Here is a 43269-nt window from a genome sequence, read left to right as displayed (position 1 = left end):
AAGAATGGTGCTTGTGAAGTAATAATTATAAAAATATTATATAGGTCTAAAATTAAATGAGTTAGGGAAAAACTTCCTTAACTCATTTTTTATAATCCAAGTGTTAATAATTAATAAACCTAATAAATTTAATTTTACTTTAAGTGTAATTGATAATTTTAAGTTATCACGTGTTCATGTTTAGATAATTAAAAGTAAATAACCCTTCTTTGATTTGTGTAAAAACACTTATTCTAAAACTAAATTATAAACTTATTGTAAAATATATTATTTATTATATAATATTCAATATTAAGGGTATTATTTACATAAATTTTATAATTGCATTCAAATATTTTAATCAAATTTGTTTTAAGTTTTTATTTATCTGTAGATACTTAGGAATTATTGATAACTTTAAATATACTCTTCAAAAAATTTAATATATCTTCTTTTACTAACCAACAGAGAAAATATAAAAATGTCCAAAAATAACCCAAAAAATACGATATCTGTTTAAATTAATTTGTTTTATTATCGATTTCACCAACAAATGAGTTTTTTTTTCTCAGCACATCCTTATTTATTTTCATATATTTCTCCCATAGTTCCTAACATTACATTTTTTGGAATGTTCAGCCTCATTTTAAGATTATTAGAACACTATTGATCTATAATTTTATACTTCTGAAAAACAATCTCTTTAATATTTAACCGAATTTAAAATAATTTAATTTATACAAGAAAATTAAAATAAAGAAAATTAAAATAGATCTTGGATTTAAACTGTTGGTTTAAAAAATCTCGAAGAAAAAACAAACTTTCGCGTTATTTACTATTAAATTAATACTAACTAAATTTGTATTGATTAATCTTCAAATAAAAATAAAATATACATAGATATCATATTAATTTTTAACCTATTCCTATAAATGAAGCCCCAGCAAATTAATTTAGGTCATTTAATAAAATCATATCGTAGCAATTTACAACTAAGCCAATCTGAATTAGCTCAATTATTAAACATTTCTTCTCAATTATTATATAAATATGAAAATAATTTAAGCCTTCCTTCAGTAAACAGATTTTTTGAAATCGCGGTTTTATTAAATATTCCAATTGAGAAAATTTTAAATGAAACTTATGGTAGGAACAACAATTCGCGTACGGGTTATGATAATAATACGGATTATGATAATAATAAAGAGAAGACTAATTCAATACTTGGTTATAAAATACAAAATGAAGCTAACGTAAAAATTTTCAAAAAATTGAGAAGGAAATTTTCTAAAATAACCTGTCCTGATTTCCAATCTGAATTATTTGAAGCTAACCAAAAATTACTAAGTAAATCTTTAGAAGAACTGAAATACATAAATAAAATTTTAAAATAGACTATAGTTAATTAATAACTAAATACTGTAAATGATTTTTGTCAGAGAAGTTACTTACTAATTTGAATTTTTAAATTGCATGTTTTTTGGAAAATCTCAGTCAAGTAATATTCTTTTCTATTTCGCCAAAATAACTGAAAAATATTTCTAGCTTACCAATTGTTTCGGGTATTGTTAAATAATAAATGTATAAATTTTTTTAACCTTAATCTTATTCTTATGACAAATTTACTCGATTTAAAAAATAAATTAATATCTAATTCTAGTATTGGACTTGATGATGTAAAAGAAATTAGGGAACTAATTTTTGAAGATGGAAAAATTGATTCAGATGAAGCAAATTTTTTATTCTATATAAATAATAAATTCTCTTCAGCAAATAATCATACTTCGTGGTCTGAGTTATTTATTGATGGAATTTGTTCTTTCTTACTTCAAGATGAAAATTCACCGGATAACGTGGATGAAAAAGAAGCAGATTGGCTATTGAAACATATAGAATCAGATGGAAAAATTGATCCAGTTGAAAAAGAACTTTTAAAAACACTTAAAAATCGTTCCAAATCTATTCCGAAAAATCTTGAAGATTATATTAATAAGAATGTGTAAAAATTTTCACTTGTTGTTTTTTTTCGTAGTATTACTAATGACAACCTCTTGTAACCGAGATAGTAAGGAGTCTTTTGTGAGTAATTTTGAAAATTTTGTTACAGAAACTGAAACTAATTTTAAAGAATATACTGAGTCAGATTGGATTAATGCAGATTATACTTTTGATGAATTCACTAATGAACAATATCTTAATTGGAAAGATACAATGAGCCCCTCTGAAAAAAATAAGTTTAATAAACTCGTTGGAAAATATAATGCTTTAAAAATAAAAAAAAATATTGGCGACTTTAAAGAAGACGTTAAAGATATTTATAATCAATCAAAATCTACTTTTGAAGAATTGGTAAACGATTCAACTTTATTAAAGTAAATATATAGTTTAAATGAAGAATGTAAATAATAAAAAATTATATAATCTATTTCTAATTCTATCTGTGGTTTGTGTTTTCTTTATAATTAGTGGTTGTGGTTCGAAATTACCACCAATTGATCAGGCTAAATTGACTGATCTACAAAGTAAATACATTCATCCTATTACGACAGATAGTGTTGATAAAAGAATTGATGTTTATATTGACTATTCATCGGGAATGTACGAAGCTATTAAATCAAATGAACCATTTATGAACGAGCTACTACGTATGGTTAATTTTCCAAGTACTAAATATTATAAAGTTGGAGCATCAAGTCCGGCTGAAGTTGATATCACCACAGCACCATATGTACCTTGGAATTTAAGCAATTATAAAGATCAGATGTCTAAGCTTGATGAACCAATAAATCAGATAATTGAAAATAAAAAAAATAGTTCGGTATTTATCACAGATTTTGAACTTGTGAAAAATCCTGAAAAAATTCTTGAGATAACTCAAAACGGTAAAATTTTTAAATCTCAAATAGATATTTCACCCTGGGCAATTACTCAATTTGAATCATGGCTTTCTGATGGAAATGAAATTGATATATACGCTAAAAAGTTTAGTAGAGATAACTTTTGGGTTTCTCCAAAAGAAAAGCAGGAACAATATGTATATACCATATTATTTACACCGAAAGGGTTAACAAATACAAAAGATAACTCTTCGTTGCAATCAAGAATGTATGAAAGTAATTTCAAAAATATACCTGATGACTTTTACCATTTTTCATTTGCTACTGAAGAATATAACATTAAGCAGGAAAATTATAACAAAGAAAACGGAGGTTTAACAAGTTCTTTAGCTCCCACTCAATTTTTTAACAGTTTCAAAAATAAATATGAATACTATGAGTTAATTAATAAAGATTTATTGGATTTTATTACTAACGAAGATCAAAAGGATAAAAGGCTTATAAAAGGTTTATTATTTGAAAATAATATGACCAATTACCCAGAAGCAAAGTTAAGTTTGAATGTGTACGATGTAACATCAACTTGGAGTGCTTTTTATCAATACACAACTCAGCAGCCACCAGAGATTGAAAAAAACGAGGAAACTGGGGAGAAAAAAATAGTAAAAAACGAACCAATAAAGTTTGATTACCAAACTTCAGAAGTTTTAAATGGGATGTTTGATATCGTTTACAATAAAGAAAATAAACAAGTAGGTTTAAAATTGAGTAAGGACTTTGTCGGGGTAAATAATACTACTTTGTTTCAAGTTGATATAGTAGTGAATAAGGGGAATCTGTTTTTAGATCCTGATATTGAAAAAGTCTTACAATGGAGGGATTCGAGGGGCTTTGATGTGACATCACTTCTTTCAAGTATTAAAGAAGCAATGCAAAGAGTAACTAAAAAAAATAATGCTACGGCTATATATACTTACTATATTTTAATAACTAAATAAAAATAATAATAAAAAGTGAAATCAAGAATCTTTAATGCATTTTACATCTTTTTACTTTTCATAACGACGCAAGTTGTTTCTTCGTGTGGAAAATTAGTATCTGTACGCACGCCGCAAGATCTAGATTCATTATCCATTCAAACATATATCATTGGTGCTATAGTAGGATTAGTTATGGTAATTATTGCTGCTATAATATCTAATGTAATTAAATTTGAAGGAGGTGCAAATCCTAAGGATCCAGGTAAAAGGAGACGTTGGTTTTGGATTTTGATGATAATTAGTTTTAGTAGTTTTTATTTGTACAATAAATTTCTTGTTACGCCTACAATTTCTCCTAATTTGTATAGTAAGTTTCAGACAACAAGTCTTATTGGGTCGGCTATAGCACTTGCTACTTTTTTAATTGTAGGATTTGTAATGAGTAAAATGTTCTCTACTGGTAAAATAGGAAATTGGTTCCCATCAAAAAAATAATAAAACCCAAAATAAGCTAAAATGTCTGATAAATATTTCATAATTGGAATTGGAGGCACAGGAATGAGATGTATTGAAGCATTCACTCATCTATGTGCTATTGGAATGTTTGATAATAAAGAAATCGATATTCTGTCTATTGATACTGATACGAATAACGGAAATAAGGGGAGGAGCGAACAATTAATAGATAGATATATAAGGATTAAAGGGGGGAAACAAGGGAAACCAACTGCTAACTCTTTTTTCACAGCTAAATTAAATTTATATAAATTTGCCCCAGAATATTCGGGGAGTCGATTGACATATGAGTTGATAAGTAATCTTAATGTCGGAAAAGATGAGGTTAAAAGAGAAAACAGGGCATTATCGGATCTCTTTTTCGATAAGGAAGTTCAAGGATTTAATTTAGATCATGGGTATCGTGCACAGACTCATTTAGGTTCACATTTAATGTACCATTGTATTATTGAGGCAGCAAGAAATGTTAAAGATGGCAAAACTCGGAAAGAGGATAGAGAAATTTCTGAGTTTCTTGATAAGATTTATCAAGCCGGAGAAAATGCTCGAGTATTTATTCTTGGATCAGTTTTTGGAGGTACCGGAGCTTCATCAATTCCTATTATTCCTAAAGCACTGCGTGACGCTATTAGAATAAAAGACAAAAATGCTGAGATTCATCCAAAAGCTATGTTTGCATGTAGTCTGTTAACAGAATATTTCAACTTTAATGTACCTGATGGAAATCAAAAAAAAGAACAAAAAATAATAGCAGATTCTAATAATTTTTCAAGAAATAGCCAAGCTGCTTTAATGTTTTATCAAGACGATAAAACCGTAAATTCAACTTATAAGAGGATGTATCATATTGGGTGGCCTAAAAAAATTAATTTTTCTCAAGGGGATAATTCTAATAAAACAATTACCGGAGGAGGAGAACAGAAAAATCCAAGTCATGTTACAGAGTTACTTAGCGCCTGTGCAGTTTATGATTTTTTTAATTTACCACAATCAGATGAACAACAAGAGATTGTATACAAGTCGGCAAATTTCCTTAATAATTCATTTTATTTCGAATTCCAAGATTTTTTAGGAGCTGATAAATCGAAAGAATATATGAATAAGTTAGGTTCATTTATCGCTTTATCACATATAATTCTAAATTCAGAAAAAGGTGCTTTCGTGGGACAAAATGGTACAAGAAATCTAGTAAATCAATTTAAGAAAAATAATATTCCTGATTATATTCACTTGCCAGATGAAGAAACGAAGGATATAGATGATTTTATTAAATCGTTTGCATTTTTTTATGATGATAAAAGTAATGTTATCCCCGGATGGATTTTTCAAGTACGGCAATCTGTTGATGGTCCTTTTTTATTTAATTCTGATTCGTTTAGTATGGAACAAAATAAATTAAAGGAGTTTCACTTTGGAAAATTATTTGATGATGAGGCTCATCAATTTGCAAATCATAAATTTTCAATTAAAGCGAAAGATAGAAATCCATATGAAGCATTTCGAGAAACTATCCAGACAGATACTAAAGTAAGACCTGATTCGCAAAATCAAAAAGTGGAAAGGGATAACGAAAAATTTTTAGCACATACTTATAATACTCTTACTAAATTATTTAATATTATGGGAGATAAGGTATAAAATTTTATGTCAGACAAAAAAAACTTAAAACCAATTGTTATTACTACAAAGGCTTCACAAGCCCCCGGTTCTGAATTTATTTGGAATAAATTGCAGAATAAGGAAGTATTTATAAGCGGAATTGTAACACAGGAAGTCAACATAGAAAATAGTGATGAGCTTAGCAAACTAATTTCTGGTATTCCAACTCCGTTTGCAAGGTCTGCTATGTTTAAGTATGCTATAAATTATGTTGGGCAGAATGATGGTGAGTTAAGTGGTTTAATGGCTTTTTACAAAACACTACAAAATGAATGGAAAGGATTGATTGCATGTATAGCCTTGGATAATCAACCTATTTCAGTGGAAAAAATTTCTTTGCATTATTCAGATAATAAGAATTTAGATGAAACTTCAAATATATATGAACCCAAAGGGGCCTTTGGAAATATGCTGTTTGAAGAAAAAGAAATGTGGTGTGATCAATCTGAACTAGAGGACTCTTCGAAGAAAGTTAATCCATTTATCAATGTAATTAGATATAATGGGATTGTTATCGGGGCTACATCTCCTGAATCATTGTTATTTACAGCGCCAGTATACAATATTAATATCAATAAAGGATTTTATAGCCAATTAACAAAGAAGTTTACCGATCCGTTGAAAAGTAATTTATCTTTTGAAGATGTAGAAAAATTATATGTATATGTAAAGCATATTGAAAATTCTATTGATAACTACAGAAATCAGTTTATTAAGTTAAAGCCTGATGTAATGCGAATTTCAGTTTTTCTTAATAATTGGTTAACAGAAATAAAACAATATGCAGCAAGTAAGGAATATAAAATCGATGAAAATGCCGTTGTACCTAACTTGAATAAATTTAAAGCTCCTTTTGATAGATTATTCAATTATCAAACAACTCTCTTTGGAAAAAACGGAATAATATATTCAAATTTAAATTCAGCAGAAATAGAAGGGGCTATAGAAGTGGAACTGGGAGAGCTTCTTCTTGATCCTGATTCAGCCACAGTAGCAGAAATTATTTTTGATTATCCTTCCGATGTTAATTTAACAGGTGTACACATGTTAAAAGCATATTCTGATAAGGGTGATAAGTATTTTACATTACCCCTTTCAGAAAAAGGTCTTATGATTTTTCAAGACGAAATTGAAGGCTTATTGCAAATTGGAGGAAATGTAAAATCTCAGTTATCTGCTGTTTATGAAATGTCTAACAAAAGCCTGCAAATAACTTTACAAGTTGATGTAAATGGAAATACAACATCGTTTACAAAAAATTATCAAAATCCAATTAAAATAAATGGTCAAAAAATAATTTGTTGGCCGGATTTTGTTTCTAAAATATGGAACAAATACTATCTTTATTCTGAAATACCTCATAACAATACTGATATAAAGGCATTTCCATTACGAGCAAATAAAAATGATTTTTCTTTGCAAACTATTATCACTGATGGAAGCTATCGTTTTAAAAAAATTGCAGTTAACGGTAAAAAATTACTTAGTAATGACAATGCTGAATTACTAATAGAATATGATGTTAATAAATTAGGATCGACGGATTTAAAGTATGAGATATATGAGAGTAATGATCCTTATAAAGGAGTTGAGTTTCAAATTAATAATAAACTAGCGGGATACTTAGTATTTAAAAATATTACCTCTGGGAATCCTAATTCCTTAAAAGATTATCGTTCTCTTAAAACTACTCTTAATCCAGCTCGTGTCGGTTTTGACTTCGGAAGTAACAATACTTGTATCAGCTTTGCAGAGCAAGGTGGTCAACCAGCCTTAATTAAATTTAAAAATAGAAGAAGATTTCTATTAGGTATTGATTCTCCAAGTAATACAAAACTAGCAGCGATGCCTAATGAAGTTTTTTTCTTTCAAAATGAAGAAATTCAAAGTAATCAGATTAAATCAATGGTTATGATTCATGATGAAAGAAGAGTAAAGCAAATCGAAGAAGATCCGAAAATTATTCTTAAGCGTGAAGTAAAAGGCGGCTTTCCGGTATTCGAAAAAAATATACCAGTAGAAGCAAGTGCTGAAACTACTTATACTTTGAAATTTGATAACCAACCCAGTCATATTAAATTTAATATGAAATGGAGTAGCGATGAAAAAGAAAACGCATATAAACAAGGTCTGCTTAAGTTACTTTGGTTGAAAACATATGCAGAATTATTAGATATTGAGAAATTTCCTGAATCACTAGTATGGGCTTATCCATCATCAATGAATAAGCAAATTCTACTAAAATATGGAATTTTATGGAATGAAGTTGGACAAGTTAATCCTCTCAAATCAATTGATAATTCAGGTGTTCAATATAATAATGCAAAAGTCGCCCAATTTTCCGGTTCATTTGAGCAAGTTTCGAGTCTGAATACTGGTTTCGGAGGTAGTTTTACCTCTTCTCCATTTAAAAGCGCTAATGGTTTTGGTTCAGGTCAAGGTAATTTAAATAACTTAGACTTGAAAGCTGAAACTGAAGCTGCCTCTGTCTGTAAGCATGCCTTGGGAGTTGGATTTCAAACTGGAGGAACTGGTTTAATAATTGGTTTTGATGTTGGTGGTTCAACAACAGATATTCTCTGCATTTCTACAAAAAAGGATAGAAATTCCAAAATTCCTGATGATTTTAAAGATACTTTAATTAAGCAAAGTTCAATAAAATTTGCGGCAGGAAGATTGGCAGATTCAACAAGTAAGTCCAAAAAATTTCAAGACGTGTTAAAATCTTTTTGTCGCAAAAAAGATTTGCATATTCATGGAATAACTGTTCCACCTGAAAGATTAAACAACAATACCTCTACATATTACTATAATTTAATAGTTGACTATCTTACTAATGAAGAGGATTTAAATGAATTTTATCAAAACTTGGCAGCTGATTGTCCGGAATTATTTACAGTGAATTCTTTTATGACGGGATTAATTATGTTTTATGCAGGTCAATTAGCATATAAAATAAAAACGACAAGAGATGAAAATCCTGCTGATTACTTGGCTTCATTTGATCAAATTATGATTGGTTGTTTTGGAAAAGGTGGCAGAATGTTTGATTGGTTAAGGGCAATGAATACGCAAGCAGCAAAGAGTTATTATGAAACTTGCTTCATTGCGGGTTATGGAAATAAGGCTTTAGAAGATATAAAATATTTCGAAATAAGATACTCCGATTCAAAGTATGTTAAAGCGGAAGTTTCATTCGGACTTTCAAGATATAATGACATTCACACTACATCTGAACAAATTAGTGAGCTAATTGGTGAAGAAGGATATGCATACAATGGTGCCATAATCGATCAACTAGATTCGGTTGAACCTAATTATATGAAAAATTTTGGAAATCAATTCTCGACACCTAAAGAATTTAAAAGGTTTAGTGAGTTTGCCAAAATCTTTTACAGTTTTAGTAAAGAGTACTTTGGATTTAATTTACCTACAATTGAGCAGGACATAAATAATATGCGACTTAAAGCATATATTGAAAATATTCCTGAATTTCAATTAGCCAAACGTTCACAAGAATTTGATTTTGAAACACCGGTTATTATTTTGGAAAGTATGTGCTTTTTAGATACAATCCTTACTCCTAAATTATTTGGAAATTAAGTTAGAATGAATACTGCGTTAACTATTACATTTTTTGAAGATTATTTTATTTGCTCAATTAATCCAAATGAGAATTTATGGGAAATCTTACAAATTAACGGTACAGATAAAAATTTATTATATTTTTATCTAAGTAGTAATAAAATAATAAATGATGATTCAGCAAAGGAAAGATATGAAGCAAACGATAAAATGGTTTTTGGTAATTTCTACGACTTAATTTCTAACAACAAAAAGACTTTTAATAGGTTTGATTACGAATGGTCTTCTATTGATTTACTAAGTGACATTTTAGAACAGATTAAAATGAATTTCAGAAATAGAATGAGTGTTTTTAGTGACTTTGATGAAGATACAAAAATATTATTGAACATTTCCTTTGTGCCGGGTATCGATTATAAAGTAAAAGAAATTATAAAAAATTATTTTGAAAATAACGATTTTGTTGTCCGTGAAATAGATTATTATGAAGCTTTTCTTGCGATTCTTGTGAAGAAAGGAATGATACCCAATAAAGTCAATTTATCACTTGTTGAAACTTACTTTGGCGATTTATACCTAAATTATATTGAATACAGCAATCAAATACTAAAAAAGCAAAGCGAAGTACTTATTGGAAAAGGTGTGGATCACAGAGTAGGAGATTTATCAAGACTTTTAGTTGTAACTGCTGCCAAGAAAGTATACTCCAGGATACTTGGAGATGAGATGTTATTGGAAAATGAAATAAAAAAATTTCATGTTAAGGCAAGGTCATATTTGAATGATTTTTATTACAATGAGCTGGATAAAATAATTGAGTTAACTGATTCTCCTTCTACAAGAGTCATTATTGATTTACGTGATCTTGAAAATATGTCCTCTGCCACTTTTCTTTTTATTAAAAATAAATTCGAATTATTCATTTCAAAGTATTCAAATCTGGCCAGAACAGAAAAAATAATATTGAATGGGGATGTTCTCTCATCAAAAGAATTTGTGCTGTTTTTTGAAAAAAACTATGGTGCAAGTAAAGTTGTTAAGCCATACTCTAATTTTTCTCAACTTCTGTCTAAAGGAATATTTGAAATCGCTCCCAAAACAGAATACCAAGCAGGAAGTGATACATCTTCAACAGAGATCGAAATAAAGATAAAAGTTTCATCAGGTTCAAAAGAAACTGAAACAATTGTTTCCATACCAGCAATGCCACCGTTACCAAAAACTATTAAAACTGATAATTCTAAAAATCCTCGTATTGCTCCTCCACCGTTACCTAACAATATCAAAGCAGTTAAGGATTTGAAATCTAATAGCGTTAAGAAAATACTTCCTCCACCATTAAATATTCCCAAGAAAGAAGAGAAGGTAATTTCTAATAATGAAATCAAAAAAGTAGTAAATAAAATACCTACAGTTCCACCTTTACCATCAAGTGTAAAAAAAAAATAACTTAAAATTAAGAAAATTTATTATGGCAATTATATTAGAAAAGAAAAAACCAATCGATCTTACTAAACAAAATCCGGGACTACGCAATATAGTTGCAGGTCTGGGGTGGGATTCAAAAGAAATAAATGGACAACCAGTAGATTGTGATGTTTCATTATTCATGCTTGGCGAAAACAATAAAATTCCTGGTGAAGGTTTTTTTGTTTTCTATAATAATCTAAATAGTGAGGATAATTCAATTAATCATATGGGAGATAATCGCGATGGAGATGGAGATGGTGATGATGAAGTTATCAATATTGATTTATCAAAGGTTGATGAGAAAATTGTACAAATATTATTTACGGTAACTATATATGAATCCGAAGCACGAGGTCATAATTTTGGTAATGTTAACAATGCTTTTATACGAATATATAATAAATTAAACGGCGCTGAAATATGCAGATTTTCATTGACCGAACAGTATTCTGATTCTGATTCATTATTAATTGGAAGATTGTATCGTTCAGAAAAAGAATGGAATTTCGAAGCAATGGGAGATGCATTTTCAGGAGGTCTATCTACACTAGTTAATCTTTATAATTAAATATAAATAAAAAAAATATGGGATTTAACTTATCAAAAGGTGAGAGGTTTGACCTCTCCAAAGCAGCACCTGGATTAACAAAAGTAAGAATTGGTTTAGGGTGGGATCCTAATGATCAGCCGGGAGGACCAGATTTTGATTTAGATGTTTCTGCATTTGCCATCGATGATACTTATAAAATTTTATCAGATAGTTATTTTGTCTTTTATGGACAGGTTAAAATGGGAAATGGAATAGAAGATGAACATGAGAAAGGATTGTTTCGACCAATTACTGAAGATAAATCCATTTTAGGGGCAATTGATGATCCAGATGGTAAAAGGAGTGATGGAGACGACGACGAGGATATGATTATTAATTTAAATAAAGTAAATCAAAAAATACAACAAATAATTATTTGTGTTACAATTTGTAAATATCCGCATGATAACAATAAAGACAAACGAACTCTAGATTTAAATTTCGGAATGGTAGACGATTGCTATATACGTATTGTTAATGATTTAACTGGTGAAGAAATTGCAAAGTATCAATTAAAAGAAAAATTTGGAAGTGAAGATGCAATTGAATTCGGTAGGTTATACAGAGCAGGAAGCTCATGGGAATTTGAAGCCATGGGAAGAGGGCATCAAAATAGTCTTCAAACTTTAGTCGATATTTATACTTAAACTTTAATCAATCATTATGTCATTTGATCTCAATAAAAGTGGAAAGGACAATAATAAATTTGACCTTTCCAAATCGAAAAATTCAGATTCTCCTATTCAACAAAATAAATACGAAACTTCTCCTATTAGTCAATCTCCTAAAAAAAAGAGCAGTTTATTTCCTTTAGGAATTTTTGCAATTATATTGATTATAATTGGAGTTTGGTATTTTTCAAATAAAAATAGTTCAGATAAATCAGTGGTAAATAATACAGAAAAACAAAATACTCAGGACAGAAAAAATACTAACGGAGATGAAAATAAAACAGATAAGTTAAATAATGATAAAGAAATCACTTCAAGTAAAAATTCTACTGATTCTAATCTCAACAAAAATAGTTTTAAAGAAAAAGAAGTTAATAATACAAAATCAAACGACACAAAATCAGATAATACAAATTCTAATACTAATGATAAAAATTCTAGTCCTGATTTAAAATCACAAAAAAATAAAGTTGAAAATAAGATAGAGTCAGAAAAAAAATCCAAAGATACTTATACAAAAAGCTCTGATAACTCGAAGAATAAAATTCCTGCGTTCTTTAATAGTAGTTCTTCCTCTCCAATTTCAATAAACCATAGTATAGTGAAAGACATTATATCTCAAATGCAGAAAAATTCATCTTATAAATTAGCTATATATGGATTTTCAAGTAGTGACGGAAAACTTAATATTAATCAATCTTTGTCTGAGAAGAGAGCAATTGTGTTTAAAAAATATTTAGTCCGCAAAGGGATTAAATCAGATAGAATTACTTCTTTTGGTAAAGGAACTGAAAATCCAATTGGTTCAAATGATACACCTGAAGGGAGAGCAAAAAACAGAAGAGTCGAATTAGTATTATCAGAATAATAAAATTTATTACTGAGATAAATTCTTAATATAACTTATTCAATAATTTTATTTAATAAATAATGATAGTTAATCCTTATTTCATTGGAAGCTTTATATTGTTAATATTTATCATGCTTACGCTTGATCTGGGAGTTTTCAATAAGAAAATACATAAGATATCTAACAAGGAAGCAGTTGTTTGGAGTTTTGTATGGATTGGTTTAGCAATGATTTTTGGATTATTCATTTACCTTTTTTTAGGTGTAGAAAAATCATCCGAATTCTATACAGCTTTTTTAATTGAGAAAGCACTATCAGTAGACAATCTATTCGTATTCATTTTAATTTTTAATTTTTTCAAAGTACCAAATGAATACCATCATAAAGTTCTTTATTGGGGTATTTTAGGTGCGATTGTTCTAAGAGCTATTTTCATTTTTTCCGGTGCTCAGATTATTAATTTCACTTATTTACCCGATTTTACTTTGTTTGGTGTATTGATTAAAGAACTTAATATCATTTTAACATTATTTGGTTTGTTTTTAATTTATGCCGGTGTAAAATCAATTGGGGCAGATGATGACGAAGAAAAAGATTTCTCAAATAGTTGGGGTATTAAAATAATAAAAATGTTTTTCTCTGTAAGTGAAAAATACCATGGTAGCAGTTTTTTTACATTCGATAATGGGAAAAGAGTAGCTACATTGTTACTCCTTGTTGTTGGTGTAATTGAAGTTACAGATGTTTTGTTTGCTGTTGATTCGATTCCTGCAATTTTTACTGTTTCCAGAGATCCGTTTATACTTTACTCCTCTAATATATTTGCAATTCTTGGTTTGAGATCATTATATTTTCTATTAGCAAATTTTATGCATTTATTCGCATATTTAAAATATGGCTTAGCTTTTATTTTATCTTTTATCGGGATAAAGATGGTAATTGTACCTGTATTCCATATACCATCGCCAATTTCATTAATTATAGTTGCTATTGCATTAATTATAGCTGTTGTCGCTTCAATTATTTGGAAACCAAAAGAAGCTCAAGTTGAGTAAAGTAAGTTTAATATTTTTTAAATGTTCTTTCTGTATAATAACCTTAAATTAATTTGTTATATTTACTTTTTTCTTTGAATTATAGAAAATTGATTTAAATTTGATGAATTAGCAACTATAAATTCCAATTATTAATATAAATTTTTATTTTTTTTAAAAAAATAATTGAATTGCTTACTTGCCAATAGGTGAGTGTAATTTTTTAATAAATTATGTAATTTCCACTTGACATAATATAAAAAAATAATAATTTTCACTCTCACTTCAACCCTTTGATTTAGAAGGGTAAACAACTAACCGTTGATGGCGAAACGGTAAAAATTTTTTCTTCCTGGCGGATGAAAAATTTTTATGCTTTTTGTATTTCGCTATACCACTAACATAATTCGATACTATAAACTTTAAGATTCATTAAATCCCAAAGTTCGTTCCTAATTTGGAATGAATTTTAATTAATCTTTTCCCCTGAAAGTTTATGAACTCTATTCCGAGTTATTCCTTTGTCGTAAACAATTTTACGATATCAGCCTCTCAATCTAAATACCGAGTGCTCAGTATTTCCTTTACTATTACTACAAGTATTCTATTGCTTGTTGTTTCGCAAATAGGTTTTGCTCAATTCACATATACAAAACCTAACAAACTCTCTAAATTAAGATCTTTACCAACAGCCCTAGGAAAAATCCAATACACAATAAAGCTTCTGATGAATACATCTCATTTGAGACAGTATAAGATGTTTATTCTCTATTTATTGTATCCCTTTTCATTTTCTGCTTCCATCAATGAACATACCAAACTTAAATTCTTCAAATTAAATACAAAAGTTATCTCTTTATTAAAATTAAACAAAAATTCAAATGAATGATAAAGAATTAAAAGCGTTTCATGAGAATTGCAAAATAGTTGATATTCATTGTCACCCAAGTTTAAAGATGCACTTATTTGGGGCGCATTTTATCGAAAGAAATAATCCTGATCATCCTCAAAGAAGTACAGGATTTGATCCTTTCACCACTCAGGTTACTTACCCTAAAATGGTTTCGGGTGGAATGGATGTTATTTTATCGAGCATATACCTTCCTGAATACGGATTTCTTGAGTTTAGTGATACTGTATGCTTGCTAAAACCTTTACTAAGTCTTTTCTTCGATAGAGTGGTTTCCGGAGTTGAAAAAATAGGGGATCCTTCATATGCTTATCTCCAGACTAAGGATATTTTGAAAAATTTTGAAGACCAGGTAAATAAAATTAATGATACATATAAATATATTAGAATTCCGAAAAACGTTGCTGAATTTGAAAATGCTTTAGCAATTGATTCAAAAATAGTTTTGCATTCGATAGAAGGGGGACATAGCCTCGGAAGATTTAATAGCGGATCGGCTCCAATGATAGAAAGAATCGATTCATTTTTAGATGAAGGTGTATGCTTAATGACTGTGGGACACTTTTTTAGAAATGATATTACTGAGTCAGTGATAGGGTTTCCACCATCTATGAGCAATTTGATGAATTTCAAATATAGTTATGATAATGAAAAGGGTTTATACGAGAAGGGTCCTGATGTTATTTCGCATATGTTGGATAAAGGAATGATTGTGGATATGGTTCATTGTACAAGAGAGGCAAGAAAAGAAATATTTAAAATTAACGATGATAGAGGTGATAATAAAAGACCATTGGTTTTTTCCCATACAGGTTTAGAATTTTTCACCTCAATGCATGATATTCAGCTTAATGTTACAGACGATGAAATAAAAAAAATACAAATGTGTAATGGTACAATAGGAATCATCTTTAATAATTATTTATTAACCGGATATGAAGATCCCTCAGGCAGTAATACCCGCTTTGGCATTCAATCAATTGTTGATTCCATCCAACATGTCAAACATGTTACGGGCTCTTATGATAATGTTTCTATAGGAACAGACTTAGACGGATTTACTGATCCGCCCGATGATATTCCTGATATTTTGGACATGCCGAAAATAACGAAGGCATTATTGGAGGTCGGAATAAGCGAAGAAGATATAAGAAAAATTCTTGGTGAAAATGCAATCAGGGTTTTAAGGGAAGGCTGGCGTTAGGTATAAAAATTAAATTCAAATTTATTAATCTAAAAAATATAAATCATGCTCGTAATAATAAGTGATTTACACATCTCGGATGAATCAACCTCTACCAACCCGCACCCTACGGCGTTTAGTAAAGTATTAAAAGAAGAACTTAAAGGGAGAATAAATCAGAGTGGTAAAAATCTTGTTGAATTTCATCTGGTCCTTCTCGGAGACATTTTTGATTTTGTAAGGACAGATTACTGGTATTCAAAAACTACCAATTATATAGAAAGGCCATGGAATGGAGACTTAAGTCGCTACACTGCTATGAATGAAACAGGTATAGTTAAGCAGCATTTTATAAACATATTAAATAGAATATTTGATAGTGATAGTGCCAAAGCACTAAGGAATACTATTCAGGAAATTAATGAACTCATGCCTCTAAAAATAACTTACGTAATTGGTAATCATGATAGAGCAATAAATAATTTCCCGGTATTAGAAAAAATGATTAAAAGCTTTTTCGGAATTGATAATATAACATTCTCAAATTGGGTAATAGACCCTAACTATGGTGTAATAGCCAGGCATGGGCATGAATATGATTCTATTAACCATGGCTTTGAGTTATTCAAAGAAGAATTGAATATCGATGATAATGGAATTAAAAAATTTGATGGAATAGGCAGGTTTTCAGGAAAGGATGCAAAATTCAATGTTTATACAGTACAGACTTTTGGCGAAGTAATTACGGCTGAATTGATGTCAGGTACTGTTTTTCAGGTGGACAAACTAAATCAAAAAGTCTTAACAGATAAAGTTAAAGAGGTCAATAATGTGCGACCTTTAAGTCTTGGCCTGGAATATTTGTCCTTACTTGGAGAAACTGACGAAGTAAAGAACAGTCCTGACCCAGCTACAAAAGATAAGTTAATAAAAATTCTTAAAGGTCAAATATCGGCATTAGTTAATTCAAAATTAGCACAAAAACATAAATATCATCTTTTCAAATTTGCACAGGATCTTCCATTTAGTAGTTTTGAAGGATTACGCGATTGGCTAAACATAGCAAATTTTTTCAGTGATTTATGTGGTTCAAATGGAGAATTCGAAGATGATTTATATAAAGGAGCAATACAAGATGCGAAAAATAATCCAGGAATAAATTATTTCATTTATGGGCATACACATATTGAAAGACAAGACACTTTTAATTCCGATTCTAAAAATAACGTTCAGATGTACGTTAACACTGGAACTTATCTACCATTAATACAAAGAGCGCAAGATGAAAAAGGATTTTATGAGTTAAATCAAATGACGATGACTTTTTTATATAAAGCTGTAGAAGATAGCGAAGGAAATGCTGACGGCAAACCAACTATCGATATCTGGATAGGTAAAAAACATAAAAATTATTTATTAAAATAAAGTTAATATTTATGATTTCAGAAGAACAAAAAAATAAAATCTGGCAGGTATTAAGTGTATTTGAAACTGGAAAAATTCAAGGTGACTATGCCTCTGTAGTTGTAATGAACGATGGAGCCGAAAATTCAAAACAAATAACTTATGGTAAACATCAAACAACGGAACAGGGTAATCTAAAAATTCTTATTCAAATGTATATTGACAATGGTGGGGAATTCGCAGATGAATTTCATTCATACGTCGGAAAAATTGGTAAAACTCCTTTAGCTTCCAATATTGCTTTCATAAACCTACTTAAAAAAGCAGGCGCAGACTCGATTATGCATTCAACACAAGATGAGTTCTTTGATAAAATTTATTATAAAAAAGCGGCTGATTTTTTTACCGATAACGGATTTACATTACCTTTAAGCATGTTAGTAATTTACGATAGTTATGTTCACTCCGGCAGTATAAGACCAGATATAAGAAGTCAATTTCCTGAAGTACCACCTTCAAAAGGTGGAAACGAGAAAACCTGGATTACTCAATATGTTAATGCAAGACATAATTGGTTAAAAAATCATTCAAAAAAAATATTGCATAAAACGGTATATCGTACCGAATGTTTTAAAGAACAAATCGCCAATAATAATTGGGACTTATCTCAATCAATAAATGCTAATGGTACAATAATTAATTAACAAAAATAATTAATTCAAATGTTATGACAAAAAAAATAATATATATCATATTTTTATTTTCGTATAGTACTATAATAAGCCCTACATTTGCATTTACACAAATTCCGACTAAAGGCGGTTCTTCAAATTCAATATCTCAAAAAACTAAAACAGTAATTGATACAACGATAAAAAAGATACCTGCTGAAATATTCTCAACTGATAAAATAAAAGATGCTAAAATTGACGACCCAATTAAAAAAACTGAAGCTATTAATGAAACGGAACCAATAAATGAGCCTTCAAAGACTGCTTTTGTAAAAAAAGTATACAATGTTGACGGAGAAAAAAATGATGCGGGTGTAGGAGATTGTATTTTTATAGAAGTCGAAAACTTGCCGGCACTTTTAGATGCTGCAAAAAGAAATAGCTTAGGTATAATTCTTTTTATCGATAACATGCCGGTTAAAAAATTATATGCAATTTATCCTGGTGGCGACATAAATAAATTAAAATTCAACTTAGACAGGAAAGAACCCGGATATGAAACTTGGTATACAGTGTTCAGAAGCCCAACATCACTTCATAAAAATGTGATGATTAGCGTTGGCCTTGAAAATGGAGACGCTATACCAATTCATAAAGATGCTGGGAAATTTTCATTTATTGTAATTAAGAAATGGAAATTTTACACAGCTATTGGATTTATAATTTCTATAATTCTGATATTACTTTGGCTTAGTAAAACAAAAGGTATTCTCTGTGAAAATGTTCCACAATTTAATCGTCCAGTAAGCATTCCTTATAGTTTGGCGTATTGTCAAATGGCTTTCTGGTTTTGTATTGTTATAAGCTTTTATCTGATACTTTTTCTAATTCTTACAGATCCTCCAGTGCTAACCTCTTCCGTACTTGTTTTAATAGGTATAAGCTCTGTAACTGCTTTAGGAGCAACAGTTCTAAATCAACAAAATAATATTGCTCCAATTGAAAATCTAAATAAACTTAATGCTGAAGCTAAAACTCTTGAGGACAGAATTAAAGAAATTACAAATATTGAAAATCAGAGTCCCCAACCGATAAACATGGAAGAACTAAAAAAAGAAAGGGAAGAAAAAACAACAAGATTTACGGAAATATCTATTATAAAATCTCAAACTATTTTTCCTACTAAAGCTCGAGAAAGCAGAGGATTTATAATGGACATGCTGACAGATTCAGACGGATCTATTGCTTTTAACAGATTTCAAATTGCTGTTTGGACAATTGTTTTGGGTTTCATTTTTATATACAATACATGGAAAGATTTATCCATGCCTGATTTTGATCCAACTTTACTCGGTTTAATGGGAATCAGTTCAGGAACTTATCTTGGATTTAAATTTCCTGAAGCAAAAAATAAATAAGGTAATGCAAGGTCTAAAAAATTTTCATTTTAAAATATTTTTTTAAATTTAATAAAAAAAATTATGTTAACTCCAACTTATTTTACCAATATAGCAGAACACTTTTATAATGTGATTAAAAAATCTAAAGAGTTTATGTCTGATTCACTGGTAACAGACACCTCATTATTAGAACCGCTATTTGGAGAGAAAATAGAGAAGTTATCTGAAATTATTCAAGAAAAAGGTGGTCGAATTAAAAGAATGGAAACATTCAGATCTGCTGTAAATCAAATTAAAGCTTTCCAGAGTCATCATTCATCAATTAAAACAAATGGAATGCATTATTACGGTATTGCTCAGGACATTCTTTGTTTAGATTCTAATGGAAAAATTATAGAAAAAGGTGAAGCTAAAGAATACACTTTGCTAAGAAATGAAGCAGTTAATTTAGGATTATATGTTATAGGCACTTGGGATGCCGGTCATATACAAGGTATTCCTGTAAGTTTACAAAATGCTATGCGGGAATATGTACTTAATTATAAGTCCGGAAAATATCCTATGCTTGCATACGGAATTGAAAACCATTACGTAATGAATTTAAAAATTGCATTGGCTAAGCTTGGATACCGTGTAAATCAGGATGATATGTTTTTTGGAGAACAGACTGATGAAAGTTTAAGAAAATTTCAATTGGACAATAAGTTAAAGGTTGATGGAGTTGCCGGCGAACAGGTTTATACTAAAATGGAAGCATTAGGATATAATCTTCTAACGATGTGAGTATTTTTTAAAAATTAACCCCCTTATTTATGTTTTATACAATCGCAGCACCAAACACACCAGACTTTCTAAAAACTAAGGCAGATGCCATCTGTACTTTAGGAAATGCATCCGCAACAATAAACTCAGCAATCGATAAACTAAGAAATAATGAATCATATTGTACAGGTTCAATATTTTTGATGGCCGGAGATTACGATATAAATGATTCGATAAAATTGTACGATTGTCTGGAAATATCCGGAGCTAGTATGCAGCAGACAAAATTAAATTTGAAAACTGCTGTAGATTGTTTTGTTTCAAATGGTCAATCCAGTTATGTACGTTTAAGTAATTTTCTAATTAATGGAGAAGAATGCGAAGGATGTGGTATTAACGGAAGTTTTAAACAATCAACATTTGAAAGAATTCGAATGATCAATATGAAGAAGTCCGGTATTAGAATACGGCCATCAGATGAAGGTATTGATGGGATGTTGAATATAATTCAATACAACGATTTAAATGTTGTGAGTGAGGATTCAGATGTATTTGGAATTGATATAAACGAAAGAAACTATGATACCTGGATTATTAATAACAATATAGGTTCAAAGAATGCCAATATTAGAGTAAGCGGTGGACCATTTAGAATAATTGGCAATCACTGTAATGGCACTCCCGGATCAAATGATCAACCACTTCACAATTTGGTCACAGAGCTTGGATTAAATTCAACTATTATTTCTAACAATATTTTTGAAAATGCCAGAGCAGAGGCAATTATTCTTTCGAGAGTTGATAACGATGATGATGCTTTCCGTGGAAACAATATTAACATTTCAAACAATCTCATACGCTCGGAAAATTTAGATTCAGATGAAGAATATTCAATGATAAAATTTGAAAAGGGAAATGGTGATCAACATTTTAACGGAATAACAATTACCGGAAATCTATTTGAGCAAAGATTGACAGAAAATAAAAATAGCTATAAACACTCTATCCTTCTGGATTATGTGAAGAATGTTGTGGTAAGTGCAAATGTAATTAATTTAGATGGTAAATCTGGTGACAACATCTTACAAACAAAAAATGTCTCGAATGTAATAGTTTCAAATAATTCTGCTAACAAATAAAAACTACTTAATAATTGGTTTGAGCACAAATGGAATCTAAAAAAGAAAATAATACCAGTATACCTCCAAATCCTTCACGAACATGCGACGTCGTAATGAAGGGTGGAATAACCAGCGGAATTGTTTATCCTAAGGCAATTTATCAGATGGCGACTGATTATAGATTTGTCAATATTGGAGGCACTTCCGCCGGTGCTATTGCCGCTTCATTGACAGCAGCAGCGGAATATAACAGAAGAGAAAATCAAAGTTGTTCAGGATTTGAGATTTTAAATAATTTGCCGACACTTCTTAGCGAAAATGTTAATGGAAAATCCCGTCTATTTTCTTTATTTCAACCAAATAAATCAACCAGGAAGATTTTTAATGCAATATTTCATATTGCCGGAAAAAAGAACAAATTCAGTAAAGGTATATTCTCAGCTTCCTCTCTAATTTATCATTTCCCATTCATTAGTTTCTTAGCGCTCATACCCGGTGCTTTAATGATGTATTTCTTGTGGAATAAAATCAATGATGGCTTATTTACGATTACGATAACTATTACTGCATTATTAACATTAGTATTAATGTTAGTATCAACTTTAATTTCATTTGGAATTACTTTTAATAAGATATTATCAAAAAACTATTACGGCCTGACTACAGGCAATGCTGAAAAAGTAGATGATAACGCTCCACCTTTAACTGTATGGTTAGCAGACATGATCGATAAAGTCGCAGGTAATAAAGATCCACTAAAACCATTGACATTTGGAGATTTAAAAAATGTAAAAGATAATAGAAAGGATTCAATTATACTCCAAATGATGACTACTAATGTCACATGGCGCCGACCTCATACATTACCATTTACTGACGCGTTGTTTTATTTTGATGAATCGGAGTTTAAAACATTTTTTCCTAAAAGGGTTGTGGACTGGATTGTATCAAAATCGAATAAAGAAAGTGCAAAACACGGAAAAATCCCACTTCCGGATTTTGATGACATGCCAATTGTTGTAGGTGCCAGAATGAGTTTAAGTTTTCCAATTTTAATAAGTGCAGTACCGCTATATGCAATAGACTATACCTTAGCTAACAACAAGAAGGGTCCCCAAAATACAACTCCAGAAAAATGTTTGTTTTCCGATGGGGGAATTTGCAGTAATTTTCCAATACATTTTTTTGATAGTCCTATTCCAGGCAGACCAACATTTGCATTTAATTTAGATGAATTCCATCCAGAACATCCTCAACAAAAAGATGAATCTAAAAATATTTACTTAACCAATACCAATGGTGACGGAGTAAATGACAAATGGTTCAGATTTGATGATTCATTGTTGAAATTTCTTAAGTCACTTATGAATACGATGCAAAATTGGACTGATCATACTCAGGTTAAAATGCCGGGTTATAGAGACAGAATAGTGAGCATTCATTTATCTCCGGATGAAGGTGGTTTGAATTTAAATATGCCTGAAGAAGTCATAACTCATCTTAGCGAAAGAGGAATGTATGCAGGTGAATTACTTAGAGATCGATTTACCGGAACCTCAGGTCATCCAATGGATTGGAATAATCATAGATGGATAAGATATAGAACTACAATGTGTATGCTTGAAAACTATTTAAAAAATATTGAAAAGAAATTTGAAGAGTTTGATCCTAATATTGAAAAAGGGTACGAAGAATTACTTCATAGAGCAAATGGAGAACCACCCCAATGTTATGAATTTACTAACGACCAAAGAGAATTTGCGATTGATGAAATGGAAAGATTAAGAGAGTACATACAAAGATTGAATGAACGAATGTACTCATACTGTAGCGGTTCACCAAGACCTGCACCGGAATTGAAAGCGAAACCAAAAATATGAAATATTTCCATAAATTAAATAGAGTATTCAATTTAAACAATGGCAGTATCACAAAGTAGAATTAATCAAATTAATTAAATTTATGAATTCAGATTCTATAAATAAAGTAATTAAAGATATTGTAGATGAAATTGAGAAACCTTTTACTGAGAATGGTTATAAATTAATAGATACTCATTTTGAAAATGGTAATAACCTCCATTCCAATCAATACTATTTTGCGAAAAAATTTCTTCAAAATGTTAAAAATTGCGAAATTATTTCTGAAGTTTTTACCGCAAAGATTTCAGAGATTGAATTAAGTGGACCAACAACATTCGTTGGACTTCATAACTATACGGGATTAACTTTAAATAAAGTTCTTGAAAAATTGTCCGATCACAATGTTGATTACAATTATGAAATAATTAACCAAGAAAACGAAGATTTTAAATGGCAAAACATTCCTCATTTAAAAGAAAATTTGATAATAGTTTTACCAATTGCATGTACATTTTCTTTTTTTGAAAAATTATGTGAATTCATCCAAATATATATCAATGAATATCATGAAAATTCAAATATAAAAATTTCAGAAAAGTGCATTACAGTTTTTTTAGTACTTAATTTGTCTTTAAAAGTTAAATTCGAAATAGAAAATGTTAAAAAAATAATTATTAAAAATTTTGAGAATTCAACTTCTAAATTTGAAAAACATTTGTACGATATTTATTCTCTTTTCAACTGGACAGAAATAAATCAAGATAAAATAAAAATAGAAAGTAATTCAGGAAAAGCTATTGTTGCTTTTCCACTCGTAAAATTATATTCTGAATTACATTTGCCGGAGGATTGCCCGCAGTGTTTTCCAACTAAGGATTTGGCAAAAGTAGAAAATACTTTAGGTAATGTAAAAGTACTTTCAGACGAAATGCCATTGTTCAGTACAAACTATACATTTGATTCACCGAATTTAATTCTGGGACTTCCTAAATTCAGTTCGCAAGAAACCAAAGGATTGGAAAACTTCTTTGAGTTCTTTTCTTCAAACGAAAAGAAACAGAATATTATCCTTCATGGCAATATCAGTGCAAACAAAGGTAAGTATTACGATTATATCAGAGGTAATGCTTTTTATTTAAAGAATAAGGAGGAAATACTTTATTATTTTAATACTGAACTTAGCAAATATTTTGAAAAAGAGGGAACTAAAAAAATCTTATTTATCACTTCTGAATATAGTCATAATTCAAGGTTTCTTGAAGATCTTTGTTTAACAAATTGCCTTAGAAATAAGATTGTAACAATTATCCAATTCCAGTCAGATTATGAATTTATCGATAATTTTATTTCTTTGTATTTTAGTAAATTAAATGATGAAAGAGAAGAATTAGATAGGAAAAAAGAAAAAAATGAAACTAAAATTATTTATTTCAGTGAAGTACTCTCAGCAACAAGAGATTTCAAATTAATAAGTGACTATATTAAGCATAGACAAGATACAGAATTAAAAATGCAAGGCCAAGGGTTTGATTTGATTTTAACTCTAATAGACAGAACTACATTGTTCACAAAGCATGAGATTATGAAAAAATTACAATCTAATAATCTTGGATCGGAAAATACTGAAAATATAATAGAAATCCTTAGGGGAAAAATTATATCATATTTTAATCTCAATTTACCTGTTTCGTCAGCAACTAATTTAGGTAACCCATTATCAAAAAGAGTAGCAGACTTAAAGAAGATTATCAAAGAGACACTTTTAGACTGCATAAAAGAAACAATATTAAGAAAACTTATTCAGAAAGAACCTAAAGAACTTCCAGAAGTCAATCAAAAATATTGGGAGAAAAAGCACGGAAGTTTTTTCCCGTTTTTGGATAATAATGATAACTTTACAGAAGAGGTTTTTAATTATTATAGGGAAAGTTTTTCTTCTGAAAAGCTAAACTTGCTACGAATATTTATTTCAAATAAAATAAATTTAGAATTATCAGGAGTAAAATTTCAAAATGAGATGTTTCATAAAGATAGAAAACCAAAAGAATTTATTAGTAGTTTAATAGATTCACTAAATATAAATGAGGAAGTTAAATTATTTTTCTCCGCGGGAACCGAGAAAAATGGAGCAAATAGAATTTCTGCTGTTGAAACGAAATATATACAAGACATGGCAGTTAAAATATTGACACAATACCCCTACATCTATTATAAAAACATATACGATTCAATATTCGATTATTGTTTAAATGAATTTGACAAATTATTTGCAAAAGCTGAAAGGAAAAAATCTATTTCTTTTTCAGCGGTCAGGAGATTAAAATTTTATTTAAGAAGATTGATACAATTGAATTCGAACTTTATTATTTCAGAACGATTTTTAAAATACATTAAAAAGTTATTTGAGAATCCAGAAATAAGTAATTCTATTAATCAATATCGAGCAATATATAAAGATTCTTTAAAAAATATTGCTGAAAAATCGGACAAAAGTAATTTTACACATGCACAACATTTTAATTACAATTATATACTGAATCAATTGGGATCCTTATTCCCGGTAATATTATTCTACTATAAGGAATTAATTTACCGAAATCCTTCAAAATCTATAACATTGGAACAGTTAATTAATAATGAAAAGTTACAACCGCTTCCAAGTGATGATTTGAAAAAAACAATTCAAAACAAATTTTTCCATTTTATAAATATGCTTCACTCGGAGAATATTTATTTATTAAATGAATTAAAAGAATATCATAAAAAATTTCTAAATAATTTGCTGAAATCTGGCAAAAGTGGATTTGAAAATGTAGACAAACATTATAACTATTATTTCGGACAACAAGCAATCAATAATTCAATTTGTATCAATGCAAAAAAAATAATTGGATGCCATAAATCTTATGACGGTATTACAACGGAGGAAATAAATAAGTCTGTGAGTCAAATGCTGAATACTGAATCTATATTGGTTAGAAAAAGTTTAGGTGCAAATTACGGAGAAGAGAGAAATTTCAATACGGAAATAAGGGAAATATTAAGCTCATTTGTAGATATATTGAAATATGGAATGGACGAAACAAAATTTAATTATGCGTTTTTTATAGAACATAAAAAGCATCCCCAGCAAGAAAAAAAATCGAATAAAAATATCTATCCAATCTTAAAAAATGAAAAAGATAGTGAGCCACAATTCATTTACCTTAATGAAGAAGGTTTAATTTACAATCTATTATATGAACTGTATGATGATAATCTGGAATCCAGTACACATCAATCTCTTTTGATAGCTTTAAAGAAAAGTGAAAACGAGATAATTGGTTTTAATGATTATTATTTTACTGAAAAAAACGGCGAGGAAAATATTAACCCTCCGAGAAGTTTTCAGGAAATGTATAATGCCGACTTATTAAATAAAAATAATGGTACTCTTTTGGATGAAATGCTTAAAAAAGCTAATATGTCGATTTATTTGAGATTTTCAGAAAATAATTATGATACTTTTTCTAACTCAATTGATAACAATGAGAATCTTTTTATAAAGGGAAAAGCTGTTTTACTTATTACAACTGAAGAAGCTTGCACAAAGGAGAATCTATTAAAATTTATAAATAATGAAAAACTAAGGTTATTGTTGCTTTTGAAAGAAGAAATACTTGTTTATCTTAATAAACAATTTGAAAACGAAGCTTTCAATGCAGTTCTAACTAGTAAACAAAAAATACTTGAAAGAAAGCATCTTTGGCATGGAATAGGAAAATATATAAAAAATCAGTATGGAATGGTCAATAATATTTTTAAAGGGATTAATAAAGATAAAAACTTTCAAATGTTTAATATCGTGACTCAAGCCATTGCTGGTCAATTCCAAGCAATGAATGAAATTGATCCATCTTCACAAATTTGTTTAACCAAAGAAGAATTTATTGACAGAGTAAAATTAATTTTTGAATCTGTTATAGGAGGAAAGGCTATAGAATTTAAAAAACTGATTCTGGAAAATATTAATTTTACTGAATTGGTAGTACATCCATTATTTTGGACTACTATATTAACTGAACTAATAATTAACATGAAAAAGCATGGTCCTTGGCAACCTGATGAAGGAGACTATGTAATTGAATATACTGACGATGAATTTGTTTTCAGTAATAAAGAATCAGAAGAACCAGAAACTAATAAAATCCCAGGTGAAGGATTAGATTTGTGTAGAGATATTGTAGAAAAAATAGGATGTGAGATAAAAAGAAATTCAAAAAATCAAATATATGAAGTTAAATTAAAATTAAATTCATTATGGAAAAAATAAAAATCCTTGTAGTAGAAGATGATCAAGAGGAGTTTGAACAAATTACTGCTGGAATTAAATCTACTTGGGGTATAGATGTAGAAGTTTTTCCTTATGACGATGTTGAACCATATGCACCGCGCCCGAATTTTAATAAACTGATAGCTGATATTAATCTAAAAGATTATCAAGGTGTACTTAATGAATACCCTAAAATTGATTTAATCATACTAGATTTATCACTTACACCAGGAAAAAGGGACGAAAATGGCATTCAATTCTATAACTTTGTTCAGGAAAATAAATCGAAATATTTGTCGGAAAACAAGAAAAATGATGTCCATTTTATAGCTATTAGTATCTTAGATGACAAAAAATATTTTTTTGATGAAAAGAAAATTCCATTTTTTCCAAAACTTGAATATGGATTAAATATTGTTATTGAGAATCTCAATAATAAAATTGGGCAATTATTTTTTAAGGGATTAAGAGGTTCCGTTGCTGAGAAAAAATGGTATGATAAATTTGAATTGAATTCAGCTAAATTTGAAGGTAGAATTTCACGATTGTTAGTTGATAAACTAATATTGTTTTTTTTATATCTTTTAATTGTAGGTACAACACTTGCATCTGGGATCGGACTGACAATTAAACTAGGTGAAGAATATTTGCATGCTGTTATGGGTAAAGAAGAATCAGTGAAAAAAACAATTGATTTGGATAATACAAACATTGATTCGAATTATATAGGTGAGAAAAACAGTAAATCAGAATCGAATAATAAAGAAACTGCAATACTCTCTGTATCTGAAAATATTTTTTTATATTTGCTCCCTGTTTTCATAGTCCTGGGATTTTTTAATTATTACAAGGCAAATGCGAGGTTGAAACTACTTGAGCCAAGATCAATATCAATAGATGAAGAAAAATCGATTAAAACGATGAATTTAACAAAGGTTCTTTTTACCTCCTCATTAATTTCATACATCTTAATAAAAATTATTGAAATGTTATTTGTAAAAGCAAGTTTTAAAAAAGGTACAGGCTTTCATATTGACGGGCTTCCGGCAGACCAAAACTATTTAATTTACATTGGTATTTTTTTGGTAATCTTAATGATTTATTTTATTTTCTTGGACTGGAAAAACCACGGTGAAAAAACTGGAAGTAGAAAGAGTGTATAGAAAATAGTTTTATATTTTGATTATAATTACAATTATAGATCTAAAAGTATTAAAATAAAAGTAATCCATATATTTTATCCAATTTTTAACAAATTCTAACGAATTGACACATTTAGAAAAGGTATAATTACTTAAAAAAATAAAATTCTAAGATGATTACCACTGAATTTATTGTAAAACTGAAATATTATATGGATTGCTGTTTGAGGAATAAGGTGAATGTTTTATTTTTGACAACTTATAATTATTAGTTATCAGTTGTTGAAAATTTAAACAATAAAGAATTAATGCTTTATAGTTAAATACTTTTATTTCAATCTAATGTAATTGAAATATATTCACAATCAAATTATCTGGTATAATATATATAGAAAGAAAACCAACCAAACTATGAATAAATACCTCGTAACAATCCCATACAATTATGTTCAGTTCGGAAAATTAACTTGTTATATTTATGCAGAAAACAGTGAAGAAGCATTAGAGCTTGCACTGGATAGTTCCAACCGCTTAGATGAAGATTATGATGATGATGGCTCAGACGGCACAAATTTCTCATATGATGAAATGACAGTTGAAACCGAAGAAGAAGATGTAACCATACCAAACCCACCACCTGTAAACCTTGATAATAATATTCCTTCTCAAACTCAAACTTCTCATTACTCACTCATTCCTGATTACTTTCTATCAGAACTACAACTCTTATAATTCCTTATCAATAATTTTTACAATTCAAATTTAATGTCCAATGAATAAATATTCATTTTCCATTCCATATGATTATTCAAAATATGGAAATCTCAAAGGAACAGTTTATGCAGAGTCTGAAGAAGATGCATTAAGAAAAATTTCTGATTACAGAAATCGAGTAAATGAAGAGTATGTAGATTCAGATGACCATGGTGAAACAAATTTAGATTTTAGTGAAGCGGAGGTTGAGCTTGATGAAGAAGAAGTTAATTCTGAACTTGCTGAACCAAAAGATTCCATCCCCTCATACTTCCTTGCGGAGCTTTACATGTTGTAACCAAATCATTTCGTATTCTTACTTACTACAATTCAATCTTTAAATACATTTTCAAACATAATAATTCACAAACATTTAAACAGAAAGGAATATTGCAATGTCATGGAACACAAACAACAATGGCGGTGGTACTGATACTCTTCAGCAAAATAGAAGACAGGTCAGATGTAATTCTGAGAATTACGATGTAACAGGTCTTGAAGGAGTAGCGCTTACTGACAAGATTAAAGCTATTGCCAGAGATAACGATATATCGAAGTTTGATATATATGACTCTCAAAACAGAAACATCAATCCGGACCAGATTGAAGCAGGTAATTTTACAGGAGATTTAACTCTTGTAAGATTTAATGTAGCAGCAGCTTAAAGGTCCTATAGATGTAAGGCTGCGAGTAAGCAGAATTTCCCCGGCAGATATTCCTCAAAAAAATAAATAAGTCTTGTACCTTTAATATTAAAAAGTGTGAGTTATAGTGACTTATGATAATAGAGAATATCTGCTGCGGATAAAAATAAATGAAAACATAAATCATTAATCGATTAACACATATGTCTTCAAATCAAACAGAACAAACAAACTTATCCGGAGTTAATCAATTAAACATTTCATTCTTTCAAAGGATGGAAGAGTCGGGTGGAGAATCAGATGAAAGCAGAGCAAGCGTAATTGAGCAGGAAGCAAATGTTGGAGCTGACAACACTGCTGGACAAACACCTAAATCCACAAAGAGCAAAAAGAAATCAACCGGGAAAAACATTTCCAACATTCTCAAACAATCTGATAAGCACTTAGTAAACATTATTTCAAAAGAAGTGAAGTTCAAGGACTTTACTGAAAGAATGTTGAAATCAAAGCAGGAAAACATCCTTGTAAAGGAAATCTTAATAGAATCTGAGCTTGATTATGTAAACTCATTGAAGCAGTTAAAATCAGTATTCAAAACTGAGCTTCAGACTGCTATCAATCAGGTAAACAGTCTTTATCAGAATGAGCTATCAAGACTTAAACAGCTTTATCAATCTGCTGTGGTTGGAGAATCTTTAATTGAGATCATTAAAGCAATATCAGGAAGTGAATGGTACCTGCTCATGAAAGATAACTCTGTTAACGCTTACAAGTTCTATAATCCTCCGTTTGAAGTAACTAGCGGATACTACAACTCAGGAAAGGTTCTTGAATATAACTCTACCATTTGCATGATAAGAGGAATATACGTGAACATACTTCATCCTAAAATCACTTATGGAACTATTCATCTTTCAACAACAGGACATCACCCGAACTGTCAGACAGGAGGTTTTAGTGAAGCTTGCCCCGGAACATTCTTAGACAGAGAGATTAACCTATCGGATCCCCTTAAGCTTGTAACACTTCTGGATGAAATCTCTGCAACCTACGAGAAAATTCATTTGGACAGCAGTTATTATAAGCCCAATGTGTCCTACGAACTCAAAGAAGAATACAAGTGGAAGGCCAGTTAAAGTTCTTATAAAAAAGGAAGGCACCGCTATTTGAAAAATGAATTCTTTTAGTAAAAAAGCATCCTTTTAGAATTTTGATATTAAATTTTTATCTGTTGGTCAGTATTTAATATCATTCAATATTCTTTAGGTCCCCCTCACATCAATGTAATCAATTTATAAATTTCTTTTAACAAACATCTTTTCTTAATCTAAAAACCAAAAACAGCAATGAAAAAAACATTTAAATCCGCCGTTAAGTTATTCAAAAAAGTTAAAAACTCTATAACAAGCAGAAAATGGAAAGTACAATAACACAAATCAACAACAGGCAAACCAAGCTCATTCCGGATTTCAGTAATGCAATTGCAATTGTTGCAGGGCTTGGAGGAATAGGAAGTTGGGTAGCTCTTGACCTGGCATTAATTGGAGTAGGCTCCATATTTATATTCGATAATGATAAAGTTGAAGCTTCCAATCTCAACAGAACATTATTTAAAGAATCACAAATCGGAAAACATAAAACAAAAGCAGTTAAGGAGTTAATTTCTGAGCGCAGAAAAGACTGTATCGTTTTAGGATTTGAACAGTTCTTTGAAGCTGATATGCTGGGTAAGTTCGAAGGAGTAGAATACTTCTTTGACTGTACGGATACATTACGGTTGAAAGACTCATTGTATGAGTTCAAAATCAAACAGAGAATGGATAAAGAACTTAAAGAGAAAGCTGAAAAGAATAAAAACAAAAGATTGAAAAGAAATTATTCTGTTACTCAATCAGCTCCTTATCTGAATCATGTTCCAGGTATGACGAATAATGGTGACGAAGTTCAAGCTCCGGTGATTGAGTTTCCACAGTATGTGAAGCTCGGATATGACGGTTTTGAAGGAACAATATGCCTGAACGATTTTGATTCAGGAAGATGGGGCACAGACTCTAGATATAGATTTACTCCTTCGTTCTTTGGAACACCTCAGCTCCTGAGCGCAGCTGCTGTAATTGAAATGCTGATTGTTAAGAATAAGTCAGTTCAGACTAAGACAGTGAATGTGAAAACGCTGCTTAATCAATAATTATTAAATCAGCAAATATCTGAAACTCATTTCTATTAAATTTCTAATTCCTATAGTTCAATTCGATTTTACATCAATTGTTCTCTCTAAAACTCTTTCACTTTACCTGACTTCCTCATTGGGTAAAGTGAGAGGTTATCTTTAATGAATTAATTCAACAAAACAATGAAAGATAATAGCTCTAAATCTAACGGTACAATCTGTTTGGATGAAATAAATTCTTCTGATAGTAAAGAAGAAAATAATACAGCCAACAGAAAGACCGAGATAATAAAATTTAAAAAGCTAACTAAAAATGAAAAGAACAATAATAAACCCAACTCGAAGGATGTGGGTAAAGCAGATTTATCCAACAACAGATCTACAACCGGCGCATGGGAAAGCGGCATCAAGATACTTGAATCAGTAAAAGTAATAATTCCACTCAAGCTTTTACTTACATGTAATCAAATTGCAGATAGACTGACCGGAGAAGAATTTTCAATACTTGTAAATCTTACTGAGAAAGATAACATCATCAGGTTATCTGAAGAGTTCTACATCCCGCAGCAAGTGGTGTCTTCTACATCAATAGATTATATCCCTGAAGATTATAACTTTAATACTGTTATTCACAGACACCCGGATGGATTGAACAGCTTCAGTTCAACAGATAAAAACTTCATTAATCAGAATTTCAAACTTTCCGTTCTTTATACTCGAAGGGATGGATTTGTCGGAGGAGTTTACAATCTAAAGCATTCAGAATCCATTATTCAGCTGCCGATTGAAATAGTAGTAGATACCGGGCTTGAGCAGATAGACATATCAAAGATAAATACTGTAAGAGACAGTTTCTTTAAGTCTTCCAGCAGAACAAACAGAAGATTATTATTAAATGATTCCAAGGGAAATGGTAAAGCATACGGTTCAACAGATGACAGAGAAGCTGATATGTTTGTAGAGTCAATAAGCAGAAGAGCTAACAAAGATGGAGAACTTCCATTTGGAATGCACATCGACCGCAGTCGAGAAAAAACAAAGAATAACAGTATGTTTGACCTGGATAAAGAAGACAGAGAAAAAGCAAATAAGATACTAGAAAAACTCTCCGAAGAAAATCTCGACTACAATCTTCTGAAAAGAATATTACTGGAAGAAGTGAATGATAACATTTATGAGCTTGAAGGAAGATTAAGTGAAATGGAAGGTGCAATGTATTATGGAAATCCATATTTATAATTTTCACACTTTCGCTCCTTTCTTCCATTCATTCATCCTCTTTTTACCAATTCTATATTCTTCTATATAACCAAATCATAATTTTTAAAAATCTAAGTTGAAAGGAGCATCAATCAATGCGCTGGTTCTATTATACAGTATACAAACTAAAGAGATTTCTGATATTCGTCTTCAAGCTTCTTATAATGGGTTTATACTATAAGTTCAAAAAAGAAGAACCCAGATATAAACCGCCATACGAATAGTCAGTAAACAAAGTTGCCAATTAGCATTATCCAATCTATCTCGGTGTTGAAAAACATTCCTGCTGAAAACCTATCTATTAATAAACAGGAGGGCTGCACCAATAGTGCAGTCCTTCGTTTATTCTGTGTAAATTTTTTACACGGAATAGCAAGTATTGAAAAAACAACTAAACTAAAATCAGAATATGAAACTTTTCACTAAAGAAATAGAAGCAAAAGCTCAAGAGCAATATCCGAAAGGAAGTGACCTGGAGTCACAGGTAATTGTTGCAAAATTCTTCAATCCAACCGGTGCAGGTACATGGTATTTTATGAATCAAGATCCGAACGATCCAGAATATTGCTGGGGAATTTGCCATATCTTCGAATGGGAGATAGGGAGCTTTTCAAAGAGTGAACTTGAAAATTATAAGGGCAGAATGAGTTTAGGAATTGAAAGAGATTTACACTTTACAGAAGTGAATGCGAAGGAGTTGTGGGAGAAGCTCAATAAGAATTAAATCAATCTTTAACACGAAAACTAAATTGACCAGTGTATAAATTATTTTAATATTTACTGGGCAATTTTTTTCAATGAGCTGTAAATACTATACAAAAATTGAAAAAGCTAAAATAGTTTATTTAAGAAATGAATAAATATCGTTATCAGTATAACCCATTATAGCTAGAGCTTCAAAAATTTTTTCTTTAATAAGAGAAGATAACTTATTATTATTATCCATAGTGATTGCAATATCTGATTTTATTTGAAACTTAAAGCCTATTCCCGGACAAAAATTAAGTGTGGGCATTTTTGTATTAAAAAACTTTTTGGTCAGTTCATCCTTGTTTTTTTCTTCGAAGACGATTATTTGTTTATTTGTTAGTTCTTCTAAAAAGCTTCTTATTTCAATAATTTTGTATTGCCGTATATTTTGTTGATTATTTCTCCAATAGTCTAAATACGTTTGAATATCTTTTGAGTTAAAATAAACTAGATTTTGACTCCTAAATGAAACATGAAAATTTGGTAAAATTTCCCATCCTCGTTCTTTGAAACTAGTCAAGTTAAAATCTTTATCATAAAATTTTCTTGCTTGACTGACTGTATCTGCAAAATAAATACTTAACTCAATGTGCCAGGATTTGTCTGAATCATTTTGCTGTAAAATTAATCCAATTTGATTGAAATCCTTAAACTGTTCTCCGACTTTAATGATATTTCCCCAACCTCTATGATAATCAATTACTGTGTCTTGTTTTACAATTTCCTTTAAGATGTTTTCAATTCTTCTTAACAATAAAACTTTGTTACTTTTACATAATTCGAACTTATCATATGGATTTAAAGTTGGGAAAAAATCATCAACAAATTCCAAAAAATCATCAATCAAAAATCTTTCTTGTGAATTCAAAGTTGGTAATTCTAATATAGCATTTAACTGTTTGATTATTTCTTTCCATTGTAATATAACAGGAATTTCCTGTACCTTAGTTTCCTCACTAAGATTTTTCCGTGATGGGTTAAGCTGTTTAAACCAAACGTTTTCAGATTGTGGTTTTACTTCTATTATCATTGTTAAGACTTTTCCGAATTTAATTATACCATCATATCTGGCACTCCTTTCAGGATCAGCAACTATATTTTCATTTGATTTTTCGAATTCCTTATCTGTTATTAATACTGAAACTAAAAGTTCTGAATCAATAATAGGATCAGATTTTTGTGTATCAAATACCCAGTCATAATTTATCAGTTGACTCAATGATGGGAGTTCAGTTGCTTTTGCAGAACGTTTAAATTCAACATTACAGTAGTTATAGAATAATGAAGAGACATGAAAAGAATATTTCATAAGAACCATAAAAGCTCTTGTTAATTGGTCTTCATGTTTAGCACTTTTAGATTGATATGGGCAAAAGTAATTGAGACGTTCCATGATTACTCCTTATTAGATTTTGCTTTTAACAAACTTTAAATAATCTTGCAAATTACTACTATAGAAATCTTTAGCTAAACTTGGTTGGTGTGGCAAAGGAAAAAAATCTCTTCGAAGTTTATTTTCACTTCCAATACAAAATTTAAAAGCTCCATCAGTTAGCTTAGTTCTTCTATTGTAATCCCAAAAATAACTGACTTCTGAATTTTCTTTTGTTAATAATCTCAATACCGGTAAACCCAATGTAACTATTGGAACATCCGGATAATTGCTAAGTTCTCTTTCTAAAAGTTCAAGGTTTTTATCGAGATGACTATAAATTACATTCATAGTTCTTTCCGGTGGAATTGTATAAAAATATTTGAAAACATTCGTAGCATAAACATTCTCAAATGAAATTTCGAGTGCTATACAAATGTCATTGATATATTTTCTTAGCGAACCACCTTTATCTAAATTTAATGTGTGTTTTATTTTTAACCGGCTTTCAGGTATTTTTACTGTGGGATCTTGACCTAAAATAATTAACTTTATATCATCTGAAAGACTGAATGGAGGAATAGGTAAAAGAGTTGTGTCAATTGGATTAACTTCAAAATCGTTTTTGAGTTTCAGTTCATCTCTTATTATTAACGATGAATCGAAAATTTCCTTTTTGTTCATTTTGGGGTTTATGCTGATTGAGTACTTAAAGAATGTAGCTTGTTGTTCAGATTATAATTTACAGTTACTCCCATTTATCATTTGATTGACAAACATCCTTTATCCAACACATTGAACATAAACGATATCCTTTATTATTTCTGCCAGGATTAATTTTAGTATGAAATACCTTTCCAATAAACCAAAAATAATCGAAGTAAATTGTGTTACCGTCAGCTGAATTTTCCTTCAATTTCCCTTGAAAATCTCTATACTCTTTTGCATCAATTTTATAACCTACATTTGGAGGTTTTTCATTAAAAGCCTCTTCAAAAATTCTTATGACATGTGTATCCAAAGGTACATTTAACTGCTTACTCATTTCATTATCTTGAAGTATATAATGTATAAAAACTACCAATATGAAACTCCCAATCTTCTGCCCGACTCCTTCAGCTTTGTAAACTAATTGTTGTAATTGAATTACATCTTTTTTTACTAATAACAACTCTCGAAATAGCGCATAATTATCAGAAAAATATTTTTTACCACTTTCTAAATGCTCATTCCTTATTCTTCTTCTTGTATTTAAGCAAAATTCAATAATTTTCTCATAGCTTTCTTTTTTCTCTATTGATTCAATTGACAATGGAACTTTGATCTGCTCAAATATATAGTTTTTCATAAAAGCTCTCATAAATGGAGCTTTTTCTTTCAAAATATTTGAAGCTGATAGTAAACTTGAGCACATAAACGATATTATAAATAGAGTACAGCAAATTATCCAGAATAAATAACTTGACAATATCCTTCATTTAGGATATTTTGTATCCGTAGAGAGATTACTCAAAGAAAATATTACAAAATGCAATTAGGAAGTCTAACATCAATTTTTACTGGATTGAAATATAACAGTAAAAATATAAATGCAGAACAAGCATCTGTTTTTCTTATTCAGGGAAAAGATATTCAGAACAATTTACTAAATAAAGATAATTTATTCAAATTAGATAGATACTGTGTAGACAAGTATCAATATCTAAAATCTGGCGATGTACTTTTCGCTGCCAAAGGAAATAGAAATTTTGCTTTTCATTATAATGGTGAACTTGGCGAAGTAGCCGCATCATCAACCTTTTTCATAATTAGAATTACTTCGGAAAATGTTTTACCGGAATACTTATCCTGGTATTTAAATTCTAAACCAGCACAAGATTTTTTTAAAGCGAATACTCACGGTACATTTATTCCTTCAATTCCTAAATCAAAATTAATCGAGTTAAAAATTCCTATAACGGATTTGAAAACTCAAAAAACAATTGCTTTAATAGAGAATCAACAAATGTTGGAAAGAGAATTACTAAAACAAATCTCGACTAAGCGAACTTTGTTAATAAACGAAATCATCCACAATAAAATTTTAAGAAAAAATGATTGATACAAAAAAAATCCCAACTCAAGATGAGGTGAACTCAGTAGCATGGAATGCATGCGATACCTTCAGGGGAGTCGTTGACCCCGACCAATATAAAAATTACATTCTCGTTTTTCTTTTCATTAAATACATCAGTGATTTGTGGAAAGATAAAGTTGAAGAATATTCAATAAAGTATAAAGGCGATGCCGATAGAGTAGATCGCGCTCTTAAAAGAGAAAGATTTGTTGTCCCAAATGAAAGCACCTTTGATTACCTTTATTCCCATCGCAATGATGTTAACATTGGTGAACTTATTAATATAGCTACAGCAAATCTTGAAGAGGCAAACTCAGGAAAGCTGGAAGACGTTTTTAGAGGTATAGATTTCAATTCTGAAATTAATCTTGGTGAAACTAAAGATAAAAACCTAAGACTTAAAAATTTAATTGAGGATTTTTCCAAACCGGCTTTAGATTTCAGACCTTCGCATATAGGTGAGCGTGATGTAATTGGTGATACATATGAATATCTTTTATATATGTTTGCAAGTGGCGCAGGTAAAAAGGGCGGGGAGTTTTATACTCCTCAATTCATCTCAAAATTACTTTCAAAGCTTTTAAAACCCAAAGAAGGGAATAGAATTTATGATCCTACCTGCGGTTCAGGCTCACTTCTTATTAAAGTAGCTAATGAAGTTGGTTCACAAAATTATTCTTTATACGGTCAGGAGTCTAATGGCAACACTTACGCTCTTTGTAAGATGAATATGTTCCTTCACAAAATTGATAACGCTAAGATTGCATGGGGAAATACTATTAGTAATCCTAAACATGTCGAAGGTGACAAGCTGATGAAGTTTGATGTTGTAGTTGCCAATCCTCCATTCTCATTGGATAAATGGGGAGCAGATGATGCGCCGGCAGATAAGTTTAACAGGTTCTGGAGAGGTATTCCTCCTAAAAGTAAAGGCGACTATGCCTTTATTACTCACATGATAGAATCATTGAACGAAACTGGCAGAGCCGGTGTGATTGTGCCGCACGGTGTTTTATTCAGAGGCTCAAGTGAAGGTAGAATTCGTGAGCAGTTCATTAATGATAATCTTCTTGAAGCTGTAATTGGCCTTCCTGCTAATTTATTTTTCGGCACCGGTATCCCCGCTGCAATACTTATTTTCAATAAGCGCAAAAAAAATACTGATGTTATTTTTATTGATGGAAGTAAGGAGTATGAAAGCGGAACGAATCAAAACAAACTGCGTGATTCGGATATAGATAAGATTGTTTCTACTTATGAAAAATTTGAAACGATTGATAAATATTCTTATAAAGCTACTATTGATGAAATAAAGGAGAACGAATATAATCTGAACATCCCCCGGTATGTAGATACATTTGAAGAGGAAGAGGAAGTTGATATTGTAAAAGTTCAAAAAGAAATTCTTGAGCTTGAAAATCAACTTCTGAATGTAAGGAGTGAAATGAATAAATATTTAAAGGAATTGGGTTATAAAGGATGATAAATATTGATTTAATATTAGAACTCATAAAAAATGGAATTGAAACAGCATATTACGACCTAGTTAAGCATGAAGATTATAGTGAATTGTTGAAAGATAAAATAACTGAATATTTAATCACAGTTGGAGTTGTAAAAAAACTGCTTGAAAATACTAAGAAATTGTCTACTCTCTCTTCTATTAGAGTAGAGTATGATTCAGACGAATTCTTATCTCACGCATTTACTTTTATGAAGCTGTTTCCATCAATAAGACAAAGAAAACATGAAAGTATTAGAAAAGGCAGAATAGACATTGCAATCTTGGATAAATTCATTAGTAAACCCTTCAAGAGAAGTGTTTGTGGTATTGAAATAAAAGCTATCAATCCACATAAGGGGGATGTTAAAAAAGATTTTTTAAGATTTGAACATGCCCTATTAGAAACGGATCCAATTGGTGAAAATAGCATAGAAGTTTGCTTTATCGCATTTTTAAAAAGATTAGATACTCCAACGAAGTGTTTTAACGAGGCGGACTATATACCAGCTATTGAAAATTCTTTAGCAGAATTATCAGAATATAAAAACAATACAAAATTAGACGTTAATATAAAACATTTTTCAGTTTTTAAGGAATCTGTAGAAGAATACGTTAAGGGTTTCGGTGAAAATACTGATTCAATTTTTGGAGAAGAAATTCCCATTTATACCGGAGCAGTCGAAGGTTTTATTATAATTATGAAAAGGAAAGATAATGAATAAAGTTCAAACAAAGATAACAAGTGTTGGTAAAATTCCACAAGATTGGGAAATAAAGAAAATCAAAGAGTTCGCAAAAACTACTGCTGGTGGCACCCCTAGCACGAGAGTGAGTAGTTATTGGGATAATGGTACCGTAAGGTGGATGAGTTCAGGTGATTTAAACCAAAAGAAAATATTTGAAGTTGAAGGAAGAATTACCGAAGAGGGCCTAAAAAATTCAAGTGCCAGAATGATTCCTCCAAAATCTATTCTAATCGGTCTTGCAGGACAAGGAAAGACAAGAGGAACCGTAGCAATTAATATGGTTGAACTATCTACCAATCAATCAGTTGCAGCTATACTGCCTAATGAAAAATTTGTACCTGAGTTTCTTTATTATAATCTTGATATGAGGTATGATGAACTAAGGAAATTATCAACTGGTGATGGAGGTAGAGGTGGTTTAAATCTTCAAATTATTAATAGTATTCCAATTCCATTCCCAAACTTGCTAGAACAGAAATCTATTGTAAAATATTTGCAAACTTGGGATAACGCAATTGAACAAACCGAAAACCTCATCGCTGCAAAAGAAAAACTTAAAAAGGGTTTAATGCAGCAATTGTTAACAAGTGGAAAGAGATTAAAAGGTTTTAAAGGGAAGTGGAAAAAAACAAAATTTTCTGATGTATTCGAAAGAGTAACAAGAAAAAATACAGAGAAAAATCAAAATGTTGTTACAGTTTCAGCGCAGCGAGGGTTTGTTAAGCAAAATGATTTTTTCAATAAATTTGTAGCGAGCGAAGAATTGAAAGATTATTTTTTATTAGAACGAGGAGAGTTTGTTTATAATAAAAGTTATTCTAAAGGATATGACTGGGGTGCGGTTAAATTATTAAAAGAGTTTGATAAAGCTGTTGTAACTACTCTTTATATATGCTTTAAAATGAAGAAAGAGTTTATGAACAGTACAGACTTTTTTGAACATTTCTTTGCTGCTAATATTATTAATGAAGGGCTTACAAAGATTGCACATGAAGGAGGAAGAGCTCACGGATTATTAAATGTTACTCCGAAAGATTTTTTTAGTCTTAAAATATTTATTCCCGATGTTGAGGAACAAAAAGCTATATCTAACATTTTGAACTCTATCGATAAAGAAATTTGTTTTCTAAAAGAATATTTAAATAAACTGACCGAACAGAAAAAGGGTTTAATGCAAGTTCTTCTCACAGGAAAAGTGAGAGTAAAAATTTAATTCTTAAATATAAATTACATCCAAATGAAAAAATTTCACTTAACTAAAAAAGATGATTCTTGGAAGCTGGCTTCAGAAGATTCATCAAGAGCAATCAAAAAATTCGATAACAAAACTGATGGAGTGAAGAAGAGTGCTGAATATGTAAAAGAGCATGGCGGAGGCTCTCTTTTAATCCATAAAGAGAATGGCAGATTTCAGGAAGAAAGAACTTATCCCAAAAGCATAGATCCTAAAAAATCAAAAGGATAATCCGAATGGAGTTAAAAAATAATCTTCTTGATGTTAAAGAATTTCCTTATGTGGTAAGGTTTCTTAATTTGCCAAAACTTCTGGACTTATTGATTTCTGAAAAACTTTACTTTTCCCGACTTGACTCATTTAAAGATAAATCAGAAGCTATATCACATCAACAGTTAATAAAATTACTGTACCCAAAAATATTTTTTGTTTCTCCCAAGAAAGAAATGGATTTGGAAAAAAGACAAAGAAGTTATTTTGCTACCTGTTGGTTCGGAAGCAAAAGGGAATCATTTGCAATGTGGAATTTGTATTCTGACAGCTCAAGTGTTGCAATAAAATATAAGTTAAGAAACTTCAATAAACTTTGGGAATTGAACAATATAGAATTTGATTGTGACTCAGATTGGATTAATAGAATATTTATAGATAAAATGATTTACAAAGACTATTTAAACGAAAAAGAAATTACTAAAGATACTAGACATGGTATAATGGGACTTTATAAGGATCAAAGCTATAGTGATGAAAAAGAAGTCAGAGTTCTTATAAAATGTAAGGGGAGGATAACCCAAGGAAAGCAAAAGCTTACGTGGGAAGAACAGAATGTGAATGCAATTAAACTGGCATTAGTAAACTTGAAAGATGTACCTTTTGAAATTTTATTCCATCCTGAAATGAAAGAAACGCATAAAAGAAATATTGAAGATTTGGTGAAGAAGTATAATTTTCAAAATGTTGAGTGTAAGGATTCTGAATTGTCAAAATTATTCATTTCTAAAAAATAATTTTATATTAACTGAAATAATAAAACTGTATGAAAATTTCATTGACGGACTTTGTAGATTTTATTGCGCTATCTGGCGGTAAAAGACTGACTAAAGTAAAACAAATTCGTGAAAGGGGTAAATACGATCCTAAAACTGATTTCTATAAAAGAATACGTGATGGAATTATACAAAATCAAAAAAATTCAAAAGATACTGGTGAATTAGATAAAATAGTGGCAACTGTTACAGATAAAAAGAAAAAAGATAATTATACGGCTGTTTTAAATGGGTACAAAAAATTTATGGGGAAAAAGAAATTTGAATCTTTTGACGTTCCTAAGAAAAACTGGAGTTATAAAGAGCTAAATATGAAATTAAATCCAGAACTCGGTTTAATAATTAAAGGCGAGCCACACATTGTGAAGCTATATTTTAAAAAAGATAAGATTGAAAAAGATAAAGTGAACTCGATTATTTGTTTTATGGAAAACGAATTATCTTCAATGCTTCGCGAGAAAAGTAAATTTTGCGTGCTAGATATCACAAATTCTAGAATTCACTACCGCGATAAAAGAAGAATTGATTTTATGCCATTAATTATGGGAGAAGCCGATAGTTTTATTACAATATGGAATAATTTAGATAAAAAATAATTATATGACCGAAGTATTATCATTTAAGGAAGAGCCCGTATCGCAGATACCTGCATTAAAGTTTCTTATTAATCTAGGTTATGAGTATATCAGTCCTGCGCAGGCGCGTAAGCTGCGTTTTAATAAATGTTCAAATGTGAT

Annotated in this window: 39 protein-coding genes (1 of these 39 running past the window's edge); 36 read left to right on the top strand and 3 right to left on the bottom strand. The window is 30.0% G+C overall.

Annotated features, from left to right (window positions below):
- The first annotated feature begins 911 nt into the window (after positions 1–911).
- The 28 genes from JST55_16565 to JST55_16430 all read left to right on the top strand — a co-directional run bounded on the left by JST55_16565 (position 912) and on the right by JST55_16430 (position 34488).
- A complete protein-coding gene (locus JST55_16565; protein ID MBS1495121.1) occupies positions 912–1373 on the top strand; it encodes a helix-turn-helix transcriptional regulator in 462 nt (153 codons plus the stop codon).
- A 219-nt stretch (positions 1374–1592) separates the two neighbouring features.
- On the top strand, positions 1593–1982 hold the full coding sequence (locus JST55_16560) for a TerB family tellurite resistance protein (GenBank protein MBS1495120.1): 390 nt from the start codon (positions 1593–1595) through the stop codon (positions 1980–1982).
- A 76-nt stretch (positions 1983–2058) separates the two neighbouring features.
- Positions 2059–2355 (top strand): hypothetical protein, encoded by a 297-nt coding sequence (locus JST55_16555; GenBank protein ID MBS1495119.1) that lies wholly within the window; start codon positions 2059–2061, stop codon positions 2353–2355.
- Between the two features lie 13 nt (positions 2356–2368).
- Positions 2369–3814: a hypothetical protein gene (locus JST55_16550; GenBank protein MBS1495118.1), complete on the top strand. Its 1446-nt coding sequence runs from the start codon at positions 2369–2371 to the stop codon at positions 3812–3814.
- A gap of 15 nt (positions 3815–3829) precedes the next feature.
- Positions 3830–4291, top strand: a complete 462-nt coding sequence (locus JST55_16545) for a hypothetical protein (GenBank protein MBS1495117.1) — start codon at positions 3830–3832, stop codon at positions 4289–4291.
- Between the two features lie 21 nt (positions 4292–4312).
- Positions 4313–5950: a hypothetical protein gene (locus JST55_16540; protein MBS1495116.1), complete on the top strand. Its 1638-nt coding sequence runs from the start codon at positions 4313–4315 to the stop codon at positions 5948–5950.
- Between the two features lie 6 nt (positions 5951–5956).
- Entirely contained in the window at positions 5957–9574 is a 3618-nt protein-coding gene (locus JST55_16535; protein MBS1495115.1) for a hypothetical protein, read from the top strand.
- 6 nt (positions 9575–9580) lie between these two features.
- Positions 9581–11005, top strand: coding sequence for a hypothetical protein (locus JST55_16530; GenBank protein MBS1495114.1), 1425 nt, complete (start codon positions 9581–9583; stop codon positions 11003–11005).
- A gap of 22 nt (positions 11006–11027) precedes the next feature.
- On the top strand, positions 11028–11594 hold the full coding sequence (locus JST55_16525; protein ID MBS1495113.1) for a TerD family protein: 567 nt from the start codon (positions 11028–11030) through the stop codon (positions 11592–11594).
- 17 nt (positions 11595–11611) lie between these two features.
- A complete protein-coding gene (locus JST55_16520) occupies positions 11612–12262 on the top strand; it encodes a TerD family protein (GenBank protein MBS1495112.1) in 651 nt (216 codons plus the stop codon).
- Positions 12263–12278: 16 nt separating this feature from the next.
- Entirely contained in the window at positions 12279–13154 is an 876-nt protein-coding gene (locus JST55_16515; GenBank protein ID MBS1495111.1) for an OmpA family protein, read from the top strand.
- A 62-nt stretch (positions 13155–13216) separates the two neighbouring features.
- Positions 13217–14191: a TerC/Alx family metal homeostasis membrane protein gene (locus tag JST55_16510; protein MBS1495110.1), complete on the top strand. Its 975-nt coding sequence runs from the start codon at positions 13217–13219 to the stop codon at positions 14189–14191.
- A gap of 860 nt (positions 14192–15051) precedes the next feature.
- Positions 15052–16284, top strand: a complete 1233-nt coding sequence (locus tag JST55_16505; protein MBS1495109.1) for a membrane dipeptidase — start codon at positions 15052–15054, stop codon at positions 16282–16284.
- A gap of 45 nt (positions 16285–16329) precedes the next feature.
- Positions 16330–17688: a hypothetical protein gene (locus JST55_16500; GenBank protein MBS1495108.1), complete on the top strand. Its 1359-nt coding sequence runs from the start codon at positions 16330–16332 to the stop codon at positions 17686–17688.
- Positions 17689–17699: 11 nt separating this feature from the next.
- Positions 17700–18371: a chitosanase gene (locus tag JST55_16495; protein ID MBS1495107.1), complete on the top strand. Its 672-nt coding sequence runs from the start codon at positions 17700–17702 to the stop codon at positions 18369–18371.
- Between the two features lie 23 nt (positions 18372–18394).
- On the top strand, positions 18395–19756 hold the full coding sequence (locus tag JST55_16490) for a hypothetical protein (protein ID MBS1495106.1): 1362 nt from the start codon (positions 18395–18397) through the stop codon (positions 19754–19756).
- Between the two features lie 63 nt (positions 19757–19819).
- Entirely contained in the window at positions 19820–20521 is a 702-nt protein-coding gene (locus tag JST55_16485; GenBank protein ID MBS1495105.1) for a peptidoglycan-binding protein, read from the top strand.
- A gap of 29 nt (positions 20522–20550) precedes the next feature.
- Positions 20551–21639: a hypothetical protein gene (locus JST55_16480; GenBank protein MBS1495104.1), complete on the top strand. Its 1089-nt coding sequence runs from the start codon at positions 20551–20553 to the stop codon at positions 21637–21639.
- Positions 21640–21668: 29 nt separating this feature from the next.
- Positions 21669–23501: a patatin-like phospholipase family protein gene (locus tag JST55_16475; protein MBS1495103.1), complete on the top strand. Its 1833-nt coding sequence runs from the start codon at positions 21669–21671 to the stop codon at positions 23499–23501.
- Positions 23502–23583: 82 nt separating this feature from the next.
- The gene (locus JST55_16470) at positions 23584–27795 is read left to right on the top strand and encodes a hypothetical protein (protein MBS1495102.1); all 4212 of its coding nucleotides are present in this window, start codon (positions 23584–23586) and stop codon (positions 27793–27795) included.
- Entirely contained in the window at positions 27783–28958 is a 1176-nt protein-coding gene (locus JST55_16465; GenBank protein ID MBS1495101.1) for a hypothetical protein, read from the top strand. Before JST55_16470 ends, JST55_16465 begins: the two co-directional genes overlap by 13 nt.
- Before the next feature lie 390 nt (positions 28959–29348).
- Complete coding sequence (locus JST55_16460) at positions 29349–29669, top strand: hypothetical protein (protein ID MBS1495100.1); 321 nt, start codon at positions 29349–29351, stop codon at positions 29667–29669.
- 40 nt (positions 29670–29709) lie between these two features.
- The gene (locus JST55_16455; GenBank protein ID MBS1495099.1) at positions 29710–29988 is read left to right on the top strand and encodes a hypothetical protein; all 279 of its coding nucleotides are present in this window, start codon (positions 29710–29712) and stop codon (positions 29986–29988) included.
- A 97-nt stretch (positions 29989–30085) separates the two neighbouring features.
- Positions 30086–30355 carry a hypothetical protein gene (locus JST55_16450; GenBank protein MBS1495098.1) on the top strand — a complete coding sequence of 90 codons (270 nt, stop codon included), beginning with the start codon at positions 30086–30088 and terminating at the stop codon, positions 30353–30355.
- Between the two features lie 182 nt (positions 30356–30537).
- Positions 30538–31470: a hypothetical protein gene (locus JST55_16445; GenBank protein MBS1495097.1), complete on the top strand. Its 933-nt coding sequence runs from the start codon at positions 30538–30540 to the stop codon at positions 31468–31470.
- A 278-nt stretch (positions 31471–31748) separates the two neighbouring features.
- Positions 31749–32522 carry a ThiF family adenylyltransferase gene (locus JST55_16440; GenBank protein ID MBS1495096.1) on the top strand — a complete coding sequence of 258 codons (774 nt, stop codon included), beginning with the start codon at positions 31749–31751 and terminating at the stop codon, positions 32520–32522.
- Between the two features lie 165 nt (positions 32523–32687).
- Entirely contained in the window at positions 32688–33743 is a 1056-nt protein-coding gene (locus JST55_16435; GenBank protein ID MBS1495095.1) for a hypothetical protein, read from the top strand.
- 430 nt (positions 33744–34173) lie between these two features.
- A complete protein-coding gene (locus JST55_16430; protein MBS1495094.1) occupies positions 34174–34488 on the top strand; it encodes a DUF2958 domain-containing protein in 315 nt (104 codons plus the stop codon).
- Between the two features lie 117 nt (positions 34489–34605).
- Here JST55_16430 and JST55_16425 read toward each other — a convergent pair whose 3' ends face one another.
- The 3 genes from JST55_16425 to JST55_16415 form a co-directional block, all read right to left on the bottom strand.
- On the bottom strand, positions 34606–35907 hold the full coding sequence (locus tag JST55_16425) for a hypothetical protein (protein ID MBS1495093.1): 1302 nt from the start codon (positions 35905–35907) through the stop codon (positions 34606–34608).
- Between the two features lie 12 nt (positions 35908–35919).
- Positions 35920–36570 carry a hypothetical protein gene (locus tag JST55_16420; protein MBS1495092.1) on the bottom strand — a complete coding sequence of 217 codons (651 nt, stop codon included), beginning with the start codon at positions 36568–36570 and terminating at the stop codon, positions 35920–35922.
- 64 nt (positions 36571–36634) lie between these two features.
- Complete coding sequence (locus JST55_16415; protein MBS1495091.1) at positions 36635–37267, bottom strand: hypothetical protein; 633 nt, start codon at positions 37265–37267, stop codon at positions 36635–36637.
- 147 nt (positions 37268–37414) lie between these two features.
- On the opposite strand from JST55_16415, the gene JST55_16410 reads away from it, so the two are divergent.
- The 8 genes in view from JST55_16410 to JST55_16375 are tightly spaced (at most 29 nt apart) and all read left to right on the top strand, a layout consistent with a single transcriptional unit that may run on beyond the window.
- Positions 37415–37987 (top strand): restriction endonuclease subunit S, encoded by a 573-nt coding sequence (locus tag JST55_16410; protein MBS1495090.1) that lies wholly within the window; start codon positions 37415–37417, stop codon positions 37985–37987.
- On the top strand, positions 37980–39485 hold the full coding sequence (locus JST55_16405) for a type I restriction-modification system subunit M (GenBank protein MBS1495089.1): 1506 nt from the start codon (positions 37980–37982) through the stop codon (positions 39483–39485). Before JST55_16410 ends, JST55_16405 begins: the two co-directional genes overlap by 8 nt.
- On the top strand, positions 39482–40228 hold the full coding sequence (locus JST55_16400) for a hypothetical protein (protein ID MBS1495088.1): 747 nt from the start codon (positions 39482–39484) through the stop codon (positions 40226–40228). The genes JST55_16405 and JST55_16400 overlap by 4 nt, the downstream gene beginning before the upstream one ends.
- The gene (locus JST55_16395; GenBank protein MBS1495087.1) at positions 40221–41465 is read left to right on the top strand and encodes a restriction endonuclease subunit S; all 1245 of its coding nucleotides are present in this window, start codon (positions 40221–40223) and stop codon (positions 41463–41465) included. Before JST55_16400 ends, JST55_16395 begins: the two co-directional genes overlap by 8 nt.
- Before the next feature lie 24 nt (positions 41466–41489).
- Positions 41490–41717, top strand: a complete 228-nt coding sequence (locus JST55_16390) for a DUF2188 domain-containing protein (protein ID MBS1495086.1) — start codon at positions 41490–41492, stop codon at positions 41715–41717.
- 5 nt (positions 41718–41722) lie between these two features.
- Positions 41723–42493 (top strand): DUF2971 domain-containing protein, encoded by a 771-nt coding sequence (locus JST55_16385; GenBank protein MBS1495085.1) that lies wholly within the window; start codon positions 41723–41725, stop codon positions 42491–42493.
- A 29-nt stretch (positions 42494–42522) separates the two neighbouring features.
- Positions 42523–43128: a hypothetical protein gene (locus JST55_16380; protein ID MBS1495084.1), complete on the top strand. Its 606-nt coding sequence runs from the start codon at positions 42523–42525 to the stop codon at positions 43126–43128.
- A 4-nt stretch (positions 43129–43132) separates the two neighbouring features.
- Positions 43133–43269: the 5' end (the start) of a type I restriction endonuclease subunit R gene (locus JST55_16375; GenBank protein ID MBS1495083.1), read on the top strand. Its footprint extends 3067 nt past the window's final position; only the first 137 of its 3204 coding nucleotides appear in the window; its start codon is at positions 43133–43135; the stop codon falls past the right edge of the window.

The organism is Bacteroidota bacterium, from assembly GCA_018266835.1.
Taxonomy (GTDB): Bacteria; Bacteroidota; Ignavibacteria; order Tepidaquicellales; family Tepidaquicellaceae; genus JAFDZO01.
Note: the sequence above shows the minus strand (reverse complement) of the source record. Positions and strands in the feature narration are given on the sequence as shown.

What these genes read in the sequence shown, in the direction of transcription:
- JST55_16565 (MBS1495121.1), top strand. Translation starts at nt 912, where the DNA reads ATGAAGCCCCAGCAAATTAATTTAGGTCATTTAATAAAATCATATCGT.
- JST55_16560 (MBS1495120.1), top strand. Translation starts at nt 1,593, where the DNA reads ATGACAAATTTACTCGATTTAAAAAATAAATTAATATCTAATTCTAGT.
- JST55_16550 (MBS1495118.1), top strand. Translation starts at nt 2,369, where the DNA reads ATGAAGAATGTAAATAATAAAAAATTATATAATCTATTTCTAATTCTA.
- JST55_16540 (MBS1495116.1), top strand. Translation starts at nt 4,313, where the DNA reads ATGTCTGATAAATATTTCATAATTGGAATTGGAGGCACAGGAATGAGA.
- JST55_16535 (MBS1495115.1), top strand. Translation starts at nt 5,957, where the DNA reads ATGTCAGACAAAAAAAACTTAAAACCAATTGTTATTACTACAAAGGCT.
- JST55_16530 (MBS1495114.1), top strand. Translation starts at nt 9,581, where the DNA reads ATGAATACTGCGTTAACTATTACATTTTTTGAAGATTATTTTATTTGC.
- JST55_16525 (MBS1495113.1), top strand. Translation starts at nt 11,028, where the DNA reads ATGGCAATTATATTAGAAAAGAAAAAACCAATCGATCTTACTAAACAA.
- JST55_16520 (MBS1495112.1), top strand. Translation starts at nt 11,612, where the DNA reads ATGGGATTTAACTTATCAAAAGGTGAGAGGTTTGACCTCTCCAAAGCA.
- JST55_16515 (MBS1495111.1), top strand. Translation starts at nt 12,279, where the DNA reads ATGTCATTTGATCTCAATAAAAGTGGAAAGGACAATAATAAATTTGAC.
- JST55_16510 (MBS1495110.1), top strand. Translation starts at nt 13,217, where the DNA reads ATGATAGTTAATCCTTATTTCATTGGAAGCTTTATATTGTTAATATTT.
- JST55_16505 (MBS1495109.1), top strand. Translation starts at nt 15,052, where the DNA reads ATGAATGATAAAGAATTAAAAGCGTTTCATGAGAATTGCAAAATAGTT.
- JST55_16500 (MBS1495108.1), top strand. Translation starts at nt 16,330, where the DNA reads ATGCTCGTAATAATAAGTGATTTACACATCTCGGATGAATCAACCTCT.
- JST55_16495 (MBS1495107.1), top strand. Translation starts at nt 17,700, where the DNA reads ATGATTTCAGAAGAACAAAAAAATAAAATCTGGCAGGTATTAAGTGTA.
- JST55_16490 (MBS1495106.1), top strand. Translation starts at nt 18,395, where the DNA reads ATGACAAAAAAAATAATATATATCATATTTTTATTTTCGTATAGTACT.
- JST55_16485 (MBS1495105.1), top strand. Translation starts at nt 19,820, where the DNA reads ATGTTAACTCCAACTTATTTTACCAATATAGCAGAACACTTTTATAAT.
- JST55_16480 (MBS1495104.1), top strand. Translation starts at nt 20,551, where the DNA reads ATGTTTTATACAATCGCAGCACCAAACACACCAGACTTTCTAAAAACT.
- JST55_16475 (MBS1495103.1), top strand. Translation starts at nt 21,669, where the DNA reads ATGGAATCTAAAAAAGAAAATAATACCAGTATACCTCCAAATCCTTCA.
- JST55_16470 (MBS1495102.1), top strand. Translation starts at nt 23,584, where the DNA reads ATGAATTCAGATTCTATAAATAAAGTAATTAAAGATATTGTAGATGAA.
- JST55_16465 (MBS1495101.1), top strand. Translation starts at nt 27,783, where the DNA reads ATGGAAAAAATAAAAATCCTTGTAGTAGAAGATGATCAAGAGGAGTTT.
- JST55_16460 (MBS1495100.1), top strand. Translation starts at nt 29,349, where the DNA reads ATGAATAAATACCTCGTAACAATCCCATACAATTATGTTCAGTTCGGA.
- JST55_16455 (MBS1495099.1), top strand. Translation starts at nt 29,710, where the DNA reads ATGAATAAATATTCATTTTCCATTCCATATGATTATTCAAAATATGGA.
- JST55_16450 (MBS1495098.1), top strand. Translation starts at nt 30,086, where the DNA reads ATGTCATGGAACACAAACAACAATGGCGGTGGTACTGATACTCTTCAG.
- JST55_16445 (MBS1495097.1), top strand. Translation starts at nt 30,538, where the DNA reads ATGTCTTCAAATCAAACAGAACAAACAAACTTATCCGGAGTTAATCAA.
- JST55_16440 (MBS1495096.1), top strand. Translation starts at nt 31,749, where the DNA reads ATGGAAAGTACAATAACACAAATCAACAACAGGCAAACCAAGCTCATT.
- JST55_16435 (MBS1495095.1), top strand. Translation starts at nt 32,688, where the DNA reads ATGAAAGATAATAGCTCTAAATCTAACGGTACAATCTGTTTGGATGAA.
- JST55_16430 (MBS1495094.1), top strand. Translation starts at nt 34,174, where the DNA reads ATGAAACTTTTCACTAAAGAAATAGAAGCAAAAGCTCAAGAGCAATAT.
- JST55_16425 (MBS1495093.1), bottom strand. Translation starts at nt 35,907, where the DNA reads ATGGAACGTCTCAATTACTTTTGCCCATATCAATCTAAAAGTGCTAAA.
- JST55_16420 (MBS1495092.1), bottom strand. Translation starts at nt 36,570, where the DNA reads ATGAACAAAAAGGAAATTTTCGATTCATCGTTAATAATAAGAGATGAA.
- JST55_16410 (MBS1495090.1), top strand. Translation starts at nt 37,415, where the DNA reads ATGCAATTAGGAAGTCTAACATCAATTTTTACTGGATTGAAATATAAC.
- JST55_16405 (MBS1495089.1), top strand. Translation starts at nt 37,980, where the DNA reads ATGATTGATACAAAAAAAATCCCAACTCAAGATGAGGTGAACTCAGTA.
- JST55_16400 (MBS1495088.1), top strand. Translation starts at nt 39,482, where the DNA reads ATGATAAATATTGATTTAATATTAGAACTCATAAAAAATGGAATTGAA.
- JST55_16395 (MBS1495087.1), top strand. Translation starts at nt 40,221, where the DNA reads ATGAATAAAGTTCAAACAAAGATAACAAGTGTTGGTAAAATTCCACAA.
- JST55_16390 (MBS1495086.1), top strand. Translation starts at nt 41,490, where the DNA reads ATGAAAAAATTTCACTTAACTAAAAAAGATGATTCTTGGAAGCTGGCT.
- JST55_16385 (MBS1495085.1), top strand. Translation starts at nt 41,723, where the DNA reads ATGGAGTTAAAAAATAATCTTCTTGATGTTAAAGAATTTCCTTATGTG.
- JST55_16380 (MBS1495084.1), top strand. Translation starts at nt 42,523, where the DNA reads ATGAAAATTTCATTGACGGACTTTGTAGATTTTATTGCGCTATCTGGC.